Source organism: Longimicrobium sp. (assembly GCA_036377595.1).
Classification (GTDB): Bacteria; Gemmatimonadota; Gemmatimonadetes; order Longimicrobiales; family Longimicrobiaceae; genus Longimicrobium.
The window spans coordinates 1-41,997 of the sequence record DASUYB010000163.1; the positions used below are offsets into that span (position 1 = coordinate 1).

Annotated in this window: 43 protein-coding genes; 27 read left to right on the forward strand and 16 right to left on the reverse strand. The window is 69.9% G+C overall.

All coding sequences use genetic code 11. From position 1 onward, the window contains the following. The first annotated feature begins 307 nt into the window (after positions 1-307). Both VF092_27740 and VF092_27745 read left to right on the forward strand, forming a co-directional pair. A complete protein-coding gene (locus VF092_27740; protein HEX6751114.1) occupies positions 308-463 on the forward strand; it encodes a hypothetical protein in 156 nt (51 codons plus the stop codon). A gap of 371 nt (positions 464-834) precedes the next feature. Further along, a complete protein-coding gene (locus VF092_27745) occupies positions 835-987 on the forward strand; it encodes a hypothetical protein (protein ID HEX6751115.1) in 153 nt (50 codons plus the stop codon). Positions 988-1,047: 60 nt separating this feature from the next. On the opposite strand, the gene VF092_27750 is transcribed toward VF092_27745, so the two are convergent. Further along, positions 1,048-2,145 carry a hypothetical protein gene (locus tag VF092_27750; GenBank protein ID HEX6751116.1) on the reverse strand — a complete coding sequence of 366 codons (1,098 nt, stop codon included), beginning with the start codon at positions 2,143-2,145 and terminating at the stop codon, positions 1,048-1,050. A 279-nt stretch (positions 2,146-2,424) separates the two neighbouring features. Here VF092_27750 and carB point away from each other — a divergent pair, with 279 nt between their 5' ends. The 6 genes from carB (at position 2,425) to VF092_27780 (ending at position 10,526) form a co-directional block, all read left to right on the forward strand. After that, entirely contained in the window at positions 2,425-5,661 is a 3,237-nt protein-coding gene (carB, locus tag VF092_27755; protein ID HEX6751117.1) for a carbamoyl-phosphate synthase large subunit, read from the forward strand. A 131-nt stretch (positions 5,662-5,792) separates the two neighbouring features. Then, a complete protein-coding gene (locus VF092_27760; GenBank protein ID HEX6751118.1) occupies positions 5,793-6,020 on the forward strand; it encodes a DUF5678 domain-containing protein in 228 nt (75 codons plus the stop codon). Further along, complete coding sequence (locus VF092_27765; GenBank protein HEX6751119.1) at positions 6,017-6,469, forward strand: hypothetical protein; 453 nt, start codon at positions 6,017-6,019, stop codon at positions 6,467-6,469. The genes VF092_27760 and VF092_27765 overlap by 4 nt, the downstream gene beginning before the upstream one ends. Before the next feature lie 241 nt (positions 6,470-6,710). After that, positions 6,711-8,405: a GMC family oxidoreductase gene (locus VF092_27770; protein HEX6751120.1), complete on the forward strand. Its 1,695-nt coding sequence runs from the start codon at positions 6,711-6,713 to the stop codon at positions 8,403-8,405. Positions 8,406-8,410: 5 nt separating this feature from the next. Continuing rightward, complete coding sequence (locus tag VF092_27775; GenBank protein ID HEX6751121.1) at positions 8,411-9,019, forward strand: gluconate 2-dehydrogenase subunit 3 family protein; 609 nt, start codon at positions 8,411-8,413, stop codon at positions 9,017-9,019. A gap of 280 nt (positions 9,020-9,299) precedes the next feature. Continuing rightward, positions 9,300-10,526 (forward strand): Gfo/Idh/MocA family oxidoreductase, encoded by a 1,227-nt coding sequence (locus tag VF092_27780; protein ID HEX6751122.1) that lies wholly within the window; start codon positions 9,300-9,302, stop codon positions 10,524-10,526. A gap of 120 nt (positions 10,527-10,646) precedes the next feature. Here the strand turns inward: VF092_27780 and VF092_27785 are convergent, their stop codons facing one another. From VF092_27785 to VF092_27805, 5 genes are all read right to left on the reverse strand, one after another. Further along, positions 10,647-12,317, reverse strand: a complete 1,671-nt coding sequence (locus VF092_27785) for a phospholipase D-like domain-containing protein (GenBank protein ID HEX6751123.1) — start codon at positions 12,315-12,317, stop codon at positions 10,647-10,649. Positions 12,318-12,666: 349 nt separating this feature from the next. Further along, the gene (locus tag VF092_27790) at positions 12,667-13,992 is read right to left on the reverse strand and encodes a nucleoside permease (protein HEX6751124.1); all 1,326 of its coding nucleotides are present in this window, start codon (positions 13,990-13,992) and stop codon (positions 12,667-12,669) included. Continuing rightward, positions 13,950-14,669, reverse strand: coding sequence for a DUF1080 domain-containing protein (locus tag VF092_27795; GenBank protein ID HEX6751125.1), 720 nt, complete (start codon positions 14,667-14,669; stop codon positions 13,950-13,952). Before VF092_27795 ends, VF092_27790 begins: the two co-directional genes overlap by 43 nt. Positions 14,670-14,971: 302 nt before the next feature. Continuing rightward, positions 14,972-15,574 (reverse strand): YdeI/OmpD-associated family protein, encoded by a 603-nt coding sequence (locus VF092_27800; protein ID HEX6751126.1) that lies wholly within the window; start codon positions 15,572-15,574, stop codon positions 14,972-14,974. Between the two features lie 38 nt (positions 15,575-15,612). Further along, positions 15,613-16,461 carry an SAM-dependent methyltransferase gene (locus VF092_27805; protein ID HEX6751127.1) on the reverse strand — a complete coding sequence of 283 codons (849 nt, stop codon included), beginning with the start codon at positions 16,459-16,461 and terminating at the stop codon, positions 15,613-15,615. Between the two features lie 49 nt (positions 16,462-16,510). On the opposite strand from VF092_27805, the gene VF092_27810 reads away from it, so the two are divergent. From VF092_27810 to VF092_27835, 6 genes are all read left to right on the forward strand, one after another. Next, positions 16,511-17,077 (forward strand): SRPBCC family protein, encoded by a 567-nt coding sequence (locus VF092_27810; protein ID HEX6751128.1) that lies wholly within the window; start codon positions 16,511-16,513, stop codon positions 17,075-17,077. A 345-nt stretch (positions 17,078-17,422) separates the two neighbouring features. Then, on the forward strand, positions 17,423-17,638 hold the full coding sequence (locus VF092_27815) for a hypothetical protein (GenBank protein ID HEX6751129.1): 216 nt from the start codon (positions 17,423-17,425) through the stop codon (positions 17,636-17,638). Then, positions 17,635-18,099: a hypothetical protein gene (locus VF092_27820; protein ID HEX6751130.1), complete on the forward strand. Its 465-nt coding sequence runs from the start codon at positions 17,635-17,637 to the stop codon at positions 18,097-18,099. Before VF092_27815 ends, VF092_27820 begins: the two co-directional genes overlap by 4 nt. 57 nt (positions 18,100-18,156) lie before the next feature. Then, entirely contained in the window at positions 18,157-18,624 is a 468-nt protein-coding gene (locus VF092_27825) for a hypothetical protein (GenBank protein ID HEX6751131.1), read from the forward strand. Positions 18,625-18,783: 159 nt separating this feature from the next. After that, complete coding sequence (locus VF092_27830) at positions 18,784-18,954, forward strand: hypothetical protein (GenBank protein HEX6751132.1); 171 nt, start codon at positions 18,784-18,786, stop codon at positions 18,952-18,954. Continuing rightward, positions 18,951-19,268 (forward strand): type II toxin-antitoxin system PemK/MazF family toxin, encoded by a 318-nt coding sequence (locus VF092_27835; GenBank protein ID HEX6751133.1) that lies wholly within the window; start codon positions 18,951-18,953, stop codon positions 19,266-19,268. Before VF092_27830 ends, VF092_27835 begins: the two co-directional genes overlap by 4 nt. Positions 19,269-19,343: 75 nt before the next feature. Here the strand turns inward: VF092_27835 and VF092_27840 are convergent, their stop codons facing one another. Further along, positions 19,344-19,718 (reverse strand): response regulator, encoded by a 375-nt coding sequence (locus tag VF092_27840; GenBank protein ID HEX6751134.1) that lies wholly within the window; start codon positions 19,716-19,718, stop codon positions 19,344-19,346. Between the two features lie 257 nt (positions 19,719-19,975). Here VF092_27840 and VF092_27845 point away from each other — a divergent pair, with 257 nt between their 5' ends. Both VF092_27845 and fmdA read left to right on the forward strand, forming a co-directional pair. Next, positions 19,976-20,347 (forward strand): helix-turn-helix transcriptional regulator, encoded by a 372-nt coding sequence (locus VF092_27845; protein HEX6751135.1) that lies wholly within the window; start codon positions 19,976-19,978, stop codon positions 20,345-20,347. 90 nt (positions 20,348-20,437) lie between these two features. Continuing rightward, entirely contained in the window at positions 20,438-21,655 is a 1,218-nt protein-coding gene (gene fmdA / locus VF092_27850; protein HEX6751136.1) for a formamidase, read from the forward strand. A gap of 7 nt (positions 21,656-21,662) precedes the next feature. On the opposite strand, the gene VF092_27855 is transcribed toward fmdA, so the two are convergent. Beyond that, on the reverse strand, positions 21,663-21,989 hold the full coding sequence (locus VF092_27855; protein HEX6751137.1) for a hypothetical protein: 327 nt from the start codon (positions 21,987-21,989) through the stop codon (positions 21,663-21,665). Between the two features lie 263 nt (positions 21,990-22,252). On the opposite strand from VF092_27855, the gene VF092_27860 reads away from it, so the two are divergent. Both VF092_27860 and VF092_27865 read left to right on the forward strand, forming a co-directional pair. Continuing rightward, positions 22,253-22,612 (forward strand): hypothetical protein, encoded by a 360-nt coding sequence (locus VF092_27860; protein HEX6751138.1) that lies wholly within the window; start codon positions 22,253-22,255, stop codon positions 22,610-22,612. A 24-nt stretch (positions 22,613-22,636) separates the two neighbouring features. Then, positions 22,637-22,801, forward strand: a complete 165-nt coding sequence (locus tag VF092_27865; protein HEX6751139.1) for a hypothetical protein — start codon at positions 22,637-22,639, stop codon at positions 22,799-22,801. Positions 22,802-22,808: 7 nt separating this feature from the next. Here the strand turns inward: VF092_27865 and VF092_27870 are convergent, their stop codons facing one another. Beyond that, positions 22,809-23,618 (reverse strand): IS5 family transposase, encoded by an 810-nt coding sequence (locus VF092_27870; protein HEX6751140.1) that lies wholly within the window; start codon positions 23,616-23,618, stop codon positions 22,809-22,811. Between the two features lie 251 nt (positions 23,619-23,869). Here VF092_27870 and VF092_27875 point away from each other — a divergent pair, with 251 nt between their 5' ends. The 6 genes from VF092_27875 (at position 23,870) to VF092_27900 (ending at position 32,448) form a co-directional block, all read left to right on the forward strand. Continuing rightward, positions 23,870-24,928: a MoxR family ATPase gene (locus VF092_27875; GenBank protein ID HEX6751141.1), complete on the forward strand. Its 1,059-nt coding sequence runs from the start codon at positions 23,870-23,872 to the stop codon at positions 24,926-24,928. 301 nt (positions 24,929-25,229) lie between these two features. Then, positions 25,230-26,129 (forward strand): DUF58 domain-containing protein, encoded by a 900-nt coding sequence (locus VF092_27880; protein HEX6751142.1) that lies wholly within the window; start codon positions 25,230-25,232, stop codon positions 26,127-26,129. Continuing rightward, complete coding sequence (locus VF092_27885; GenBank protein HEX6751143.1) at positions 26,102-27,532, forward strand: BatA domain-containing protein; 1,431 nt, start codon at positions 26,102-26,104, stop codon at positions 27,530-27,532. Before VF092_27880 ends, VF092_27885 begins: the two co-directional genes overlap by 28 nt. Continuing rightward, on the forward strand, positions 27,529-29,847 hold the full coding sequence (locus tag VF092_27890; GenBank protein HEX6751144.1) for a hypothetical protein: 2,319 nt from the start codon (positions 27,529-27,531) through the stop codon (positions 29,845-29,847). Before VF092_27885 ends, VF092_27890 begins: the two co-directional genes overlap by 4 nt. Further along, entirely contained in the window at positions 29,844-30,551 is a 708-nt protein-coding gene (locus tag VF092_27895) for a DUF4159 domain-containing protein (GenBank protein ID HEX6751145.1), read from the forward strand. Before VF092_27890 ends, VF092_27895 begins: the two co-directional genes overlap by 4 nt. A gap of 235 nt (positions 30,552-30,786) precedes the next feature. Then, positions 30,787-32,448: a hypothetical protein gene (locus VF092_27900; GenBank protein HEX6751146.1), complete on the forward strand. Its 1,662-nt coding sequence runs from the start codon at positions 30,787-30,789 to the stop codon at positions 32,446-32,448. Positions 32,449-32,563: 115 nt separating this feature from the next. On the opposite strand, the gene VF092_27905 is transcribed toward VF092_27900, so the two are convergent. The 4 genes from VF092_27905 to VF092_27920 all read right to left on the reverse strand — a co-directional run bounded on the left by VF092_27905 (position 32,564) and on the right by VF092_27920 (position 38,084). Then, positions 32,564-34,378 carry a DnaJ domain-containing protein gene (locus tag VF092_27905; protein HEX6751147.1) on the reverse strand — a complete coding sequence of 605 codons (1,815 nt, stop codon included), beginning with the start codon at positions 34,376-34,378 and terminating at the stop codon, positions 32,564-32,566. Positions 34,379-34,395: 17 nt separating this feature from the next. Further along, positions 34,396-36,204: an Hsp70 family protein gene (locus VF092_27910; protein ID HEX6751148.1), complete on the reverse strand. Its 1,809-nt coding sequence runs from the start codon at positions 36,202-36,204 to the stop codon at positions 34,396-34,398. 180 nt (positions 36,205-36,384) lie between these two features. Beyond that, the gene (gene grpE, locus VF092_27915; GenBank protein ID HEX6751149.1) at positions 36,385-36,960 is read right to left on the reverse strand and encodes a nucleotide exchange factor GrpE; all 576 of its coding nucleotides are present in this window, start codon (positions 36,958-36,960) and stop codon (positions 36,385-36,387) included. Beyond that, positions 36,957-38,084, reverse strand: a complete 1,128-nt coding sequence (locus VF092_27920; protein HEX6751150.1) for a hypothetical protein — start codon at positions 38,082-38,084, stop codon at positions 36,957-36,959. The genes grpE and VF092_27920 overlap by 4 nt, the downstream gene beginning before the upstream one ends. Before the next feature lie 344 nt (positions 38,085-38,428). Here VF092_27920 and VF092_27925 point away from each other — a divergent pair, with 344 nt between their 5' ends. From VF092_27925 to VF092_27935, 3 genes are all read left to right on the forward strand, one after another. Next, positions 38,429-38,638, forward strand: coding sequence for a hypothetical protein (locus VF092_27925; GenBank protein HEX6751151.1), 210 nt, complete (start codon positions 38,429-38,431; stop codon positions 38,636-38,638). A gap of 45 nt (positions 38,639-38,683) precedes the next feature. Next, on the forward strand, positions 38,684-38,902 hold the full coding sequence (locus tag VF092_27930; GenBank protein ID HEX6751152.1) for a hypothetical protein: 219 nt from the start codon (positions 38,684-38,686) through the stop codon (positions 38,900-38,902). A 63-nt stretch (positions 38,903-38,965) separates the two neighbouring features. Continuing rightward, positions 38,966-39,193 (forward strand): hypothetical protein, encoded by a 228-nt coding sequence (locus tag VF092_27935; GenBank protein ID HEX6751153.1) that lies wholly within the window; start codon positions 38,966-38,968, stop codon positions 39,191-39,193. A gap of 262 nt (positions 39,194-39,455) precedes the next feature. On the opposite strand, the gene VF092_27940 is transcribed toward VF092_27935, so the two are convergent. From VF092_27940 to VF092_27950, 3 genes are all read right to left on the reverse strand, one after another. Further along, positions 39,456-39,893 carry a GNAT family N-acetyltransferase gene (locus VF092_27940; protein HEX6751154.1) on the reverse strand — a complete coding sequence of 146 codons (438 nt, stop codon included), beginning with the start codon at positions 39,891-39,893 and terminating at the stop codon, positions 39,456-39,458. A gap of 21 nt (positions 39,894-39,914) precedes the next feature. After that, a complete protein-coding gene (locus VF092_27945; protein ID HEX6751155.1) occupies positions 39,915-40,346 on the reverse strand; it encodes a GNAT family N-acetyltransferase in 432 nt (143 codons plus the stop codon). 208 nt (positions 40,347-40,554) lie between these two features. Next, a partial coding sequence (locus tag VF092_27950; GenBank protein HEX6751156.1) for a 3'-5' exonuclease occupies positions 40,555-41,997 on the reverse strand: 1,443 nt, incomplete at its 5' end.

The following is a 41,997-nucleotide window of genomic DNA, read 5'->3' on the forward strand; positions in this document are numbered from 1 at the left end:
GTGCACGACGTGAAGCAGCTGATCGCGAACGTCCGCACCTTCCTCAAGAACAGAAAGCGCCAGCCCGACTTGGTCCGGCGCTACTTCCTGGAATCCCACGTCGCTTACGCCGCTGCAAACTAATTAGCGGGCGGAGTAATAGTTGTTCGAAGCATCGAGTGTTCTTTCCGCCTCTTGTATCACGATCTAACGTTCTGCACCGACCGACAGACTCGCGGTTGCCTGCGCCAGCCCAGCCCCTCGGGACGGGCCGCCGCTCGTGCACGCGCGCTCGCATACACGCATCTACGCAGGCAAGAGGAGGCCGATGCCCAAGCGGACCGACCTCCAGAGCATCCTCATCCTCGGCAGCGGGCCCATCGTGATCGGGCAGGCGGCCGAGTTCGACTACTCGGGGACGCAGGCCGTCCGCGCGCTGCGCGAAGAGAGGTATCGCATGATCCTGGTCAACACGGCCACGTGAAGTGAGAGTTCAGCCCCTATCTGAATTCCTTGACGTACCGCCTCGTGTCTCCGGTCTCCATAATTGAATAAACGGCAAATGGGTATGCTGACGTCTCGCTATATCTTACTAGCCCGTGGTACTTTAAATACGTCAGTGCTGGATTTAGTCGTCGGATTTCCCATCCAAGTTCCTCGGCGAGTTTCTCCGCGACCAGTTGGTTGGCCTGTCCGTGCACGAGTTTCTCTGCGATAAAACGTGCATCAGTTTCAGGATTCCAGGAGCGAAACACTCTATCAAACGACCAAAATAGAGAGTCGGTAGGCGCTACCATTCCGGCGCTCGTGCACGCGCGCTCGCATACACGCATCTACGCAGGCAAGAGAAAGCCGATGCCCAAGCGGACCGACCTCCAGAGCATCCTCATCCTCGGCAGCGGGCCCATCGTGATCGGGCAGGCGGCCGAGTTCGACTACTCGGGGACGCAGGCCGTCCGCGCGCTGCGCGAAGAGGGGTACCGCGTGATCCTGGTCAACAGCAATTGACCGGGCGGATGAACTCCGCCCGGTCAGATCCAATCTCCTCGGCGCTCGTCTCAGAGCGGCTCAGGAGTAAATCAGCGATGTCTTGCCGGACTGGCCGGGATAGTACAGGCGAAGTCGGGCGATATAGCTGCGGCCGCTGAAGAGCTTGTAGGCGATCGAGGCGTTCCGGTCCTCTCCACTGTCGTCATCTCCCGCCAAAAACCGCGGCTCGCCATTGACGTCCTCGAACAGGAGGAGCAGCGTGTCGGAGGCCCCCTTCGTCTCAATTCTGTACTTCCGCGACTCTGCGGGCCTGAGCACGAAGTCGACTTGCTGGCCGGCAGCCAGATCGACGGCTGCGACCTGGAACGGTTGAAGCGTCGAGATCGCCGCCTTCATTGGCGGGTACCACTTGAGCGCCCATTCCTTATCGGCCTTCGAGAGCGTACCCGGCGGCGTCAGGCCGTTGACGTCGTATTGCTCCGGCTCGTCGATCAAACCCGGTTCGAACTCGTATTCCATGATCGAGTCGGGATCCCAGCTCGATCCCTGCACCTGTTGCGGTGAAAGCTTCTCGAGGATGTTGTGATACGTCGTCGAGCGGTCCCACCTGTTGGGCGGCTTGGCCAGGGCGTCGTAGACGGCCTGCTCGTGCCACTTGATTCCCGCGAATGGGTTCTGGTGTTCGTGCTCCATGCCGAACACGTGCCCCAGCTCGTGGAGCGCGGTACCACGGCCGTACGGGGTGGTAAGATCCCACCCGTAGACCGTCGTCGGTTCGTTCAGCGGCACGGTCAGCACTTCCCGGCCTACTGCCGATGCGGAGATCCCGTCGGCGGTTGAGTAGCCGATACGGACCTCGGCCTCGCTGAGCTGACTCACCTCCTTGAACTCCAGGCCGATTCCCACCGCTTTCCAGGTAGCGAACGCTTGGCGCACCGCATCCGCCTGCGCCTTCGAAACCGCATAGCGTGACCCGCCTCCGAAGAAGCAGTAATGCAGCACGGTACCGTTCGCCCACTTGGATCGTCCCAGGATTATCGCCGCTGCTCGCCGCGGGTCGGCGGCGACGGTCGGAGAAAGCTGGGGAACCGGGCGGGGAAGGTTCCGGCAGAGCGGCTTGCGGGCCTGGTTCGCCTTCGCGGCCTTATCCGACCGACTCGTTCGGGTACGTGCCATGGAACGACCTCCATTCGAGTGATTGTGCAGGCGCGGTATTCCACGATCGGACTCACTACGATATAGATGGCCACCTCCGCGAGGTTTGCGATCGTGCGGTGTGATTGTGGAACTGCGGCTGGCGGAAGGGGCAGACTTTCCGGCGCCGCTCCAGCCCCATAGATTCCCGCCTCGCCCGAACACTCGCGTCCGCCTGCGCCGGCCCAGCCCCTCGGGGACGGGCCGGCGCTCGTGCACGCGCGCTCGCATACACGCATCTACGCAGGCAAGAGAAGGCCGATGCCCAAGCGGACCGACCTCCAGAGCATCCTCATCCTCGGCAGCGGGCCCATCGTGATCGGGCAGGCGGCCGAGTTCGACTACTCGGGGACGCAGGCCGTCCGCGCGCTGCGCGAGGAGGGGTACCGCGTGATCCTGGTCAACAGCAACCCGGCCACGATCATGACCGACCCCGACCTGGCCGACGCCACCTACATCGAGCCCATCACCCCCGAGTGGGTGGAGAAGGTCATCGAGAAGGAGAAGCCCGACGCCGTCCTCCCCACCATGGGCGGCCAGACCGCGCTCAACGTCGCGCTCGAGCTGCACGACAGCGGCGTCCTGGCGAAGCACGGGGTGGAGCTGATCGGCGCGAAGGCGAAGAGCATCCGCATGGCCGAGGACCGCAGCGAGTTCGCCAAGGCCATGGCGCGCATCGGCTTGAAGGTCCCGCACGGCGGCTTCGCCACGTCGCTCGACGAAGGGCTGCGCATCGTCGAGGACACGGGGTATCCCGCCATCATCCGCCCGAGCTTCACCCTGGGCGGCACGGGCGGCGGCATCGCCTACAACCGCGCGGAGTTCGAGGGGATGATCCGCCATGGGCTCGACCTCTCTCCCGTGCACGAGGTGCTGATCGACCGCAGCGTGATCGGGTGGAAGGAGTTCGAGCTGGAGGTGATGCGCGACGGCGCCGACAACGTGGTCATCATCTGCTCCATCGAGAACGTCGACGCCATGGGCGTGCACACGGGCGACTCCGTGACCGTCGCCCCCGCGCAGACGCTGACGGACGTGGAGTACCAGAAGATGCGCGACGCCGCCATCGCCATCATCCGCGAGATCGGGGTGGAGGCGGGCGGGTGCAACGTCCAGTTCGCCGTCAATCCCCGGAACGGCGAGATGCTGATCGTGGAGATGAACCCGCGCGTCTCCCGCTCCTCCGCGCTGGCGTCGAAGGCGACGGGATACCCGATCGCCCGCATCGGCGCCAAGCTCGCCGTCGGCTACACGCTCGACGAGCTGCCGAACGCCATCACGCAGACCACGCCGGCGTCGTTCGAGCCCGTGCTGGACTACGTCGTCGTCAAGTTCCCGCGCTTCGCCTTCGAGAAGTTCCCCGCGGCCGACAACACGCTGGGGGTGCAGATGAAGGCGGTGGGCGAGTCGATGGCCATCGGCCGCACCTTCCGCCAGGCGTGGCAGAAGGCCATCCGCGCGCTGGAGATCGGCCGCACCGGGTGGGAGATCGGCGCGACGCTCGCCGCGGACGGGCTGAAGGACGAGGAGCCGGAGACCATCCGCGCCTGCCTCCGCCGCCCGACCCCCGAGCGCTACTTCGTCATCAAGCGTGCGCTGCAGATGGGGATGGGCATCGAGGAGATCCACGAGCTCACCTACATCGACCCCTGGTTCATCGCCGAGCTGGCCACGCTGGTCGAGGCGGAGCAGCAGTATCGCGATCTCCCGGAAATCGACCGCGCGGCGATGCTGCGGATGAAGCGCTACGGCTTCAGCGACGTGCAGCTCGCCCGCCTCCGAGGCGAGAGCGAGGACGCGGTGCGCGAGCGGCGCTGGGGAATGGGCGTCCACCCCGTCTACAACATGGTGGACACCTGCGCCGGCGAGTTCCCTGCGGCGACTCCGTATCTTTACTCGACGTACGCGGAGGAGAACGAGTCCGTTCGCTCCGACCGCAGGAAGGTGGTGATCCTCGGCAGCGGGCCGATCCGCATCGGGCAGGGGGTGGAGTTCGACTACTGCTGCGTGCAGGCCGCGCTGGCGCTGCGCGACGCGGGGTTCGAGACGATCATGATCAACTCGAACCCGGAGACCAACTCCACCGACTTCGACGTCAGCGACAAGCTCTACTTCGAGCCGCTGACGCTGGAGGACGTGCTGGAGATCGTGCGCCTGGAGGATCCGCTCGGGGTGATCGTGCAGCTGGGCGGGCAGACGCCGCTGAAGCTGGCGCAGCCGCTGGAGCGCGTGGGCGTGCCCATCATCGGCACGCCGGTGGACGCTATCGACCGCGCGGAAGACCGCGAGCGCTTCGAGGCGCTGGCGCGCGAGCTGGGCGTTACCCAGCCGCCCAACGGCCTCGCCGTCTCCGCGGACGAAGCGGCGGAGATCGCCGGGCGCATCGGCTATCCCGTGCTCCTGCGCCCGTCGTACGTCCTGGGGGGGCGGGGGATGGAGATCGTGTACGACGAGCCCGGGCTGCGTGACTATTTCCAGCGCGCCGTCGAGGTCAGCCACGACCGCCCCGTGCTGATCGACCGCTTCCTCGAGGACGCCTTCGAGGCCGACGTCGACGCCCTCTGCGACGGCGAGACGGTGGTGATCGGCGGGGTGATGCAGCACATCGAGGAGGCCGGCATCCACTCCGGCGACAGCGCCTGCGTGCTCCCGCCGTACAAGCTCGACGACCGCCAGATCGCCGAGATGCGCGAGCAGACCAAGCGGTTCGCGCTGGCGCTCGGCGTCGTCGGCCTGATCAACGTGCAGTACGCGGTGTACGGCGGCACCGTGTACGTGCTGGAGGTGAACCCGCGCGCCTCGCGGACCGTTCCCTTCGTTTCCAAGGCCACGGGGATCCAGCTGGCGCGCATCGCCTCGCGGCTGATGGTGGGGGAGAAGCTGGCGGACTTCCGGCTGCCGGAGGAGATCCCGGTAGGCGGCGTGGCGGTGAAGGAGTCGGTCTTCCCCTTCAACAAGCTGGAGCAGGACCCGCTGCTGGGCCCGGAGATGCGGTCGACGGGCGAGGCGATGGGGTTCGACGACGGGTTCGGGATGGCGTTCGCCAAGGCGCAGGCCAGCGCGGGGATGGACCTGCCGCAGGAGGGCAACGTCATCATCACTGTGAACGACCCCGACAAGCCGACCATCACGCCCATCGCGCGGCGGCTTTCGGACCTCGGCTTCAAGCTCCTGGCCACGGGGGGGACGGCGCGCTACTTCCGCCAGCGGGGGATCCCGTGCGAGCGCGTGTTCAAGGTCAACGAGGGGCGGCCGAACCTGGCGGACCACATCATCAGCGGCGAGGTGGCGCTGCTGATCAACACGCCGCTGGGCAAGCAGAGCCAGTACGACGACTACACCGTGCGCCGCGCGGCCATCACCTACAAGGTCCCGTACATCACCACCACCAGCGCCGCAGAGGCCGCCGCGGACGCGATCATCGCGCTGCGCAACCGCGCCCGCGAAGTGCGCAGCATCCAGGAGCGCACAGGCGCAATCGCCAGCTCGGTGGGGTGACGGAACCGGTAAATTTCGTCACTTTTGCGCCACCGCAAACCACATTTGGACACACCTTGCGCCCGAGGCGGGGATTGGTTTTATTCCGGAAGTGACCTGTCTTCCCCAACAACGATGCGGGAGGTGCTCACGTGCCGAGGCCGATCATCGACTACACGCCGACGTCGCAGATGCCCCAGCGCCAAGTCAAGCCGATCCCCGGCGCGATGGACTGGCTCAAGGAGCATTGGGACGAGTATGCGGGCCAGTGGGTGGCCATAGGTCCCAACGGCCTCGTGGCCGTGGCCGACACGTTCCCGGAGTTGGCTGCCCGTCTTGGGGGTTCGTTTGAAGGAGTCCTGACCGCGCATCTCGTATGACGCGGCTCACAAACGCACACGGGGGTGCGTTCGCCACGGGCGAGGCTCGGTTCACATCTCAGCCGGCACACGAGGTCGATCTTCTAACGCGCATCCATCTGCCGATCGAGATCGGCACGGTTCCGACGCTCGCGGTGCTCGATACAGGTGGGGCTTACCTCATGCTCGACCCGCTGGTGGCGATGAGGGTGAAGCTCGGTGCGGCAATCGAGACCGACCAACTGGTGATTCGTGGATTCGTGATCGCCGGGACGGTGCACCGAATTCCAGTCACGATCCCGGCCGACGTGGGTGAGCCTTTGACGTTCGAGGCGACCGCCTTCGTTCCGGAGCTCGAGGACGGAGAGTTCTGGCCGCTGCCGAGCTATCTCGGATGGCAAGGATGCCTGGACCGCATCCGGCTCGCACTCGACCCGCGAGATGAGCGGGTTTACTTCGGCGCCGCGTAGACGTGATTCAATCGCGCTGAGCGCCGCCCGGTTTCCGCGTGGCGATCGGCACTGATTGTCGGAATTCCGCTGCGCGCTGCCGCGTGCGGAGGCAAATTTCGGTGGACCGTCTTCCGACAGGTCCCACCCTCCCGGGCGGCGCCGCGAAAACCCTACTCGCGGCGCCGCTCGGTCGCTATCATCTCCCTGTCCTCCCGCTCCATCCCGCCACCACGCGCCCACGTTCCCCGCGCATCCGCCCATGCAGATCCGCCGCACCCCGAGGGTCTACGACGTGTGCATCGTGGGGTCGGGCGCCGGCGGGGGGATGGCGGCGTACGTGCTGGCGCGCGCCGGCGCCGACGTGGTGATGCTGGAGGCCGGCCCCGACTGGGACAACGCGCGCGACGGGGCCATGTTCCGCTGGCCCTACCAGTCGCCCCGCCGCGGCGCCTCCACCCCCGAGCGCCCGTTCGGCGAGTTCGACGCCTGCCTGGGGGGATGGGAGATCGAGGGCGAGCCGTACACCCGCGCCGAGGGCACGAAGTTCGACTGGTGGCGCGCCCGCATGGTGGGCGGCCGTACCAACCACTGGGGGCGCATCTCGCTGCGCTTCGGCCCCGACGACTTCCGGCGCAGAAGCATCGACGGGCTGGGCGACGACTGGCCGATCGGCTACGAACAGGTGAAGCCCTGGTACGACGCGGTCGACCGGCTGATCGGCATCTTCGGGAGCACGGAGGGACTTCACAATCACCCCGACGGCATCTTCCTCCCCCCGCCCCGGCCACGCTGCTACGAGCTGCTGATCCAGCGCTCCGCGGCCCGGCTGGGGATTCCCTGCATCGCCTCGCGCCTCTCCATCCTCACCCGCCCGCTGAACGGCCGCCCCGCCTGCCACTATTGCGGCCAGTGCAGCCGCGGCTGCGCGGTGAACGCCAACTTCTCCAGCACCGGCGTGCTCATCGCCCCGGCCAGGCAGACGGGGCGGCTGACGCTGCTCACCGGCGCCATGGCGCGCGAGGTGACCGTGGACGCCTCGGGGCGCGCCACCGGCGTCTCCTACATCGACAGGGCGGCGGGCGCGGACGAGCACGTGCGCGCCCGCGTGGTCGTCCTGGCCGCCAGCGCCTGCGAGTCGGCGCGCATCCTCCTCAACTCGCGCTCGTCGCGTCATCCCCAGGGGCTGGCCAACGGCAGCGGCACGGTGGGGAAGTACCTCACCGACACCACTGGCACCGACGTGTGGGGGTTCGTGCCCGCGCTGGCCGGCCCGGTGCGGCACAACGAGGACGGGGTGGGCGGCGCGCACATCTACATGCCCTGGTGGCTCGACAACCGCGGGCTCGACTTCCCGCGCGGCTACCACGTGGAGCCGTGGGGCGGGCTGCACCTGCCGGCGTACGGCTTCATGGGCGGGATCGAGAAGTGGCCCGGCGGCGGGGGATACGGGAAGCAGTTGAAGGACGACTACCGCCGCTGGTACGGCTCCATCGTCGGCTTCTCCGGCCGCGGCGAGCAGATCCCCAGCGACGACTGCTTCTGCGAGCTCGACCCCGCCGTGGTGGACCGCTGGGGGATCCCGGTCCTGCGCTTCCACTGGAGGTGGAGCGAGCACGAGCACCGGCAGGTGAAGCACATGCAGGAGACCTTCCGCGCGCTCCTGGCCGACCTGGGCGCCACCGTCTTCACGGAGATGCCTTCGGCGGAGAAGGGCTACGGGATCGCGCCGGGCGGCCGCATCATCCACGAGCTGGGGTGCACGCGCATGGGCGCCGACCCGCGCACCTCGGTGGTCGATGCCGACTGCCGCGCGCACGAGGTGCGGAACCTGTTCGTGGCCGACGGCGGCGTGTTCGTCTCCCAGGCCGACAAGAACCCGACCTGGACCATCCTGGCGCTGGCCATGCGCACCGCCACCTACATCGCCGAGCAGGCGAAGCAGGGGGGACTGTGAGCGAGATGAGCCGCCGCGAGGCGCTGGCCGCCCTGGCGCTGATCCCCGCGGTCGCCGCGCTCCGCCCGCTTCCCCAGGCGCTGGACCCGGCCGCGCTGGAGCGGGCCGCGCAGGCCGCGCGCGAGGCGCTGGCCGCGGCCGCGCCCTACGCGCCGAAGTTCTTCACCGCGCACGAGTGGGAGACGGTGCGCCTGCTCGCGGACCTCGTCATCCCCCGCGACGAGCGGTCGGGGAGCGCCACCGACGCCGGCGTGCCGGAGTTCATGGACTTCATCATGGACGCCTATCCCGACCAGCGGACGGGAATGCGCGGCGGGCTGGCGTGGCTCGACAGCGAGAGCGTCCGCCGCTTCGGGACGCGCTTCGTGGCGGCGGGCGATGCGCAGCGGCGCGCGATCCTCGACGACGTCGCCTGGCCGGCCAGGGCGCGGCCGGAGATGAGCCAGGGCGCGGCCTTCTTCTCGCGCTTCCGCGACCTGACGGCGTCGGGCTTCTGGTCCAGCCGCATGGGCGTGGACGACCTGGGGTTCATTGGGAACACGGCGATCGCGGAATGGCACGGCTGCCCGCCCGAGGCGCTCCGCAAGCTCGGCGTGCGCTACGAAGAGGGGTGATGGAGATCTCGGACTCCGGTCAGCCGGTCCGTCCGCGCGAGTCCCATCCCCGACGTCATCCTGAGGCCGGCCAGACTGTAATCAGCGTCTTCGCAGGCCTTTGCAGGCCGAAGGATCTATCGCCGGCCCCGCACGCGATCCAGAGTTCACGCGCCGTTCCTGCCGGGGGACGGTCGTCGGAGTCGCTCGACGGATTGGAGATTTCGCAACGATTTCGAGTGAACGCGCGGCGTGAAGTCCGTCCGCGCGAGCTTCATCGGCCCTGATTGTGAGGGATGGGATGAGGAAACGGCTGGGGATCGGGATCATCGGCAGCGGCTTCAACGCGCGCTTCCATCTGCAGGCGTTCGTGGGCGTGCGCGACGCCGACGTGCGGGGCGTGTGGAGCCCCACCACTGTGAACGCGGAAGAGACCGCGGCGATGGCGCGGCGGCTGGACGTGGGCCCGGCGCGCGCCTTCGCCTCCATCGCCGCGATGGTGGCGGACCCCGACATCGACGCGATCTGGCTGTGCGGCCCCAACCACGCGCGCGTCGAGAACGTGGAGGAGGTGGTCCACGCCGTCGCCCGCGGCGCCGCGCTGAGGGGGATCGCCTGCGAGAAGCCGCTGGCGCGCAACGTGGCCGAGGCGCGGCGCGTGGCCGAGCTGGTGAACGGCGCCGGGGTGATGCACGGCTACCTGGAGAACCAGGTGTTCGCGCCCGCGGTGGAGCAGGGGCGTGCGCTGCTCTGGGCGCGCGGCGCGGCGGCCACCGGGCGGCCGTACCTGGCGCGCGCGGCCGAGGAGCACGGTGGCCCGCACGCACCCTGGTTCTGGCGCGGGCAGCTGCAGGGCGGCGGCGTGCTGAACGACATGATGTGCCACTCGGTGCAGCTCGTCCGGCACCTGCTGACCGAGCCCGGCGCGCCGCCGCGGTCGCTGCGGCCGCGGAAGGTGACCGCGCACGTGGCCAGCCTCAAGTGGACGCGGCCGGAGTACGCGCGGCGGCTGGCCGTGGCCATGGGCCGCGAGGTGGACTACACCCGCAGCCCGGCCGAGGACTTCGCCAGCATGACGGTGGAGTTTGAGACGCCCGAGGGGCTGCGCGTGCTGGGCGAGGCCACCACGTCGTGGAGCTACGTGGGCGCCGGGCTGCGCCTTTCAGCCGAGCTGCTGGGCCCCGAGTACTCGATGCAGTGGAACAGCCTGGACGCGGGGCTGAAGCTGTTCTTCAGCCGCGAGGTGCAGGGGCGGGCGGGCGAGGACCTGGTGGAGAAGCAGAACGCGGAGACCGGGCTGATGCCCGTGGTGGCCGGCGAGGCGGCCGTGTACGGCTACGAGGCCGAGGACCGCCACTTCGTCCGCGCGTTCCTGGGCCTCGAGCCGCCGCTGCTGACCTTCGACGACGGGCTGGAGGTGGTGCAACTGCTGATGACCGCCTACCAGTCCGCCGAGCAGGAGCGCACCCTCGCCTTCCCGCCCGAGGGGCTGGAGACGTTCGTGCCGGCGGTGGCGCGTGGAACTTGAGTGATATGAGTGGCGACCACGACCCGACTCGCGCGGGTTTGCGTGGGATCGGGTCGCGGTCGATGGACCGTTGGGTTAGACAGGTGCTAGTCCGGTCAGCGCGTTCACCATGGACGTTGATCACTCGCCGACCCAGAAGTCGATTTCGCGCAGCGCCCTGCTACCCGGTTTGAGGTAACCGCGCTGCCACTGGTCGCTGTCCTGGAGACCGTTCCAACGCTTCTCCTTTGGCTGTGCCTGTCTGCGAAAGCGCCAGCGATACTGATTGTAGATCGCCATGATATTGGTCGCGTAGGCGGCGGCGAGTCCCGGAGCGTCGCGGATGATCAAAAGGTTCTCGTCGTTGATACCACTTGCCTTGGGTCCAAGGTTATGCGATCCCGTCAGGATAACGGGATGGTCGCCGAACGGATCGACCAGCACGACCTTGCTGTGAACCATCGCGAAAGTCTTGGGTAGTTTTCGCATCTCGCGAGCAAACCACTCTGTAGCTTCGTCGATCTCGGCCGGGAGCACCACGTCGAAATTAGTCTTGTCGGGCTTCTCCGATTCGAACAACTCGACCGGATTCGCCGAGGTGCTCGGGTCCTGGTTGATAGCTCCATGCACGTACAGCCGCCCCTCTGGATCGTTCTCGCGGACTCGTTCGATGATCTTGTTGAGGAGTGTATCCTTAGGTCCTGGGTTGAACATCAGAAAGAGAATCGCCTGCTTTGCTTGCGCGATGATCTCTCGAGCCTGAGTCAGGTCGACTTGGCCCACCGTTGGTGTGAACCACAGGCGCACCGGCGTTTGATGAACCTTGTGGTCGCGCGACTTGCTGTTGCTGTTCTTCAATCCATCTGGACTCTCGTTCCCTGCTTGCTGCAGCCGATGCCATTGATCAAGGTATTCTTTTGCCAATCCGGAATCGTCAATCAGCACGGAGTTGTTGGCTTGCGTGCAAAGCCCGGTCCTAGTCCAGTTTTGGCTTCCGGTCCATACCCACCGCGGCTTGTTCCCGGCATCACAAATTACGAGAAACTTGTTGTGCCCCAATGCTCTTGGCGAAATCATGCGGTCATGTAGATCGATTTTCTTCGCTAGGCGCTGGCGAGCTTTTTGGTTTTGGTCCGCGCCCTGTTCCTTGACGCTTCCATTCGCAAGCACTACGTGGGCGCGCTTCCCCAACCGTTCCAGAGCGCTCTCCAGCTGTTCGTCCTCCAATTCGTAGAGAGCGGCGTAAATTTCTCGCTTGTCCTTCGCGGCAGCGGCGAGGAGCTCGAAGAGACGTACGCCCAGTGGTCCAGCCAGATAATTGCGGAATGGATCGTTCGGAGTTTCGATCACTTCCCTCAACTCTTTCGTTTTCAGATCGGTGGCGGTTATTCCCAGCCGGCGCGAGACCCACTGGGCGGCTACAATTCCACGGTTGAAGAATGCTTCGATCTTCGGGGCCACCTCAGAGCTCAGCACAATTTCCTCGGTCCACTCGCTGGCGGATTGCGAATCAGGACGAAGGTTGTTTCGGTCGGGGCCGACCATTGGCAGAACTCGATACTGTACTCTGTCCCCGGGAGCGGCCATGTAGTCGGTCCATTGGTACTTCTGGATTGGCCAATTCGTGGAGGCACGCCGCTCGCCTTCCTTATGTGTCTCCCCTTCGAACCCGACCCAGGTATTTACTACCTCCTCGATGCCGTCCCGCCGCCGCAGGAGCGCGAATCCACGACAGGCAGGAATCACTCCCGCCGGTTTCCATGCGATAAAAACGTCATCTCCATTGTGATAGACTTTGACTTTCATGGACATGGGATCTCTCCTTTCATGAAGGGTGCAAGACCGGTTCGGATTTCCGGCGCCGGTGTTTCACATAAGGCGAGTGCGAACGAGGCTCACGTTCACAGGACCTGACGCTTGAGAACAATCTCCTGCGAGGGATCGAAATAGATGGGAGCGATTCCGGCAACCTCCCATCCCTGCGATCCCAGCGCATTGAGAAGCCCGAGCAGGTCGTTGCCCAGCGATGTTGCTTGCGAGCCTCAGTTTACTCCGTGTGGAGAATTGTCCCGCTGGCCGATCAGGATGTCATATTAGAATGTCATGGTATTCTCCTCTTCAAACGGTGACCGACATGCCAGAAAGGCCGTTGCATGGATGTTTAGGCCGATACGAGCGGTGGTGTAGGCTCCGATTGCGATCCTGACGCAGCAGCGGACTCGCGGAAGGCGATCGCGAACAGCACCATCACCGCCGCCGCGAGCGCGGCGGGGACCAGCCAGATCGTGCGCCAGTCGTGCGTCACCGCGCCGCCGGCCAGCGTCGTGGCGTACGCCTGCACCACGCGGCCGGAGACGATGGCGCCGATGAAGTATCCCACGCCGAGCGTCGCGAAGGCGAGGAAGCCCTGCGCCGCCGCGCGGATCTGCGGGCCGGCGCGCTGGTCCACGTAGATCTGGCCGGTGACGAAGAAGAAGTCGTAGCAGATGCCGTGCAGCACGATCCCCGCGTACAGCAGCGCCACCAGCGGGCCGGGGTTGCCGAAGGCGAAGAACACGTAGCGCAGCGCCCACGCCGCCATCCCCACCAGCAGCATCCGCTTGACCCCCAGCCGCAGCAGGAACCACGGCATCACCAGCATGAACCCGATCTCCGACATCTGCCCCAGCGTCATCTTGGTGGCCGCCGCGGGGAGGCCGGTCTCGTTCAGGTACAGGTTGGTGAAGGTGTAGTAGAACTGCAGGGGGATGCAGAGCAGGAACGAGCCGGCGACGAAGACCAGGAACGCGCGCTCCTTCATCATGGCCAGCGCGTCCAGTCCCAGCACGTCGCGCGCACGAATCGGCTTCCCCGCCTGGGGCGCGGGCGTGTGCGGGAGCGCCAGCGAGAACGCCGCCATCGCCAGCGACGCGCCCGCGGCGATGCGCATGGGGACGGCGGTGGCCTCGACGCCGAGCTGGCCGACCAGGATCCCCGCCACGATCCACCCGATCGTCCCCAGCACGCGCACCCGGGGGAACTCCTTCGCCGGGTCGCGCATGTGATGGAACGACAGCGAGTTGGTGAGCGCCAGCGTGGGGATGTAGCAGAGCGCGTACAGCGTCAGCACGGCGTAGAAGCTGCCGAAGTCGCGAAGCGTCGATGCCCACCAGAGCGCGGCGGCGCCGGCCAGGTGCAGCAGCGCCAGGATCTTTTCGCTGGCGAAGAAGCGGTCCGCCACCATCCCCACGAAGAACGGCGAGATCATGGCCGCCACCGCCGTGGTCCCGTACGCCAGCCCGATCCGCGTGCCGTCGAACTTCAGCGTCTGCCCCAGGTAGGTGCCCAAGGTGACGAACCACGCGCCCCAGATGAAGTACTGGAGGAACATCATCGCCGAGAGCCGCAGCCGGGTGCCGTTCATCTCGCGCCGGGGATCGCTGGGGGATGGCGGGGAAGGGGAGACTACGGGAGCTCGCGGATGCGGACGTTGCGGTAGGCCACCCACGCCTCGTGGTCCTGCAGGGCGATGTGCCCGCGTGCCGCGCGCCCGTAGCGCGGCATGGTGGCGAACTTGCTGGCCCGCACGCGCGCCTCCCAGTCGGGGCTGCCCAGCTCGTATTCCAGCAGCCGCACGCCGTTCATCCAGTGCTCCACGTGGTTGCCACGCACCACGATGCGCGCCGCGTTCCACTCGCCCACGGGGCGGGTGGCGTCGCGCGCCGGCGCGTACAGCGCGAAGTCGGAGCCGGCCGAGGTGAGCGGGTCGCGGCCGTCGGGATGGCGCGCGTTGTCGAGCACCTGGTACTCCGGGCCGCTGCGCCAGACGTAGTCGAGCGTGGAGTCTTCCACCACGCGGTAGATGATCCCGCTGTTGCCGCCGGGCGAGATCTTCCACTCCAGCGCCAGCTCGAAGTTGCCGAACTCCTCGTCGGTGATCAGGTCGCCGCCGGCGCCCACGCGCGTGATGGCGCCGTCCACCACCTGCCAGCCGGCGGGCGCCGCCGCGGCCCGGTAGCCGCGCCACCCCCGCAGCGTCCGCCCGTCGAACAGGGGCCGCCACCCCTGCGCGTCCTCCGCTGAGGCAGATGGGGGAGGGTCGCCCGGTGGCGAGCCGCGCCCGCACGACGCGGCGGGAAGGAACGGGAGCGCGAGCAACGCGAGGAGCGCGCGAGAGCGTGTCATGCGAATGGCCGCGGCGATGGGAAGCGTATCGCGGTGGAGCAGGGAAATCGCGGTCGGGAGAGCCGTTCGCAGGATATTCACGGCTCGGCGGGGGAGCAAGAAATTTCTCCGGGCGGCTGAGCCGGCGCGTCGCGCCGAATGCAGGAGAGACAACGCGAGGGGAACCGCTTCGCATCGGCCCCCCTCGCGTATCTCCAATGACTCCGATGACCCCGCGTGAGACCCCCGCACCGATGAGCCTCACACGGAGTCATCGGAGTCGTCGGAGAGATGCGACGCGGGCGCCTGGCCGCGGGACGGGATCACTTCCGCTCGTACTTCCAGTTGCGGCCCTTGCCCTCGGCGATCCACTCGACGGCGGTGTCGATGCGCTTCTTCCGCGTGGCGTCGGTCTTCGCCTCGGTGATCCACTCGATGTAGTCCTTGCGCTTGCTCGGTGAGAAGGCGTGGAAGTGATCCAGCGCCGCCGGGTTGGTCTCCAGCGCCGCCACCAGGTCGTCGGGGACGCCGGGCTCCTTGCGCTCCTCCGCCGGCTTCTCGCGCCGCGGCGCCTTCACCCCCTCGTCGTTCAGCCGCTTCGCCTCGCGCAGGTAGCCGGCCAGCACGTCGTCGGGCGGCAGGTCGGACAGCTTCGTGATGCGGCCGAAGCTCCCCATCGCGTCCTCCGGCCGCTCCTCGCCGAAGATCAGCCCGTGCTTCCAGAAGTTGAACGCCGCGTGCTCCTTGAACGACGCGAGCCCGCAGAACATCCCCTTGTACATGAACGCCGGCATCCCCCACTTGATGTCTTCCTGCACCTCGGGGACGGTGGCGTGCACCAGCTCGCGCAGGTGCCTCAGGATCGGCCTGGCAAAGTCGGCCGACTTCTCGATGTAGGCGTCTACGCGGGGATCTCGGGTGGACATCGGGGTCGCTCGTCGTGCGGGTGGTGAAGGTGATGCGGTCAGGTGCGCTCGAGCAGCAGGTTGATGGAGAAGCGGCGGAACTCCTCCCGCCGCCGCTCGGACGAGATGCGGGCGAGGAAGGCCCAGAGCCAGGCCAGGCGCATGTGCCGCTTCAGCCGCAGCGCGTCGTCGAAGGTGCCGCTCCACCACGCCTCGCGCCAGCCGTAGCGGGCGAAGAAGCCCGACCCCTCCTCGGGCGCGAACTTGAACGGCGCGTTGCCGGCCTTGACCTGCTTTCCCCACGACTTCTGCATCCACTTCATCAGCGCGGGGCTCCCCAGGTCGGTCAGCCACCAGCGAAACGCGGGCTGCTCGTGCAGCGCCGACGCCAGCGCGGCCACCTCGTCGGCGGAGAGGTAGACGAGCAGCCCCTCGGTGACGACCAGCGCCTGCCGCGCGCCTTCCGCCACGCGCGCGAACACGCCGGCGCGCTGCACCGCGTCGGACAGGTCGGCGGACACGGCCTCGTAGCGGCAGCGCGGCGTCTCGCCCTCCATCATCCCGCGCTTGTACTCGGTGATGCCGGGGAGGTCGACATCCACCCAGCGCAGCTCCGGCGGCAGGTCGAGGCGCCACGCGCGGGTGTCGAGGCCGGCGGCCAGGTTCAGCACCAGGTCGGCGCCGCGGCTGCGCACGCAGTCGAGGATGACCTCGTCGAACACCTGCGTGCGGACGATCATCGGCCACGCCATCGACCGCCCCTTCGGCATCGCGCGGACGATGGCCTCGCCGCGCTCGCCGGCCAGCCTGCGCGCCCAGGGATCGCGGAAGTGCGCGTCCGGGCGCTCCGTCTCCATCGCCCGGTAGACGGCCACCCAGCGCGCGGTGTCGGAGACGTTCTCGATCATCCTCGTTCGGGTCGGGGGAGAACGACGGATTGGCGTGGGAGCGGAGTCGATGGCAGGATATCCGCGGTGTCCGCGCGGGGCAAGCGATTCGTACGCGTCCGACGAGGAGATCCGGGGGATGGTGGAGATCGAGCTGCGGACGTTCATCGCCGCGCCGGTGGAGCGCGTGTTCGACCTGTCGCGCAGCATCGACCTGCACCAGCGCTCGACGGCCACGACGCGCGAGACGGCGGTGGCGGGGCGCACGTCGGGGCTGATCGGGCTGGACGAGACGGTGACCTGGCGGGCGCGGCACCTGGGTGTCACCCAGTACCTCACCAGCCGCATCTCGGGCTACGATCGGCCGCGCTGGTTCCGCGACGAGATGGTGCGCGGCGCGTTCGCGTGGATGGAGCACGACCACTGGTTCGACGCGGCCGAGGGCGGCACGGTGCTGCGCGACCGCTTCCGCTTCGCCGCGCCGCTGGGCCCGCTCGGGCGCATCGCCGAGGCGCTGCTGCTGCGGCGCTACATGACGCGCTTCCTCGAGGCACGCAACGCCGAGATCAAGCGTGTGGCCGAGTCGGACGCGTGGAGAGAACTTTTGTCGGCAAAAGATGACAGCGGCCCCGGCTAGCGGCGAGTGGCCCCCCGTCGGCACGAGCCGCGGACGCGCGGGTATGCAACGGATGTGAACGAGGAAGAGGCGATGACGCATCGGTTCACCATCGAGGTACATCGCACTAGGAAGGGCTTCGTTGCCACTTCGCCCGAGTATCCCCATGCGTGCGGGCGCGGTACCACCCTTGGGTCCGCCGTCGCGCGCCTGGGAGACGAGATCGAGCGAGCCGACAGCCACGCCGCAACGCAAGGGCAGATCCGGAGCGGTGAGGTGAGCGAAGAGGGTTGCGAATCTCCCCGTCCCGAAGTAAAATGGACACCGTCGAAATCGGATGACACATCCATCGCGGAGACGGTTTCCATGCCTCGACACGAGACGATGCCACTCTCCAGCGGGCGACGTCGCGGGCGGCAGGTGCCCGGCGCGCTCCAGTGGATCAAGGAACACGCGGACGAATACGCGGGACGCTGGGTGGCCGTGGGTGAAAGCGGCCTGGTCGCGGCGGCGGACAGCTTCGAGGAGCTGCGGAGCCAGCTCGCCTCGCTGCAGGGAATCGTCGTGACGCAGGTCACATGAGCCGCCTTGCCGACAGCACCGGATCGTCGTTCGCGACCGGCGAGGCACGGTGCTCTTCCCGGCCGGCGACGCTCGGCGAGCGCCTCACCCGGCTCTTCGTGGAAATCGCCGTCGGCGACGTAGCGACCGCCGCCGTTCTCGACACGGGGGGCGCGTACCTGGTGCTCAGCCCCTCCGTTGGAGCCGCGCTGGGGCTGGACGACACGGTTGCGCTGGGCAGGGATCGGATCATGATTCGCGGGTTCGCCCTCGAAGGCACGATCCACCGGCTGCCGGTGACGATGCACGCTTCGGCGGGTGAACCGCTGACGTTCGAGGCGACCGCCTTCGTTCCGGAGCTGGATGCCGGGACGCAGTGGATGCTCCCCAGCTACCTCGGGTGGCAGGGATGTCTGGAGCGGATCCGTTTTGCCATCGATCCCGGTGAGGAACTGATCTACTTCGGCGCGCGGCGGACCTGAAGTTCGCGGCGCGAGGCCGGGCGGGGCGGGGCAGGGTCCTTGCCTCGCCCCGTTTCCATGCAGACGCTGCTGGCGGTGGACCTGGGCGTGCGGACGGGGCTGGCGCTGTACGGGGGAGACGGACGGCTGCTGCGCTACCGCTCGCAGAACTTCGGCAGCGCGGCGCGGCTGCGGCGTGCCGTGCCCGCGCTGCTCGACGGCGAGCGCGACCTGGCGTGGCTGGTGATCGAGGGAGGCGGCCCGCTGGCCGACGCGTGGGAGCGCGAAGCGGCGCGGCGGCGGCTGGGCGTGCGCCGCATCGGCGCGGAGGAATGGCGGCGCGCGCTGCTCTACCCGCGCGAGCAGCGCACCGGCGCGCAGGCCAAGACCACGGCGGACGGGCTCGCGCGGCGCATCATCGAGTGGTCGGGCGCGCCGCGGCCCACGTCGCTGCGCCACGACGCGGCGGAAGCCATCCTCGTCGGCTTCTGGGGCGTGCTCGACGTCGGCTGGCTCCCCGACATCCCGCCCGAGCTGCGGCGGTGACCGCCAGACGCGCTGCTCCCTGGCAACCCATTTTCGATGTGATTACATTGTGATTACACCAAGGAGGGAATCGTGAGAGCGCGAATCATTCGGATCGGCAATTCGAAGGGGGTCCGGCTCCCAAAGTCGCTCCTCGAACGGAGTGGGCTGGAGGGAGAAGTGGAGCTCGAGGCGAACGACGGCGAGATTATCGTGCGCGCGGCGGAGCACCCGCGTGCGGGCTGGGAGGAGGCGTTCGCGGAAATGAGCGCACGGGGTGACGACGAGTTGCTCGACGGTGAGCAGCTCGGCAGTTCCTCGTGGGACGACGAAGAATGGGAGTGGGCGTGAAGCGGTTCGACGTCTATCTCACGCGGCTCGACCCCACAAAGGGTAGCGAGATCCAGAAGACACGCCCCTGCCTGATCATCTCTCCCAACGAGATGAATCGTCCCTTGAAGACCGTGATCATAGCGCCGATGACCACCCGCGGACGTCCATATCCCAGCAGGGTCGATTGCGTGTTCGGCGGGAAGAACGGGCAGGTTGCGCTGGACCAGATCCGAACCGTCGACAAGACGCGATTGGGACAACGCCTGGGTGATCTCGATCGACCTACTCGCAAGCTCGTGCTGGACACGCTGGCGCGGATGTTCGCTCCCTAGCCATGAAATTCGAAGCGGCTCCCGATGATCTCGAGAGCCGCTGATGTTGACGGGGTGCGGAACGTGCCGTGCGCGTCAGGGCTCATCGCCCAGGAAGCGGCGGACCTCCTCGAGGACGCGGCGCGGCTCCACCGGCTTGGCCAGGTAGCCGTCGCAGCCGACCTCCACCGCGCGCTCGCGGTCGGCGGCCAGCGCGTGCGCCGTCAGCGCGATGATGGGGATCGACGCGGTGGCGGAGTCGGCCTTGAGGGCGGCGGTGGCCTCCCAGCCGTCCATCACCGGGATCGACACGTCCATCAGGATCAGGTCCGGGTGGTGCTCGCGGGCCATCCGCACCCCCTCGCCACCGTCGCCGGCCAAGAGCACGCGGTAGCCGAAGTGCTCCAGCATCGTGCGGTACACGATGCGGTTGTCTTCGTGGTCCTCGACGAGCAGGATGGTTCGGCTCACGGGCTGGGCGGGATCGGGTCGTGAGGGGAATCGCCCGCGGGAGCGGCAGCCTTGCCGGGCGCGCGTCAATCTGCTACGGTGTGTTCGACATGTCAAATGCGGTTCGGCTACCCGAATCGGGCACGAAGCGGGACGAGGCCCCCCGCGCGGCCCTCGACGCAGCGGCTAAATCCTTGCAGGGGCGTCAGATGCGACCTGAGCAGGGGATCCCGTTGGCCGGAGGTGGGGGGCTGCCTTCCGAATCGAGACCGGGCCCGGTGCGCCGCAAGGCGGTGGAGCTTTCGGCCTTTTTCGAGCGGCTGCGCCAGATCCTGGACGACCGCGGCCTGTCGCAGGCCGACCTGGCGCGCGAGCTGGGCGTGGGCGTGGCCACGGTGAGCGAGTGGTTCACCCGCGGCCGCGTGCCCAACGGCGACGTGATGCTGCGCCTGCCGGGCGCGCTGCGGGTCAACGGCCACTGGCTGCTGACCGGCGAGGGCCCGCGCGAGCGCGAGCCGGCGCCGCAGGGCGACCCGTACCTTCGCGGCGCGGGCGACGCCATCCAGCGGCTCGCGCAGGCGCTGGACGACGTGGCGCGGCGCTTCGGCGCGCCGGCCGGCGGGCCCGATCCGTCTCCCGAATCGACCTGACGTCACCCTGCCCGCGCGGATCGCCTCCCGCGCGGGCCATCCCATCCCCGTCCTTGCCGCACGGCCCCTCGGCCGCGCGGAGGTGAAGCCGTGCCGACCACCCTGATCGGCGTCGACCTGCGGCGCCCGCCCGAGGAGCAGTACCCGCGTCCCCACAACCGCTGGCATCCCGACATCCCCCCGGTCGCCTCCGTCGATCCGGGGTCGGTGTTCCGCATGGAGTGCCTGGACCTGTCGGGCGGGCAGATCGTGAACAGCGACACCGCCGACGACGTGCGCGACCTCGACCTGGCCCAGCTCCACTACCTGAGCGGCCCGGTGGCGGTGAACGGCGCGCGCCCGGGCGACCTGCTGGTGGTGGACGTGCTCGACATCGGCCCGCTGTCCGGCGCGGAGTGGGGATACACGGGGATCCTGGACCGGCACACGGGGACAGGGCTGCTGACCGACGAGTATCCCGAGGCACGCAAGGCCATCTGGGACCTGAACGGGATCTACGCCACCTCGCGCCACGTGCAGGACGTGCGCTTCGCCGCGCTCCCGCACCCGGGGACGATCGGGTGCGCGCCGTCGCCCGAGCGGCTGGCGCGCTGGAACCGCCGCGAGCTGAAGGCCACCGCCACGCACGGCGGCCACTTCGCGCAGGGGACCGCGGTGCCGCAGGCCGAGGGCGCGTTGCTGGGGATGCTCGACGGCGCGCGCGCCGAGCGCATCGCGGGCGAGGCGGCGCGCACCTGGGCGGCGCGCGAGAACGGCGGCAACCTCGACGTGAAGGAGCTGGCCCGCGGCTCGCGCGCCTACCTCCCGGTCTACGTCCCCGGCGCCAACCTCTCCGTGGGCGACCTGCAGTTCTCGCAGGGCGACGGGAAGATCACCGGGCTGGGCGGGGTGAAGATGGCGGGGTACATCGACCTGCACGTGGACCTGATCCCCGACGGCATCAACCGCACGGGGATCACCAGCCCGGTGTTCGAGCCGGCCCCCACCGAGCGCGGCTACTCCGAGTTCGTCACCTTCCAGGGGATCTCGGTCGACGAGAACGACACCCAGCACTACCTGGACGTGTGGGTGGCGTACCGGATGGCCTGCCGCCACGCCATCCGGCACCTGCAGCGCTTCGGATTCGCCGGCGAGCAGGTGTACGTGCTGCTGGCCGCCGCGCCCGTGCACGGCCACATCTCGTGCATGCTCGAGCACCCCAACGTGTGCTGCACGGTGGCCGTCCCCAGCGGGATCTTCGACTTCGACGTCGGCCCGCGCGCCGAGATCCGCTCCGCCCCGCGCGGCGAGCTGGCCCGGCCGGGGTGAGGCGGGTTCAGTCCACCACCCACTTCAGCTTCTTGATGTCCAGCCCCAGCGAGATCCCCACGTCGGAGCTGGAGCCCGTGCATTGCCCGCCGCACAGGCTCCAGGTGATCTCGGTGATGTCGATGAAGAGGATGGTGGTGGACTCGACCACGATGGTGTCGCCCTGCTGGGGCGGGCAGTCGCAGGGAATCTCGAACCAGAACGGGTCGAGCGAGATGCCGAGGCCGCCCCCGGAGACGACGTGGCACCCGCGGCCGCCGACCGATCCGACGCTCTTGTCGGCGTTGAACGGCGCGCCCACGCTCAGGCTGACTCCATTGAAGGTGATGGACATGGTGCACCTGCCGGGCGGGAGGTAGCGGTGTGGCCCCGGCGGAGGCGCGGCCGGGGGAGAGCGTCGCCGGAGAGGTTGCGGTGACGCGGAGAGGGCTCTCCCCGAACGATAGGCGCCGCCGCGCGCGGTGCAAGCATCCTGGCATCCGGCGCGGCCCGCACCGCATCGGATCCGGCCGGGCGATCGGCCGCGACTGGACTTCCGGGTTACGAACCACATATTCCATTTCCGGACCTTCCTCCTCGTCCCCCGCAGGACACCTCGTGGAAACACCCTCGCGTTCCCCCCGCCGGCTTAGCATCCTCAAGCCGGAGAGCGTCGGCGCGCACGCCGGCCGCGGCGCGGAGATCGTCGTCATCGCCCTGCTCTACCTGCTCTGTCTCGGGGGGATGGGAGCCGGCGCGCTGACGGTGATCTTCGCGGACGACCCGTACGGCGCCCGCAGCCAGACCACCTTCGGGATGATCGTCGGCGGCGTGTCGCTCCTGGGGATGATCGTGCTCACCCTGGTGATCGCCATCGATTCCGCGGACGCGCTCGGCCTGTCGCGGCGCCGACGGAGGCGCCCGCGCATCGAATCCCCCGCGCCGCACGCCGATGGCGATGCGGCACCCCGCTCCTGATCCCCCCGGTTCATCGTGCCGATCATGACCGAGATCGATCCCGAGACGCATCCGGCCGCGGGCGCGAGACGGCCCTGGGCGCCGCCGAGCGTCACCGAGCTCCCGCGGCTGACGCAGCTGACGCTGGCGACGGGGCCGGGCGTGAACGAAGGGCCCGGGTTCGGTGGCGGCAGCGTCGTCATCCCCTGAGAAGCTGTTATGAACCGATCTCGAGCAGCTTGTAGGCCTTCGCCAGCATGAGACAGGCAAAGGCGATGAAATGCAGACCGGCCAGCGTCTCAGGCAATCGCTCGTAGTCCTTGGCCAACCTGCGGAATCGCGTGAGCCAGGCGAAGCTGCGCTCGACGACCCAGCGCTTGGGCAGGAGCACGAAGCCCTTCACCGCCTCCGGGACCATGACGACTTCGAGGCGGATTCCATGCTCCTTGGCTGCGTCGCTTGCCTGCGGTCCGCGATACGCGCCGTCGACGTAGGCCAACTCGACGTTTTCGCCCGTGGTCTTCTGCGTCGCGTGGGCGAGCGCGGCAACGGCATCGCGGTCCTGGGCGCTGGCGGAGGTGACCACGACCGCAAGCAGGTTGCCGAGCGTGTCGACCGAGATGTGCACCTTGGACCCGCGGGTCTTCTTGTGCGGATCGTTGCCCGCCCGGTGCCCGCTCTCGGGCGTGGAGCGCAGCGTGCGTGCGTCGATCACCGAGCCGGTAGGCTGCTCGTTGCGGCCCTGGAGCAGCCGGATGAGCGCCCGGAGGTCCTTCGTCATGGATTCGAATACCTCGGCCCGGATCCAGCGCTGCGTCTGCTGGTAAACGGCAGCCCACGGCGGCAGGTCGTTCGGCATGTACCGCCATGGCGAGCCGGTTTTGACGATCCAGCGCAGGCCGTTGAAAACCTCGCGTAACGAGTGCTCGCGCTGGGGAGCTGTCACGCTGATCAGGGCCAGATACGGTGCGACGAAGGCCCATTCCTCGTCGCTGACATCACTCGGGTACTTTTTGCGATTCGACATGCATCGAATCTAACCCGAGATGCACAGAGTGCATAACAGCTTCTGAGCAGCGACCTCCCACGCGCGCCCGCCGGTAACATGGCGGGCGCGCCGCGTTTCATCTCCCTGTCCCCGTTGCGATCCCGGCGCGCGGGCGAGATGTTGCGCCCCTCATCGCCATCTCTCCGCGCGCCGTTCGCGGCACCGCGGGGCACGCTCGCGCCGCGTTGCAAACCATCCGCACCGGTGCGAGGATCTCAGCAGGGTGGCGATTGTATTCCGAGCCGCTCCGCCGACCGGCGATCCGAACTCCACGCGAGGTACATCCCCTGGCTACCGCCGAGAAGGAAATCGAGACCCTGCTGGGCGACGCGGCCCAGCTCCGCGCGCAGGTGCAGCGCCGCATCGTGGGCCAGGAGCGCGTGCTGGAGGAGGTGATCATCTGCCTCCTGGCGGGCGGCCACGCGCTCCTCGTCGGCGTTCCCGGGCTGGCGAAGACGCTGCTGGTGCGGACGCTGGCGCAGGCGCTGGAGCTGGAGTTCAAGCGCGTGCAGTTCACCCCCGACCTGATGCCGGGCGACATCACCGGCACGGAGGTGATCGAGGAGGACCGGACCACGGGGCGCCGCGCGGCGCGCTTCATCCGCGGCCCCGTGTTCACCCAGGTGCTGCTGGCCGACGAGATCAACCGCACGCCGCCGAAGACGCAGGCCGCGCTGCTCGAGGCCATGCAGGAGGGCCGCGTGACCGCCGGCGGCGAGGACCTCCTCCTCCCGCGCCCCTTCTTCGTCCTCGCCACGCAGAACCCGATCGAGCAGGAGGGGACGTATCCGCTTCCCGAGGCGCAGCTCGATCGCTTCATGCTCGACATCCGGCTGGACTACCCCAGCGCGGACGAGGAGGTGGAGATCCTTCGCGCCACGACGGGCACGCTCGACGCCGACGTGCAGCCGGTGCTGGACGCCGAGCGCGTGCTGACGCTGCAGCGCTGGACGCGCGAGGTGCCCGTCGCCGACAACGTCCTGGCCTACGCCGCCTCGCTCGTCCGCGCCACCCGCCCGGCCGACGGGAGCGCGACGGACGACGTGAAGCGCTGGGTGCGCTGGGGCGCCGGCCCGCGCGCCGGACAGGCGCTGATCCTGGGCGCAAAGGCGCGCGCGCTTCTCGCCGGCCGCTTCCACGTGACTCCCGACGACGTGCGGCGCGTGGCGCTTCCGGTGCTGCGCCACCGCGTGCTGGTGAACTTCCACGCCGAGGCCGAGGGCGTGTCGACCGACGCCGTGGTCTCCCGCCTCCTCCAGGCCGTCGAGCCGCCGCGGAGCGGGTTGTGAGCTCCTCCCTGCCAGGGTGTTGCGGGCGAATGAATTCGCTGCAACAACGGCCCGAAGTCCGCCTTCGCGGACTCACGCCGCGGCATGGGTCCATCGAGCCGAGGTCCGTCGCCCGCGCTGAGTTCTCCCCTCCCCCATCCCTCCCCCCTCGTGGGGGAGGGGCCGGGGGTGGGGGGGATCCGCGGCCGCGCCGGGGCCGGCTGAAGCAGCCGGACGTCGGCCCTCCAGTCCGCGAAGCGGACTTCGTGTGGTGGTTGCCGTGGCTTCAGCCGCCGGGGCTGGATGTTGGCGAGGTGCACGGATGACCGCCTCCACCGACTTCCTCCCGCCCGGCCTCCTCGAGCACCTCGGCGGGCTCGAGCTGATCGCGCGCACGGTGGTCCGCGGCTTCCAGGCGGGGATCCACCGTTCGCCATTGCGCGGGGCGGGCGAGGACTTCGCGAAGCACCGCGACTACCAGCAGGGCGACGACGTCCGCTACCTGGACTGGAAGCTGTATGCGCGCACCGACCGGCTGTACGTGCGCGAGTTCGAGGAGCGCTCCAATCTCCAGGCGTACGTGGTGGTCGATGCGTCCGCGTCGATGGAGTACGCGGGCGCGGGCGGCGTGTCGAAGCTGCGCTACGCCTCGTACCTGGCCGCCGCGCTCGCGCACCTGATGATCGGCGCGGGCGACGCGGTCGGGCTGGCCGCGTTCGGCGCGGGGGCGCGGCTGCTGTTGGCGCCGAGGGCGCGCAAGGGCCATCTCCACGACCTGCTGCTGAACCTGGAGCGGCTGCGCCCCGGCGGCTCCGAAGGCGCCGCCGCCGTGCTGGATCGCGTGGGCACGCAGATGCGCCGCGGCGGGCGCGTCATCGTCATCTCCGACCTGCTGGAGGAGGATGGCGGAGATGCGCTCGCCGTCGCCGCCGGCCGCCTCCGCGCGCGCGGCGACGAGGTGATCGTGCTGCGCGTGCTGACGCCGGAGGAGACGGGGGATGCGACGCCGGACGCGGGTCTCTTCTTCGACCCCGAGCGTCCGGCGCGGCAGGTCCCCGCCACGCCGCGCGCGGACCCCGGCTACGCCCGCCGCGTCGGCGAGTATTTCGCGATGCTGGCGGACCGGTTGCGCGAGCGCGGCGTGGAGTACGTGCCGCTCTCCACCGCCGAGCCGGTGGAGCAGGCGCTGGTCGCGTGGGTCAACCGCCGGCGGGGGACGTGATCACCTTCGGCACGCCCGCGTTCCTGCTGGCCGGCGCGCTGGCCGCGCTGGTGCCGCTGGCGCTGCACCTGATCCGCCGCCGCCCGCCATCGCGCGCGCCGCTGCCGACCGAGCGCTTCCTGTCGCCCGACCCGCGCACCGCCGTCCGCGTCAGCCGGCCGACGGATCCGCTCCTCCTGGCCCTGCGGATGCTGCTGCTGGTGCTGGCCGGCGCGGCGTTCGCGCGCCCGGTCTGGTTCCCCGCGGCGCGCGGCACCCGCGAGGTGGTGCTGCTCGACACCGGCGCGGGAATTGGCGACGCGTGGCCGCAAGCGGTCGCCGAGGCGCGCCGCCGCCTGCTCGCGCCGGATGGCACGCTGCGTGGTGAGCTGGTGCTGTTCGACACCCTCGGCGTCCGCATGCACCGCGTGACCGAGGCGACGTTCGCCACGCTCGCCGGCTCGCCGCCGTCGCGCGCGCCCAGCCGCTACTCCGCCGCGCTGCGCTCCATCCCCGCCGCCGCGCGCGAGCTTCGCGGCGCGGACTCGATCCGCGTCACGCTCATCACCCGGCCGCGATGGAGCGCGTGGAGCGACGGCATCGCCCCGCTTCGCCGCGCCGCGTGGCCGGGCGCGATCGAGGTGGTGGCGATCCAGGGCGCGGCGGCGGCCGATTCGGCGCGAGTAGATACCGCCTCCCGCGAGGCGATCTACCTCGTCGGTGATCGCCCTGCGCCCGTCGCGTACGCGAAGCTGGCGCTGGAGGCGACGGGATGGACGGTGCGTGACGTCCCCGCCGCGAACGCCGTCTCCATGGGGAGCGCGCGGCTCGCCGTCGTCGCCGCTCCCGTCCCCGCGGCGACGGCGGATGCGCTGCGGCTCCACGCCGAGTCGGGGGCGACGGTGCTGGTGACCGCGCCCGCCGCCGCGTCCTTCCGCGACCTCCTCCCCTGGCGCGGGGCGATGCGCGTGGACAGCACGGGTGGCGCGATGTGGCTGGCCTCGGGCGAGCACGTCTCCGGCGCGGCGACGCGCGTTTCAGGAGATGCGGCGCCTGACGCGGCGGCCATCGCGGCGTGGGAGGACGGCCGTCCCGCGGCGGCCGCGCGGCGCATCGGGCGTGGCTGCATCGTGTTCGCGGCGACCGATCTGGAGCGGGGGGAGATGACGCTCGACGCGGCGTATCCCCGCGTGATCGACCACCTCGCGCGCGGCTGCGAATCTCCCGCTCCCGGCGACGGAGAGGCGCCGCTGGACGCGGGTGCGCGCGCCGTGCTGCGCGGGCGCGGACCGGCCGTCGTGGCCGCGGGCGCGGTCCCCGGCGCGGGCGGCGGGATCGCGCTCGGGCGCTGGGTGATGGCGGCGGCGCTGCTGGCGGCGCTCACCGAAACGTTTTTCGCCTACGGTCGTACGAAATCGGCATGAACACCGTCCTCCGCCGCATTCCCCCCTCGCCGCCGGTCCTCCCGCCGGTGGAGCGGATCGTGGCGCGCGTGCGGCGGCTCTGGCGGTGGTCGGTGCTGGTCCGCGCGCTGGTCGTGGGGCCCGCGCTGCTGGCCCTTTCGGCGCTCTTCCTCCTCACCCTCGACCTGCTCTTCCCACTCCGCGCCGTCCTGCGCGAGGTGCTGCGCTGGGTGCCGCCCACCCTCGGCGTGGCGACGCTGGCATTCGCGGCGATGCGGATCGCGCGGCCGCCCTCGGCGCGGCGCTTCGCGCTCCTGGCCGAGGAGCGCATCCCCGAGCTCGACAACCGGCTGATCACCGCCTTCGACGTGGCGGTGGGCGATCCCGAGTCCATCGTCGCCCGCGCGTTCGTGGCCGATGCGGAGCGGCGTCTTGCCGGCATCGAGGCCACCGACGTCGCCCCGTTCCGCATCTTCGTCCCGCTGATCGCGCTGCTGACCACGTGGGCCGCCGCGTTCGCCTTCTCCATCGCCTTCCCGACCACGGCGCGCGAGGCGTGGGGGCGGTGGCTGCATCCCCGCGACGCGTACGAGCAGCGCTGGCGTGAAGTGCGCGCGAACACCCTCCCCGTCGTCCCCGCGCCGCCGATGCCCGCGTTCGACGAGATGCGCTGGCGCATCACTCCACCCGACTACACCGGCGCACGGTCGAGCGAGGGGCGCGGCGACGAGCCGCTGCAGGCGCTGGCGGGAAGCCGCGTCCGCCTGCACTCGGCGTTCTTCGACCGCTGGGACGCGGTGCGGGCGCTGCGCATCGGCGGCGGCGAGCTTCCCGTGCACCGCCGTGGCGGCGAATGGTCGGTCGAGTGGGCGCAGTCCGGCGGTGAGCGCGGGATCTCGCTCGAGGCGCTGGCCAACGGCGAGGTGGTGTCGCGCCGCGTGGTTCCGGTCACCGTCGTCCCCGACCGCGCGCCGGACGTGCAGCTGACCGCGCCGGAGCAGGACCTCGTCCTCGCCAGCGGACACGGGCGCATCGCCGTCCGCGCGACCGCCGCCGACGACTGGGGCGTCGGCCCGTTCGCGCTCTCCTGGAGCCGCACGCGCGGGAGCGGCGAGACCTTCCAGTACACCGAGGGCGTCTGGCCCTTCGCCTCGCTGCGGAGGGAGGGGAAGACGGCGGCGGGCGAGCTGGTGCTCGACCTCGACGCCATGCAGCTGGAGCCGGGCGACGTGATCCACGTGCGCGCCGTGGCATCGGACCGCAACGACGTCACCGGCCCGGGCGAGAGCGTGTCGCGCACGCGGATGATCCGCATCGCCCGCCCCGAGGAGATGGACCGCGTCAACACCGCCGTGGGCTTCCCCATGGAGCTGCCGCGCGACCCGCTCCTTTCGCAGCGCATGCTGGTGATCCGTACCGAGCGGCTGCGGGCGCAGCGCGGGCGCATCGCGGACGCGCAGTTCCGGTCGCAGGCGGCGGTGATCGCGGAAGACCAGGAGCGGCTGCGCGAGCGCGTGGGCGAGCAGATCTTCACGCGCCAGACCGGGGCGATGCAGGACCTGGGCGTGGAGCACGGCTTCACCGAGCAGGGCGGGGCGGGGCACCACGATGCGGATCAGCCCGCGTCCGCCGCGCCGTCCCCCTCAGGCCAGGGTGCGAACGGTCAGTCGTTCTCCGACCAGGTGCTGGCGGTCGCGTCCGCGGCGACGGGGCAGGGGACGATGGACGAGATCGCGCACAAGCACGACGCCGACCCGATCCTGGACGTCAACCGCACGTTGCTGGGGCTGTACAACCTGATGTGGGCCGCCGAGCGCGAGCTGAACCAGGGCTCGCCCGAAGGCGCGCTCCCGCACCAGTATCAGGCGCTGCGCATCATCGACGAGCTGCGCAAGGCTGAGCGCATCTTCCCCAGCGGCAACGTGCGCGTCGATCCGGTCGACGTCGATTCGGCGCGCGGGCAGGGGAAGCTGGACGACGCCGCGCCCACGGGCCGTGCCGCCGGCGCCGCGCTCCCCTCCTCCGAGGCACTCCTGGCGGAGATTGATCGCGTCGCATCCGCCGCCGTGGGCACGCCCGCGCGCACGCTCTCGCTGCAGCTTTCCGCGCTGGCGGCGCGCGCGCTGGGCGGCCCCGGCGCGGACCCGCAGGCGGCGGCGCTCCTTTCGCGCGCCGCGGGCGAGGCGCAGGCGGGACGCACGGCACAGGCGCGGGCGCTTCTCCTGCGCGCCCGCGCCCACGTCGCCCCCGGCGCGGGGACGCGCGCCCGCGCGCTGCCCTCCACCGCCGATCCCGCGGCCGCCGAGTACTTCCGCCGCCTGGGGAGGGCGCCGTGACGCGTCCTTTGCGGATCGTGCGCCGCGCGCTTCGCGCCGCCGCCGCGCTGGTTCTCGCCGCGTCCGGGGCCGCCGCGGCGGTGAAGCCGGCGCCATTCGTGTTCGCGACGGCGCGCTACGACTCGGGGGACTGGGACTCGGCGCCGCTGGTGCCCACGAACCTGATCCACTCCATCGCGCAGTACACCTCCATCCCGGTGGCGCCGCAGGGCGCGGTGGTGGACCTGGCCAGCCCGGAGCTCTTCCGCTTTCCGTTCATCTACCTGACCGGCCATCTCCCGGTCCGTTTCAGCCAGCAGGAGAGCGCGAACCTGAAGGCGTACGTGGAGCGCGGCGGGTTCGTCTTCATCGACGACCACAATCACGACGTGGACGGCGCCTTCCACCGCACGGCCACGGCGGAGCTGCGCCGCGTCTTCGGCGCGGGCGCGCTGCGCGACCTGCCGAACGACCACGAGCTCTACCGCGCCTTCTTCACCTTCCCCGAGGGGCCGCCCACCACGAGCCACGAGCTGAACGGGTGGGGCGACAACCTGGTGCACGAGCACCTGCAGGGAATCGTGGTGAACGGGCGGCTGGGCGTGCTCTACAGCAACAAGGACTACAGCTCCGAATGGGGCTACCACTTCCGCAACAAGCGCTTCCAGTCGCTCGACAACACGCGCTTCGGCGTCAACATCATCGTGTACGCGCTCACGCGATGATTCTTTCGGCCAAGGCACAGACAACTACGGATTTGGGCGTGTCCCCCGCTGCGCGGGGGCCGGGCTGCGCGCGCGGTAGGGCACGATACAACTGTGCCCAACCGCGCCGGGCCCCCGCCGCGCCAGGCGCCCGTTCGCGGCCACGGCATCCCCGCCCGCGCGGCGGGGTCCCGGCCCTCCGGGCGCGCATCCCTCACGCATCCGTCGCGGCCATCCGCACCGCGGCCGGCGCGGCATGACGCGTCTTCCCATCATCCTCCGCGCGATCGTCCTCGCGCTGCTGGTGCTTGCGCTGGCGCTGCCGTCGTCCTGGCGCGCGGAGACGGTGGCGGGGCGTGTCGTGCGCCTGCGCGGTCCCGCTGATTTCGGGACGGCGGAGGCGCTGCTCACGGGTCCCGAGCCCGCGGCGACGGTTTACGAATCCGCATCTCCTCCGTCGCCAATGGAGCTGGAGGCGCTCGCCGCGGCGGCCGAGCGCGCGCCGCTGTTCGGCGTCCTCCCCGCCACCGCGCGGCTCATCGATGCGATCGTCACCGCGCGGCCGCTGGCCGGGCGCGCGGCCGCCGTCTCGTTCCGGCTGCACGGCACGCCCGGCGACAGCGCGCGCGTCTATCTCACCGAGTCCGGCGGCGCGGTGGACAGCCTGACGGTGCAGACCGACGCACGCGGCGAGGCGTCGGGCGCGTTCCGCGTGCGCCCGGCGGTGGCGGGGTGGCGCGAATGGCAGGTGCGCGCCGCCTGGCCCCGCGGCGACGCGGCCACCGCGAGCGCGGGCGCGTGGGTCGATTCGGCGGGGCCGCCGCGCGTACTGTTGCGGGCCGGCTTCCCGGACTGGGAGGCGAAGTTCGTCGTCCGGGCGCTGGAGGAGAGCGGCGCGCGGGTGGAGCAGACGCTGTCGCTCGGGCGGGGGCTGGCCGTCGCGCAGGGCGCCGGTTCTATCCTCACACCCGCGCGGCTCGCGAACGTCGATGCGGTGATCGTGCTCGACGGTGCGCCGCTGAACGCCGGGGAAGCCGCGACGCTCGCCGACTGGGCCGCGCGGGGCGGCGGCGTGCTCCTGGCCGGCGACCGCGCGGGCACGGCGGGCGTCGGCCTGGTTCGCCCGGGCGGGCGCGTCGCGACCGTGGACGGCGCCGCGATCCGCTGGGCGCTGCCGCCGGAGCTGGCGCCGCTCCCGCCCGACCGCATCACCTCGGCGGCACAGCCGTTCGCGGCCGGCGTCGCGGGCTCGACGGCGGCTGCGTCGTCCCCCGCGGGCGGGCTGCTGGCGCTGCGTCCGCTGGGCCGCGGCCGAGCCGCCGCGCTGGCCATCGGCGAGACGTGGCGATGGCGGATGGAGGGCGGGCGCATCGCCGAGCACCGCGAGTTCTGGCGCTCGCTGGTGGACTGGCTTTCGTCCTCGCGCCCCGAGCCGCTCACCATCCAGCTCGACGGCGCCCCCGGTCCCGCCGGCGTCCGCCGTGAGGTGCGCGTGTTCGACGCACGCGATCAGCCGGACGCGCCGCTGCCGCCGCTCTTCCTCACGCGCCCGGACCGCACGGCGGACACGCTGCGGCTCGCGCGCGATTCTTCATCTCCCAACGTGCTCCGCGCCGCCTTTATCCCCGCTGGGGATGGGCTCCACACCCTCGCGTTCGCCGGCCAGCCGCCGCGCGCGGCCTTCCGCGCGACGCGCACCGCCGGCGCGTCGGCGGACGGGTGGGCGCGGCTTGCGTTGCTGGCGGCGCGCTCCGGCGGCCGCATGCTCCCGGCGGACTCGGTGCGCGCAACCATCGGCCGTCTCGGCGCTGCGCAGCCCGGCGGATGGCGTGGGCCGAGCCCGTGGCTCCTGTTCGCCGCGCTGCTGCTCTTCGCGGCGGCGGAGTGGGCGATCCGGCGGCTCACCGGGCGCGCGTAGTCAGCATCTCCAACAGCAATTCTCACGCAGAGTTAGCAGGGTCAGCAGAGAACCAGCCGTTCTCTCTGCTGACCCTGCTAACTCTGCGTGAGATAAAGTCTTTTCCAGATTCTGACTATTGCGCGGAGTTGTACCGGTCGATCCGGGAGTTGAGCGCCCGAAGCGCGGTTTCGTATTCCGCGGTCTCCCGTTGCACCTGCGACTGGACCTCGTTGTATCTGTCGATCAGCGCGTTGTGGCGCTCGATCAGGCGGCGGTAGCGCGGATAGTCCCCTGACGCGATCGTGCCGCCCGTCGCGCGGCCCTCGATCGCCGAGATCTGGGACTTCAGGTCGTCGATGGCGTTGCCGATGGAGTCCTGCCGGGCCTGCAGCGTCTGCACCTGCGACCCCATCCACCGCACGCGGAATCGTTCGCTCTCGATCCTGGCCTGCTCGCCCGTCGCTTCGCCCTCCTCCGACGGAGAGCCGGTCGAGCCCGGGGAGTAGGAAGACGACAGGTCCCGCAGCGCGCTCGGCCTCTGCGGGGACGTGCCGTAGTCGCTGCCGTAGCTCGATCCCGACGAGTAGTAGCTGCTCGAGGAGGGCGTCGATGGGGTGAGCGCGACCGCGAGGACGAAGAAGAAGATCACCACGAGCGAGGCGGCCAGGTGGATCTTGTTCGCCTTCGAGAACGGCACCTTCCCCAGGAAGCGCCACGACCGGTCGCCGTCGCGGATCACGCGGTAGCAGGCCAGCGGGATCACGGGGATGAAGATCCCCACCAGGTAGAGCGTGGCCACGTGCGAGCGCGTCTGCGCGTCGGGGTCGCGCTCGCCGTACAGCATGGTGCCGAAGCCGTTGAGGGTGAACAGCGGCGGCGCGCTGGAGATCGGCTTCATGGGGCCGAACACCCGCAGCTGCGAGCAGTGCTGGCGGATGGTCGAGTTGAGGCCCGCCAGCCGCCCCTCGCCCCAGAAGCAGCGGTGCGTGCGCAGCATCTGCTCGGCGTCGGCGTGGTTCTTCTGGCTCAGCAGCGACGCCACCTGCGCCAGCGACCGGTAGTCGCCGTCCTGGGGCTGCAGCTCGCCGCTGGCGCGCGCGACCGCGGCGGCCAGCGTGAACGCCCCGGCGGCGAGCAGCTGGCACGCCAGGTCGCCCAGCTTCCACGCGGTGTACTCGCGCTGCTGCTCGTCGACCGCCACCACCCGGATGCGCCGCAGCACCGCGTCGGCGCGCTGCGGGTCGTTGCGGACGAGCTGCACCTCCAGGAGCTTGGTGAAGTAGCGCAGGTCCTCGAAGTCGACCGTGCCGTCGTGCCGGATCGCCTTCTCCAGCACCTCCTCGGCGGCGTCCAGGTCCTTGCGGTCGATGTACAGGTCGGCCAGCGCCACGTAGTAGCTGGTCACGTCCTCGCCCTCGGCGTCGGCGGCCAGCACGGCGCGCCGGAACATCGACTCCGCGTCGGCGATGCGCCCCAGCCGCGCGTAGGCGTGCCCCGCGTTGCCGAACCACGCGGGCGAGGGCTGCTCGCGCTGCAGCAGCTGCTCGAACAGCGGAAGCGCGTGCCCGGGCTTCTCCTGGTAGAGGAAGCAGAGGCCCAGCCAGTTGCGCGCGTAGTCGAGCGTGGGGTCCTCGGCCAGCACCTGCTTCAGGTGCTGCTCCGCCTCGGGATACCGCTGCGCCTCCATCGCGGCCGAGGCCAGCCGCAGCAGCCGCTGCACGGCGGCGCTGGGCGCGCGGTCGTACTCGGCGCGCGAGGCGGCGTCGTTCAGCACCTCGTACGCCTCGCGGATGCGCTTGAACTCCTCGGGCGCGCGCTCGGGGGGATAGCGGCGCAGGAGCGCGCGGTAGGCGGCGCGCACCTCGTCGCGGCTGGCCGTGCGCTCCACCCCCAGGCGCTCGTACAGGTCCTCGGCGTGGATGTCGATGTGGATGGTGGTCGTGGACATCTGTGTGCTCCGGGGCTTCAGTCGAGTTCGAAGAGGGTGTCGATCAATTGCTGCTCGCGCTCCGCCACGCGCTCCGCGTCGCCCGCCGCGAGCGCGGCCTTCAGCTCGCTGGCCAGGTGGTCCACCCGCGCCCGGGCGCCGGGCTCCAGCTGCGCCATCCGCGTCTCCGCGTGGCGCAGCAGCGCGGCGACCTTCGCGTACAGCGGCGAGCGCTTCCACGCCTCGCCGTCGCCGCCGGCGGCGTCATCGCTTCCGGCGGCCGGCGCCGCGCGTGGGGCCGGCGCGGCCGCGGCGGTGAGGGCGCCGGGGTGGGCATCGTCGATCCGTGCGCGGGCGCGCGCCTTCTCGTCGTCCGACATCACCGCGCGGTCGGGCTGCAGCCGGAGCCCCGTCTCGCGCCCGCGGGTGTCGCGGGCGACCACCTCGATGATCCCGTCGAGGTTGTACGACATCTGGATCTCGAAGGGCTGCCCCTCGGGGCCGGGGGCCGAGATCTGGTGCAGGAAGTCGCCGACCGGGGTGTTGTCACGGACGAAGCGCGCGTCGCCCTGGAAGAGCTTCACGTGCACCTGCTGCTGGAAGTCGGACGAGGTGAAGTACGTCTCCGTGCGCGTGCAGGGGATGGTGGTGTTGCGGCGGATGATGGGGCTGAACACCCCGCCCACCTTCTGCCCGTGCTCGTCGCTCAGCACCTCGACGCCGAAGGTGAAGGCCGACACGTCGGTGATCACCACCTCGCCCGGGTCGATCTGGCGCGCCTCGATTCCCGACAGCACCGCCGCGCCCAGCGCCACCGCCTCGTCGGGGCTGACCTCGGTGCGCAGCGTGCGCCCGCCGAAGTACTCGCTCACGAAGCGGCGCACCAGCGGGGTGCGGGTGGAGCCGCCCACCATCAGCACGGTGTCGATCTCCTCCGCGCGCAGCCCCTTCTCCGCCAGCGCCTGGTCCAGCTGCGCGCGCGTCGATTCCACCAGGTCGAAGACCAGCGACTCGAACTCGTCGCGGGTGACGGCGCGCTCGAAGTCGATGGGGTCGCCCTCGGGGCTCATCCCCGCGTTCTCGATCATCACCTGCACCGACTCCTGCGACGACAGCTCCTCCTTCGCGTGCTTCGCGGCCGCCTTCAGCTTCTGCCGGTTGCGGGGACTGGCGAAGAGGTCGACGCCCGCGGCACGCATGCACTCGCGGCGCAGGAAGTCCATCAGGCGCTCGTCGAGGTCCTTGCCGCCCAGCTCGGCGTTGCCGGTGCTGGCCAGCACGTCGAGGTAGCCCTCGCTGAGCTCCAGCACGGTCACGTCCAGCGTGCCGCCGCCCAGGTCGTAGACCACGATCTTCTCCTCCACCCCGGGGCGCTCGATCCCGTACGCCAGCGCGGCCGCGGTGGGCTCGTTGATCAGCCGGCGGCAGCGCACCCCGGCGATCTCGGCCGCGTCCTGGGTGGCGCGGCGCTGCCGGTCGTTGAAGTACGCGGGGACGGTGATGACCGCCTCGGTGACGGGCTCGCCGAGGTACTTCTCCGCCTCCTGCTTGAGGTGGCGGAGGATGCGGGCGGAGATCTCCTGCGGGGTGAACTCCTCGGCGCCGATGCTGACGCGCTCCTCGCCCCCCATCTTCCGCTTGACCTCCTGCACCGCGCGGTCGGGCTTGGGGATCAGCAGCTTTTCCGCGCTCTCGCCCACGCGCAGCTGGCCGTCGGTGTCCACGGCCACCACCGAGGGAAGGATTCCCTGCACCGATCCGGCGACCTCGCGGATCAGCATCGGTCTGCCGTTCTTCAGCACGGCCACCTCGGAGGTCGAGGTGCCCAGGTCGATCCCCACGATCATTGCGAACCTCTCCTCACAAGTGGGTGCTCAGAAGGTCTGTCGAGTTTACGAGTCCTGAGTCCTGAGTCCTAAGTCCTAAGTCCTAAGTCCTAAGTCCTGGGTCTTGGGTCCTGAGTAATTGCATCAACGCACGTTACAGGGGCTTGTTCACTCAGGACCTGGGACTCAGGACTGACTTACTCAGCGGGTGGTGATCACTTCGGCGCGCCGCAGCACGGCGCCGTGAAAGCGGAAGCCGCGGCGGATGACCTGCACGATCTGGTAGGGCGCCTGGTCGCCGTGGCGCTCGGCGGTGTCGAGCGCGTCGTGCTCCTCGGCGTCGAACGCCTCGCCCAGGGCGGGGATCTCGGTGAGCCCCACCTGCTCCAGGATGCGCAGCGCCCGGACACTGAAGCGCTCCAGGTGCGCCAGCCACTTGGGCTCGCCGATCTGCCGCGCCAGCACGGCCACGTCGTCGAGCGTGTCGACCAGCTCCAGGAGCCGGCGCGCGGTGGCGGCGGCCTGGTCGCGCAGCCGCCCGGCCTCGCGGCGGTGCTCCTCGCCGCGCTCCTGCGCCTCGGCCAGCTGCGCCTCGAGCAGCTCCACCGTCTGGTTGATGCGCAGCTGCTGCTTCCCCAGCCGCGCCAGGTTGCGCGTCATCTCGCCCCACTGCCCGGCCAGGTCGTCGTCGGCGGGGATCTCCATGTCCGCGCCGTCCAGGTCGATGGGCACGAGGCGGGCGATCTCGTCGCGCGGGGAGAAGGCGGTCGCGGTCATTCGGTCCCCCGTTCGGCGATGCGCCGGGTGATGCGGTTGGCGAAGATGGATTCGGGATGGTCGCGCAGGAGGAGCGCGGCGGTCCCGCGCGCCTCGCCGGGGCGGGCGGCGCGTGCCTGCGCGCGGGCCAGGAGATACAGCGCGTCGTCGCGGTAGTACGCGTCCGCGGGAACGGTGGCGGCGCCGGACAGCTCCGTCGCCGCGCGCTGCCAATCTCCACGGTCGAACGCGTCTCGCCCGCGCCGGTACGCCGCGAAGTCGAACGGCGCGGCAAGCGCCGCCATCCGCGCGGGGGGCAGCGGGATCGCCGGTGCTGGCGCGGACGCGGGTGCGGGCGCGACGACGGGGCTCGATGCGTTTGCCTGCGGGAGATCCGCCCCGGCGCGATACCCGAGCCTGTAGGTCAGGAAGATGGTAATGAGCACCGAGCCGGCCCACGCCGCCGCCAGCGGGAGGGTGGCGCGGGCACGCGGCGGCGAACTGGAGGACGGCGCGGCGACCGGCGCGGGCGGATCGGACGCGATCAAATCGGGCGCGGCGATCGGCACCGGCGCATCGGACGCGGGCAGGTTCGCGAGCCAGCGCTGCAGCGGCAGATCGTCGCTGCAGATCGCCAGGCCCGCCTCGCACGCGGCGCGCGCGGTGGTGACGTCCCCGCGCTCCGCGGCGAGCAGCGCACGGAGGCGGTGGGCGGGGAGAAGGTCGGGGAGACGCTCCAGCGCCTCGTTCGCGAGGGATGCGGCGACCTCGCCGTCTCCGCCGTGTGCCTCGGCGAGTGCCTGGTTGTAGAGGCTGAGGGCTTCGCGGACGCCGTCGCGTTCCAGCGGCGCGGGCTCGTCCGTCCCCACGCCGCGCCAAGCCCGCGCGGCGGCCCCCGCCTCGCCGAGACAGAGCGCGACCAGGGACAGCACCCGCGCGGCGTCCGGCTCCGGCGCGGCCAGCCGTGACGCGCGCCGCAGCAGCGCGAGCGCGCGATGCAGCTCGCCGTCGCGCGCGGCCGCCATCCCGGCGCGCTGGAGGGCAGCCGCGCGGCCGCGCAGCGACTCGATCAGCCGCGCGCACCTGCAATCGTCCGCCGGCGCGCCGCACGCCGCGCACGCCTCGGCGGCGGCGGGGACGGACAACGCAGTCACGTCGGCAAGGACATCCAAGGGTCGGCAGGGGAAAAAAGGTCCATGCGTACCTGGGGCGACATTTCGCTGATTGTGTTGATCTGCAACGCTTGTGGCGGGAACTGGCGCTCCGTTGCGGAGCGGGACCGGCAGGACTTCCGACGGGCTGTCGTCCGGCCGGGGATAAGGGCCGGGCGATGTGGCGTCACGAATCTATCGATCCGGAGCGCCCCGAGAAAGTAGTGTCGTGCCGGGCGACGCGAAACCGCCTTGCTTGCATCCCCTTGCGCGCGCATGATGTACGTTCGGGCGCGAACGGGTCGTGCCCGGCGCATCCCCGAACGCGGAGGTGACCCATGAAGAAGCTTCGGCTGAATCCGGACGAGCTCTCGGTCTCGCCCTTCGAGGTGGAGGCGAAGGCGGAGCCGGCCGGCACCGTGATGGGCGCCGACGCGTCGTCGCCGCGCAACTGCACGGGGCCGGACGCAAGCTGCGGCTACCCGTTCACCTGCGGCGGCACGAGCTGTCCCTCGGGCTACCCCGTCTGCCGCGCCTGCACCATCTGAGGCGCGGGTGATGCGGTGGATGCAACTCCGAAACGTGGAGGACCCATGAAGAAGCTTCGGCTGAACCCGGAAGAGCTCTCGGTCGAGCCTTTCGAGATGAAAACGGCCGCGGAGGTGAGCGGCACCGTGCTGGGCGCCGACGCCTCGACGCCGCGGCACTGCACCGGACCCGCGGACAGCTGCGGCTATCCCGCGACCTGCGGCGGCACGAGCTGCGACTCGGGCTACCCGCTCTGCTACCAGTGCACGGCCAAGGTGTGCTGAGCGGCACGGCGGCGTGGCGCGAATGCGTCGCGCCCGAAGCACGGCTCCGACAAGGAGGGAACGATGAAGAAGCTGCGACTGGATCCCGATGCGCTCGCGGTCGAGCCGTTCGAGCTCCAACCCGCCGTCCAGGCGAACGGCACGGTCCTGGCCAACGACGTGTCGGGGCCCGGATGCCCCACCTCGGTGCAGTACAGCTGCGGGTATCCGCGCACCTGCGGCGGAACGAGCTGCGACTCGGGGTACCCGGTCTGCTACCAGTGCACGGCCATGAACTGCACGCCCGCCTGATCACCTGAAGCGGGCGGCATCATCTGAGAAGCAGGGCGGCAGCGGAGGTCTCGCTGCCGCCCTGCTTCTCCGTGTACCGCTCCGATATCATACCAATTCCGAGGATTCAGTGTGCATTCCGACATCCTCAAAGAATGACTCACACGGAGGGAACGGAGGTAACGGAGGGACTGAACGCGATCGGAGTTCCTCCGTTACCTCCGTGTGATTCTTCAGTCAGGAACATGGGAATGCACGGTAGATCCTGAGAAACGGTATCATATCAGGAGTTTCCGGAATCCAGCCGCTTCATCAGGAAGTGGCGCGAGTAGCCGGGCGGGAAGTCGTCGAGGCGGCCGAACTCCGTGAAGCCGAGCCTGAGGTAGAACTCCGGCGCCTGGAAGGTGAAGGTGTCGAGCCACATCCCGCGGAAGCCGCGGCGGCGCGCCTCCTCCTCGGCGCGGCGCATCAGCGCGGCGCCGTGCCCCTGCCCGCGGTACGCGTCGTCGACGTACAGGATCTGCACGAACATCCATCCCATCAGGGCGTCGGCGATCAGCCCACCCACCACGGCGCCGGACGCGTCGCGCAGGAAGAAGCGCAGCGTCTCGTACCGGGCATCCTTCACCACGCGCAGGTTGAACGCGGTCAGGCGCTCGTCGAGCGCGCGGACGTCCTCGGCGGGCGGGTCCTGTTCCAGCGTGATGGTCAGGTCGGACATGGGGGAGATGATGGTCGGCCGTCAGCCTTGGCCGAGCTGCTTGGCCAGGAAGACGCGCGCGAAGCCGGCCGGGTAGTCGTCCAGCCGGCCGAACTCGCGGTAGCCGAGCTTCCGGTAGAACTCCGGCGCCTGAAAGCTGAAGGTGTCGACCCACGCGGAGTGGCAGCCGTGCGTGCGGGCCTCGTCCTCGGCGCGGCGCATGAGCTCCACGCCGTGGCCCCCGCCGCGGTGCGCGTCGGCGATCCAGAGGATTCGCACGTACATCCACCCCATGTAGATCTCCGCGAACAGCCCGCCGGCGATCGCGCCGTCCTCGTCACGAAGGAACAGCCGTACGGACGCGCCCTTGTCGAAGGGAACGACGCTGTGGTTGAACTCGCTCAACCCGCGGACGAGCGTGTTCAGATCATCCAGCGGCCCCTCTGGCTCGGAGGTGATGGTCAGGTTCGGCATCGCAGGCCCCGGTTCCGCTCAGGATGACGTCATCGCGTGCAGGTCTCGGTGCGCCAACATCTTACGGTAGCGCAACGAAGATCGATTCTCGCGCCGGACGAAGTCCGCGAAGGCGGACTGCGTGTCGTTGTAGCCGCGAGTTCACTCGCATCGTCTACATCTCCTCCACACCACGACCGTCGTCCCCGCGCACTCAGCACTCAGCACTTTACTGCTGTGCCCCCAGCATCTCCCGCATCTTCGAGAAGAAGTTGGCCTTCAGCTCCTTGCTGTCCTCCTCGCTCAGGCTGCTGCGCTTGCCGGTGCGGTACTCGAGCAGGTCGGCGGGGACCTCCTTCAGGAAGCGGCTGGGCTGGCGGGGGATGGCGTCGCCGCGCTGGCGGCGGGTGGCGCAGCCGGAGAGGGTGAGCCGGTGCCGCGCCCGCGTGATCCCCACGTAGAACAGGCGCCGTTCCTCGCTGATCGGGTCCGTCCCGTCCGTCGACACCATGTTCACGCTGCGGCTGTGCGGGAGGATCTCCTCCTCCAGGCCCACGATGAACACGTGCGTGAACTCCAGCCCCTTGGCCGCGTGCAGCGTCATCAGCGTCACGCGGTTGGGCTCGTCGTCCCTGTCGTCCTTCTTCTCGTCGTCCTCCACCAGCGAGATCTTCTCCAGGAAGGCGCGCAGCGTGGGCGGCTCCCAGTCGTCCTCCTCGTCCGGCAGTGGCTGTGCGCCCCAGACGCGCTCCTCGAAGGTGCCGACCGACGCCATGAAGTCGCGGAGGATGTCGACGCGCACCTCGGCGGCGCGCTCGCTCTTCGCGTTGTCCGCGCGCACCGCCTCCTCCAGCCGCACGCGCGACGCGAGCTGCTTCACGAAGCCGTGCAGCGTCCGCCCGCCCGTCTCCCCGGCGCGGAGCGTGGCCTCCGTGGCGTGGTACTCGTGGCGGAGCTCGTCCATCATCTCCACGAAGTGGCGGATGGGCTCCTGCTGCGCCTTGCTGACGCCCTCCATCTCCCGCACCCGCCGCAGCATCTCGTACAACGGCACCTTCGCCTCGCGCGCGGCCTCGACCAGCTTGAGCTGCGTCGTCCGCCCGATTCCCCGCGTGGGGTAGTTGATGATCCGCCGCAGCGCCACCTCGTCCTTCGGGTTCATCACCACGCGCAGGTAGGCGACCAGGTCCGCCACCTCCTTGCGGTCGAAGTACGATGTGCCGCCGACCACGCGGTAGGGGACGTTCGCGGCCCGCAGCGCCTCTTCCAGCGGCCGGGACTGGAGATTGGTGCGATAGAGCACGGCGAAGTCGCTCCACTGCACGCTCTCGACCAGCCGGCGGACGGTGATCTCGCGCGAGACCATCTCCGCCTCGAGCTCCTCGGCCGTCTTCTGCCCCTCTTCCACGAACTCGTAGTAGTCGAGCTTGGGCCCCGGCCCGTTGGAGGTCCGCAGCCGCTTCTCGCGCCGCGAGGTGTTGTGGGCGATGACGCCGTTGGCCGCGTCGAGGATGCGCTGGGTGGAGCGGTAGTTCTCCTCGAGGACGACGATGCGCGCGCCGGGGAAGTGGCGCTCGAAGTCCAGGATGTTGCGCACGTCGGCGCCGCGCCAGGCGTAGATCGACTGGTCGTCGTCGCCCACCACGCACAGGTTCTTGCGCGGGCCGGCCAG

What these genes read in the sequence shown, in the direction of transcription:
- VF092_27740 (HEX6751114.1), top strand. Translation starts at nt 308, where the DNA reads ATGCCCAAGCGGACCGACCTCCAGAGCATCCTCATCCTCGGCAGCGGG.
- VF092_27745 (HEX6751115.1), top strand. Translation starts at nt 835, where the DNA reads ATGCCCAAGCGGACCGACCTCCAGAGCATCCTCATCCTCGGCAGCGGG.
- VF092_27750 (HEX6751116.1), bottom strand. Translation starts at nt 2,145, where the DNA reads ATGGCACGTACCCGAACGAGTCGGTCGGATAAGGCCGCGAAGGCGAAC.
- carB (HEX6751117.1), top strand. Translation starts at nt 2,425, where the DNA reads ATGCCCAAGCGGACCGACCTCCAGAGCATCCTCATCCTCGGCAGCGGG.
- VF092_27765 (HEX6751119.1), top strand. Translation starts at nt 6,017, where the DNA reads ATGACGCGGCTCACAAACGCACACGGGGGTGCGTTCGCCACGGGCGAG.
- VF092_27770 (HEX6751120.1), top strand. Translation starts at nt 6,711, where the DNA reads ATGCAGATCCGCCGCACCCCGAGGGTCTACGACGTGTGCATCGTGGGG.
- VF092_27775 (HEX6751121.1), top strand. Translation starts at nt 8,411, where the DNA reads ATGAGCCGCCGCGAGGCGCTGGCCGCCCTGGCGCTGATCCCCGCGGTC.
- VF092_27780 (HEX6751122.1), top strand. Translation starts at nt 9,300, where the DNA reads ATGAGGAAACGGCTGGGGATCGGGATCATCGGCAGCGGCTTCAACGCG.
- VF092_27785 (HEX6751123.1), bottom strand. Translation starts at nt 12,317, where the DNA reads ATGTCCATGAAAGTCAAAGTCTATCACAATGGAGATGACGTTTTTATC.
- VF092_27795 (HEX6751125.1), bottom strand. Translation starts at nt 14,669, where the DNA reads ATGACACGCTCTCGCGCGCTCCTCGCGTTGCTCGCGCTCCCGTTCCTT.
- VF092_27800 (HEX6751126.1), bottom strand. Translation starts at nt 15,574, where the DNA reads ATGTCCACCCGAGATCCCCGCGTAGACGCCTACATCGAGAAGTCGGCC.
- VF092_27805 (HEX6751127.1), bottom strand. Translation starts at nt 16,461, where the DNA reads ATGATCGAGAACGTCTCCGACACCGCGCGCTGGGTGGCCGTCTACCGG.
- VF092_27810 (HEX6751128.1), top strand. Translation starts at nt 16,511, where the DNA reads ATGGCAGGATATCCGCGGTGTCCGCGCGGGGCAAGCGATTCGTACGCG.
- VF092_27815 (HEX6751129.1), top strand. Translation starts at nt 17,423, where the DNA reads ATGCCTCGACACGAGACGATGCCACTCTCCAGCGGGCGACGTCGCGGG.
- VF092_27820 (HEX6751130.1), top strand. Translation starts at nt 17,635, where the DNA reads ATGAGCCGCCTTGCCGACAGCACCGGATCGTCGTTCGCGACCGGCGAG.
- VF092_27825 (HEX6751131.1), top strand. Translation starts at nt 18,157, where the DNA reads ATGCAGACGCTGCTGGCGGTGGACCTGGGCGTGCGGACGGGGCTGGCG.
- VF092_27855 (HEX6751137.1), bottom strand. Translation starts at nt 21,989, where the DNA reads ATGTCCATCACCTTCAATGGAGTCAGCCTGAGCGTGGGCGCGCCGTTC.
- VF092_27865 (HEX6751139.1), top strand. Translation starts at nt 22,637, where the DNA reads ATGACCGAGATCGATCCCGAGACGCATCCGGCCGCGGGCGCGAGACGG.
- VF092_27870 (HEX6751140.1), bottom strand. Translation starts at nt 23,618, where the DNA reads ATGTCGAATCGCAAAAAGTACCCGAGTGATGTCAGCGACGAGGAATGG.
- VF092_27880 (HEX6751142.1), top strand. Translation starts at nt 25,230, where the DNA reads ATGACCGCCTCCACCGACTTCCTCCCGCCCGGCCTCCTCGAGCACCTC.
- VF092_27890 (HEX6751144.1), top strand. Translation starts at nt 27,529, where the DNA reads ATGAACACCGTCCTCCGCCGCATTCCCCCCTCGCCGCCGGTCCTCCCG.
- VF092_27900 (HEX6751146.1), top strand. Translation starts at nt 30,787, where the DNA reads ATGACGCGTCTTCCCATCATCCTCCGCGCGATCGTCCTCGCGCTGCTG.
- VF092_27905 (HEX6751147.1), bottom strand. Translation starts at nt 34,378, where the DNA reads ATGTCCACGACCACCATCCACATCGACATCCACGCCGAGGACCTGTAC.
- VF092_27910 (HEX6751148.1), bottom strand. Translation starts at nt 36,204, where the DNA reads ATGATCGTGGGGATCGACCTGGGCACCTCGACCTCCGAGGTGGCCGTG.
- grpE (HEX6751149.1), bottom strand. Translation starts at nt 36,960, where the DNA reads ATGACCGCGACCGCCTTCTCCCCGCGCGACGAGATCGCCCGCCTCGTG.
- VF092_27925 (HEX6751151.1), top strand. Translation starts at nt 38,429, where the DNA reads ATGAAGAAGCTTCGGCTGAATCCGGACGAGCTCTCGGTCTCGCCCTTC.
- VF092_27930 (HEX6751152.1), top strand. Translation starts at nt 38,684, where the DNA reads ATGAAGAAGCTTCGGCTGAACCCGGAAGAGCTCTCGGTCGAGCCTTTC.
- VF092_27935 (HEX6751153.1), top strand. Translation starts at nt 38,966, where the DNA reads ATGAAGAAGCTGCGACTGGATCCCGATGCGCTCGCGGTCGAGCCGTTC.
- VF092_27940 (HEX6751154.1), bottom strand. Translation starts at nt 39,893, where the DNA reads ATGTCCGACCTGACCATCACGCTGGAACAGGACCCGCCCGCCGAGGAC.
- VF092_27945 (HEX6751155.1), bottom strand. Translation starts at nt 40,346, where the DNA reads ATGCCGAACCTGACCATCACCTCCGAGCCAGAGGGGCCGCTGGATGAT.